Genomic DNA, 54,951 nt, shown 5'->3' with positions numbered 1-54,951 from the left:
GCAGTGCCTGCTGGATCAGCTGCTCCGATTCGGTGTCGAGCGCGCTGGTGGCCTCGTCCAGCACCAGGATCGGCGCGTTCTTCAGGATCGCGCGGGCGATCGCGATGCGCTGGCGCTGGCCGCCGGACAGCGTGTTGCCGCTCTGCCCGATCGGGGTGTGGATGCCCTGCGGCAGGCGCGCGATGAATTCCATCGCGTTCGCCGCCTTGGCCGCGGCGACGATGTCCGCCTCGCTGGCGCCGGCCAGTTCGCCGTAGGCGATGTTGTTGGCCACGGTGTCGTCGAACAGCACCACGCTCTGCCCGACCCAGGCAATCTGCCGGCGCAGCGAGGCCAGCGTGTATTCCCGGTAGTCCTCGCCGTCCAGCACGATGCGTCCGGCGCTGGGCTCGTAGAAGCGCGGCAGCAGGCTGGCCAGGCTGCTCTTGCCGCTGCCGGAACGGCCCACCAGGGCGGTCACCGTGCCGGGCGCGCAGTGCAGGTCGACGCCGCGCAAGGCCTCGAAGTCGTTGCGCGGATAGGTCAGCCGCACGTCCTCGAAGCGCAGGTCGCCACGCGTGCGCGCCAGCTCGCGCGAGCCCTGGTCGAGCTCCGGCGGCATGTCGATCACTTCGAACAGGTCGGCGGCCGCGGACAGGCCGCGCTGGATGTTCGCCTGCACCGTGGTGAGCCGCTTCAGCGACGGCATCATGGTACCCATCGCGGTCAGCACCGCCACGAACACGCCCGGCGAGATGCTGTCGATCACCGACGGCCGCGTGCCCAGGTAGACCAGCGCGGCGAGCGCGCATGCCGCCACCGTCTGGATTGCCGTGCTGGAAAGCGCGTTGGTGGCCGCGATCTTCAGGTTGAAGCGCTTGGTCCGCTGCGTGACCACGTCGAAACGATCGGACTCGTGCCGCTGGCCGCCGTAGACGCGCACCTCGCGATGTGCGCCCACCGATTCCTCCACGGTGCCGGTGACCGAGCCCATGCTGCCCTGGATGCGCCGGCTGATCTGCCGATAGCGCCGGCTGACTACGGTGGCGATCAGCGCGATCGCCGGCACCATCACCAGCAGGGCCAGGGTCAGGTAGGCGCTGTAGTACAGCATCACGTACAGGCAGCCGAGCACGGTGACGCCTTCGGTCACCACGATCTTCACCGCGTCGGTGGAGGCCGAGGCCACCTGTTCGCTGGTGTAGGTGATGCGCGACACCTGGTGGCCCGAGGCCTCGGCGCCGAAAAACGTCGCCGGCAGGCGCAGGTAGGCGGCGAACACGTCGTGCTGCATCGCCTGCACCACGTTGCGTCCGATGTAGGACACGCCGTAGCTGCTGACGAAGGTGCCGACACCGCGCACCGCGAAGATCGCGATGATCCAGATCGGCATCCAGAAGATCAGGTACGGGTCCTTCTCGGCGAACAGCTTGTCGATCAACGGCTGCAGCAGCTTGGTGAACGCCACCAGGCCGCCGCCGTCCACCGCCATGCCGACCAGGGTGACCAGCCCGACCAGCCAGTAGCGAGCGGTATAGCCCAGCAGGCGCCGATAGATGCGCAGGCTTTCGGCGTCCCACACGCCGGTCCTGCCGCTGCTCACTGGCCGCTACCCGGCTTGGCTGGCGTGGTGGCGATCGACAGCCGGGTGAAGCCGAGCTGGCCCAGCGCGTCCATCGCGGTGACCACGTTCTGGTTCGGCGTCATCGCGTCGGCACGGATAGTCACCGGGCGCTCGCGGTCGTCGCCCGCATTGCGCACGATGGTCTGCTTCAGCGCCTCGATGCCCTCGCCCATCACCTCGTCGCTGCCGACGAAGAAGCGGCCGTCGCGATCGATCATCACGGTCAGCGTCGGGGCGTTCAGGTCGCGGTCCTGTGTGCTCGCCTGCGGCAGGGCCACCTGCAGGCGCGAGTGCTGGATGAAGGTGCTGGTCAGCACGAAGAACATCAGCAGGGTCAGCAGCACGTCGATCAACGGGATCACGTTGATCTCGAAATCGTCGCCGCGGCGGTCGTTGCCGATACGCATCGATGCGCCTCAGCCCGCGCTCGGCGCAGTCGGTGCCGCCGCGCGCCGCGGCCGTACGGGCGCCGCCGCGACGGAGGTCAGGGTCAGGTCGTCGAGCAAGGCGGTGGCCTGCTTTTCCATCTCCACGCAATAGCCGGCCACGCGCGAACGGAAGTAGCGGTGCAGCACGTAGGCGGGAATCGCCACGGTCAGGCCCGCCGCGGTACAGATCAGCGCCTCGCCGATGCCGCCGGCCATCCGCGCCGGGTCGCCGATGCCGCCGGCCATCACTTCCATGAACATGCGGATCAGGCCGATCACGGTGCCGAACAGACCCAGCAGCGGGCCGATCAGTGCGATCGTGCCCAGCGTGTTGAGGTAACGCTCCATCCGGTGGACGACGTGCCGGCCGGTGTCCTCGATGCGCTCCTTGATGATCTCGCGCGGTTGCCGGCGCACGGCCAGCGCGGCGGCCAGCAGCTCGCCCAGCGGCGAACCGCTGGCCAGCGTCTCGATATGTTTCGGGTCGAGCTGGCCGGAACGCGCCCACTGGCGCACTTCGTCGCCCAGGCCCGGCGGCAGCACCGACTTGCGGCGCAAGGTCCAGCACCGCTCCAGCACGATCGCCAAAGCCACCGCCGAACAGATCAGGATGGGCGCCAGCGCCCAGCCGCCAGCCAACAGGATTTCCAGCACTTTTCGACCCCGACGCACGACCTGACAGGAAGCGCGCATGATAGCAGTCTCGTCCCGCTGTACTGCGGCATGCGTGGCATTCCCCGCCTGACCCCTCATTCGCGCCAGTAGCGTACCTGGCGCTGGCGCCAGCCGGGTGCGCGCCGCGGCGGCGCGGCGGCCGGGAAATCCAGCATCATCGCGCCCTGCTCGGCCGTGTCGAACACCGGCACATGGGCGGCGGCGTAGCGCGCCAGTACCTCCGGCTTCGGGTGGCCGAAGCGGTTGTGCCAGCCCGCCGACACCAGCGCCAGCCGCGGTCGCACCGCGGCGATGAATGCAACGCTGGACGAGGTCCTGCTGCCGTGGTGCGGCACCAGCATCACCGGCGCCGGCCCGGGGCCGAGCGCCGCCGCCACCTGCGGCTCCGCCTTCGCACTGATGTCGCCGGTCAGCAGCAGGCGCCCGCCGCGCCCCTCGACCAGCAGCACGCAGGAGCTGTCGTTGTCGCGGTCGCCCGCGCCACGGGCCGGGTTCAGCACGCGAAAGCGCACGCCATCCCATTGCCATGCCTGCCCGGCCACGCACTGCTGCATCGGCACGCGCATCCGCGACGGCTCGCCGGCATGGCGTTGCGCGTCCGGGAAGGCATCGGCGACCGCTTCGGCGCCGCCGGCGTGGTCGTTGTCGCCATGGCTGATCATCAGCAGGTCCAGCCGGCTGATACCCAGTGCGTGGATCGACGGCAACACCACCGCCTCGCCCAGGTCGAAGCCGGACGGGTAACGCGCGCCGGCGTCATAGACCAGCACGTGATCGCGGGTGCGCAGCAGCACCGACAAGCCCTGCCCCACGTCCAGTACCCAGGCCTGGAAGGCGCCCTCCGCCGGCCGTGGCAACGGCGGCCACAGCAACGGCAGGAACAACAGCAGGCCGAGCCAGCGCAGCGGCACTCCGCGCGGCAGGAACAACCACAGCGCGCCGAGTACGGCCAGCAGCAGCGCAGGCGCCTGCACCGCGGGCAGGTACCAGTGCGCGCCGGGCCACGTCGCCATCTGCTCCAGCAGCCACCACTGCGCGTGCGCGATCCGCGCGGCCAGCCACAGCACCGGCGTGGCCAGCGGCGGGCACAGGCCCAGCAGCAGCATGCCGAGCAAGGCGCACGGCACGATCACGAAGCTGACCACCGGCACCGCGACCAGGTTCGACAACGCGCCGACCAGCGAAGCCTGGCCGAAGAACCACAAGGTCAGCGGCAGCAACGCCACCGTCATCACCAGTTGCCCGGCCGACAGCTCGTGCAGGAACGCGCGCAGGCCGCGGCCACGCGACTGCAGGCACAGCATCAGGAACGCCACGCCGACGAACGAGAGCCAGAAACCCGCCGCCAGTACCGCCAGCGGGTCGGCCAGCAGGATCGCGATCAGCGCCAGCGCCAGCGACTGCGCGCCGCTGCTGCCGCGACGGCTGCAGCGCGCCAGCGCCACCACCGCGATCATCAGCAAGGTGCGCACCGTCGGCAGGCCGAAGCCGGCCAGCGCGCTGTACGTCGCGGCCACCAGCAGCGCGGCCGCGGCCTGCGCCTGCGGCCGCGGCAGCCGCAGGCCCAGCCGCGGCCACAGCGCGTAGGCCAGCCACGCCAGCCACACGCCGAATACCGCCGCCACGCCGACGTGGAAGCCGGAGATCGCGATCAGATGCGACACCCCGTTCGCGCGCGCCACCGCCCAGTCACGTTGTTGCAGCCCGCGCGTGTCGCCGACCGTGAACGCCTGCAGCAAGGCCGCGTCATGCCGATCGCGCACGCGTGCCGCGATGCCGCGAGCCACCGCGTCGCGCACCGCGTCGACGCACCAGCGCGCGCCGGCCAGCGGCGCGTTGTCGGGATCGTCGCGCACGTAGCCGGTGGCGACGATGCCGCGCTGCAGCGCCGAACGTTCGCTGTCGGCACCGCCGGGATCGAGCAGCCCGCGCGGTCGCTTCAGCCGCAGCGACAGGCGCCAGCGCGAACACGGCCGCAGCGGCGGCGCGCCGTCGTACCAGGCCACCGTGACACGACCGCGCAGCGCGACCGGCCGGCCGTCCAGCGAGGCCCGTTCCACCTGCAGCGTGAAGCGGCTGGCATCCGGCTGTGCCAGCGGCAGGTCGGCGATCGTGCCGACGGCCACGAAATCGCGCCCTTCCAGCGCCCGCGGCAGCCGTGCATCCATCGCCACGCCGCCACGCCACGCCGCCCACGCGATGCCGAACAGCAGCCAGCCCAGCCAGCGCCAGCGCGGACAACGCCAGGCCAGCCACGCCGCCGCCAGCAGCAACAGGGCCAGGCTCCAGTGCGACGGCAATCGCGGCAACCACTGCACCAGCAGCACGCCGGCCAGCAAGGCCGATGCCGCCGTGATCGCCCCCCGTCGCGCCATGCCGCGTGCCCCGTTCCATCCTGGAAGAGTCCGAGCCTAGCGTGGCGGCGGCGGCGACGAAGATGAAAAGCGTGTAGGCGCCCGCCTGAAAAGCACGAGATCGGCTCCCCCCGGCGCCACGGGGAAAGGCGCAACAGCGTCAGGCTTTCGGGCTTTCCTGCAGCACGCCGTTGTGCAGCACCAGGGTGCGGTCCATCTTCGCCGCCAGGTGCGGATCGTGGGTGACCAGCACGAAGCTGGTGCCGACCTCGCGGTTGAGTTCCAGCATCAGCGCATAGACCTGCGCGGCATTGCCCTCGTCGAGGTTGCCGGTGGGCTCGTCGCCGAGCACGCAGGCCGGCCTGGTCACCAGCGCGCGCGCCACCGCGCAGCGCTGGCGTTCACCGCCGGACAGCTCGGACGGCTTGTGATGCGTGCGCCCGCCCAGGCCCACCCGCTCCAACAAGGCCGTGGCCTGCCGCTGCGCTTCGGCGATCGCGGTGCCGCGGATCAGCAGCGGCATGCACACGTTCTCCAGCGCGGTGAACTCGGGCAGCAGGTGGTGGAACTGGTAGATGAAGCCGAGCGAGCGATTGCGCACGCGGCCACGCTCGGCGTCGGACAGCTTCGACAACACGCGGCCATCGACTTCCACCTCGCCGGCGGTCAGCGTGTCGAGGCCGCCGATGATGTGCAACAGGGTGCTCTTGCCCGAGCCGGAGGCGCCGACGATCGCCATCGTCTCGCCGCGCTTCAGGGTAAAGCTGACGTCGCTCAGCACCTCGGTGCGCAGGCCGCCCTCGGCGTAGGTCTTGGCGACGCGGCTGGCGCGCAGCACGTTTTCGGTCGTGGAATTCATGGCGGCCTTATTCATAGCGCAGCGCCTGCGCCGGCTGCGTGCGCGAAGCGCGCCACGCCGGATAGAGGGTGGCCAGCAGCGAGAAGGTGAAGGTCAGCAGCGCAGTCCAGCCCACGTCGTGCCAATCCAGCCGGCTCGGCACCTCGCTGATGTAGTAGACGTCCGGCGACAGGAAGGTGACGTGGAAGGTGTGCTCGATCCACTTGATGATGCCCGGCAGCTTCCACGACAGCAGCGAGCCGAAGCCCACGCCGAAACCGATGCCCACGAAGCCCACCAGCACGCCCTGCACCATGAACATGCCCATGATGCTGCGCGGGGTGGCACCAAGCGTGCGCAGGATCGCGATGTCGGCCTGCTTGTCGGTGACCAGCATCATCAGCATCGAGATCAGGTTGATCACGGCGACCAGGATGATCAGCGACAGGATGATGAACATCACCATCTTCTCCATCGACAGCGCGGCGAACAGGTTCGCGTTGGTGTCCATCCAGGTCTGCACCCGGTAGACCTGGCCCAATTGGTCGGCCAGTTCGCGCGCGACCGGGCGGGCGTTGAACAGGTCGTCGAGTTTCAGGCGGATGCCGGTCGGGCCACTGAGGTCGTTGAGTTTCTCGGCGTCGCTCATGTTGACCAGCGCCAGGCCGGAATCGAACTGCTCCATGCCCAGCTCGAACGTACCCACCACGCGGAAGCTGCGCATCCGCGGCACGCTGCCCATCGGCGTGGCGCGCAGCTGTTGCACCGCCATGGTGACGCGGTCGCCCACGGTGACGCCGAGCGTCATCGCCAGCTCGCGGCCCAGCACGATGTTCCAGCTGCCCGGGGTGAGCTCGCCGAGCTTGCCCTCGAGCATGTGCTTGTCGATGTCGACGACCTTCGGTTCCTGCGCCGGCTCGACGCCGCGCACCAGCGCGCCACTGGAGCGTCGCGCCAGCAGCATCGCCTCGCTCTCCACGTACGGCGCGGCGCCCAGCACGTGCGGATTGGCCTCGGCGACCTGCAGCGCGCGCGGCCAGTCCTGCACGCTCTCGCCGATGCCGGACACGGTGGCGTGCGAGATCGCGCCGAGGATGCGCGAGCGCATCTGGTAGTCGAAGCCGTTCATCACCGACATCACCGTGATCAGCGCGATCACGCTGATCGCGATGCACACGATCGAGACGGTGGAGATGAACGAGATGAACTGGTTGCGTCGCTTGGCGCGGGTGTAGCGCAGGCCGATGAAGAGTTCGAGCGGTCGGAACATGGGCGGGTCGCTTGTGGGAGTCGCAGGGCGGGCCGCCCGGTCGTCCATTATCAGGTATTCGACAAGACCGCGCTGCGCTGATGAAGTTGCCGGCCGCTCACGGCCGCGGCAGCGCTTCGCCCGGCTGGATCGTGGCCAGCCGCATGCGCAGGCGCCGGCGGATGTCCGCGTCGCTGTTGTCCGGCGCCAGCAGCAGCACCTGCATGCCCTGCTCCGCCGTGCGCAGGCGCAGCAGCACCAGCGCGCCGAGCACACGGAACGAGGCCAGCGTGGCCGGCATGTCCTGGTGATCGGTCAGGCGCAGTGTCCAGGCACCATCGGCACTCCAGCCGGCAGCCGCAACCGGGCCTGCAGCCAGGCGGCGAAGCGCATGCCAGGTCGCCAGCGACACGGCTATCGCCAGCAGCAGCTTCAGCCATGCCGCCAGCGCACTCAGCGCCACGGCAAGCACCGCCAAGGCGGTAACCAGCAGCAGGGTTCGCCGCAACAACCGCGACGGCCGATACTCAAAGCCGATGGCGGGTGCGGATGTCATCGATGATCGCCTGCCAGTCCGCCCGCTCCGGGCGGGCGTGGCCCATCACCCAGTCCCACAGGTCCGGATCCTGCACATCGAGCAGTTCGTCGAACGCCTGTTGCTGCGCTTCGTCCGCGCCGGCAAAACACTCGTCCAGCCAGCCGCCGAACAAGGCATCCAGTTCGCGGGTGCCGCGGCGGGCGCGCCAGCGCAGGCGCTTGATGCGGGCTTCATCCATCACGGGGCTCGGTCGGTATCCATGCATGCCAAGTGTAGCCGCTGCCAGAACGCGACAGGCCGCACGCGGCGGCCTGTCGTTGCGAACCATGCGCGGCACGCTCAGACCGAGCGCCGCTCCACCATCAGCTTCTTGATCTCGGCGATCGCCTTGGCCGGGTTGAGGCCCTTCGGGCAGGTGCGCGTGCAGTTCATGATGGTGTGGCAGCGGTACAGCTTGAACGGGTCTTCCAGGTCGTCCAGGCGCTCACCGGTGGATTCGTCGCGCGAGTCGACGATCCAGCGATAGGCCTGCAGCAGGATCGCCGGGCCGAGGTACTTGTCGCCGTTCCACCAGTAGCTCGGGCAGCTGGTCGAGCAGCAGGCACACAGGATGCATTCGTACAGGCCGTCGAGCTTCTTGCGGTCTTCCGGCGACTGCAGACGCTCCTTGTCCGGCACCGCGCTCTGCGTGCGGATCCACGGCTTGATCGAGGCGTACTGGGCGTAGAAATGGGTGAGGTCGGGCACCAGGTCCTTCACCACCGGCATGTGCGGCAGCGGGTAGATCTTCACGTCGCCCGAGGCCACCTTGTCGATGGCGCAGATGCAGGCCAGCGTGTTGGTGCCGTCGATGTTCATCGCGCACGAACCGCAGATGCCTTCGCGGCAGGAGCGGCGCAAGGTGAGCGTGGGGTCGATCTCGTTCTTGATCTTCAGCAGCGCATCCAGAACCATCGGCCCGCACGCGGCCAGATCGACCTCGTAGGTGTCGATGCGCGGGTTCTGGCCGTCGTCCGGACTCCAGCGATAGATGCGGAAGGTGCGCGGTTTCTTCGCGTCCTTCGCCGGCCAGTGCTTGCCCGGCTGGATCTTGGAATTCTTGGGTAGCGAAAACTCTGCCACAGTGGCTCTCCAGTCCGGGTATCAGTAAACGCGCTTCTTCGGCGGCACCACCTCGACCTCGTCGGTCAGGGTGAACATGTGCACCGGGCGGTAGTCGAAGCTGGTCTTGCCGTTCTCGTCCACCTTCACCAGGGTGTGCTTCATCCACTCGGCGTCGTTGCGCTCGGGGAAGTCCTCGCGCGCGTGGGCGCCGCGGCTTTCCGGACGCTGCTCGGCCGAATGCATGGTGGCCACGGCCTGGTCGAGCAGGTTGGCCAGCTCCAGCGTCTCGATCAGGTCGGAGTTCCACACCAGCGAGCGGTCGCTGACCTTCACCTGCTTGAACGACTCGTGCACCTTGTCGATCCTGGTACAGCCTTCCTTCAACGTCTCGCCGGTGCGGAACACCGCGGCGTCGGCCTGCATGGTGCGCTGCATGTCGAGGCGGATCTGCGCGGTGGGCAGCTCGCCGTTGGCGTGGCGCAGGCCGTCGAAGCGGGCCAGCGCCTTGTCCAGCGCACTGGCCGGCAGGTCCTTGTGCGCGGCGCCGGGCTGGATGATCTCGGCACAGCGGTGCGCCACAGCACGACCGAACACCACCAGGTCGAGCAGCGAGTTGGAACCCAGGCGGTTGCCGCCGTGCACCGACACGCAGGCCGCCTCGCCGATGGCGAACAGGCCCGGCACCACCGCGTCGACGTCGTCGCCCTTCTTCTGCACCACTTCGCCGTGGTAGTTGGTCGGGATGCCGCCCATGTTGTAGTGCACGGTGGGCAGGATCGGGATCGGCTCGCGGGTCACGTCCACGCCGGCGAAGATGCGCGCCGACTCGGCAATGCCCGGCAGCCGCTCGTGGATCACCTCGGGACCGAGGTGCATCAGGTTGAGGAAGGCGTGGTCCTTGTGCTCGCCCACGCCGCGGCCTTCGCGGATCTCGATGGTGATGGCGCGGCTGACCACGTCGCGCGACGCCAGATCCTTCGCGCTGGGCGCATAGCGCTCCATGAAGCGCTCGCCTTCGGAGTTGGTGAGGTAGCCGCCCTCGCCGCGCACGCCCTCGGTGATCAGGCAGCCGGCGCCGTAGATGCCGGTGGGATGGAACTGCACGAACTCCATGTCCTGCAGCGCGAGGCCCGCACGCAGCACCATGCCGCCGCCGTCACCGGTGCAGGTGTGCGCCGAAGTGGCACTGAAATAGGCGCGGCCGTAGCCGCCGGTGGCCAGCACCACGGCCTGGCCGCGGAACACGTGCAGCGTGCCTTCGTTCATGTCCAGTGCCAGCACGCCGCGGCAGACGCCTTCCTCGTCGAAGATCAGGTCGGTGGCGAAATACTCCACGAAGAAGGTGGCGTCGTGCGCCAGCGCCTGCTGATACAGCGTGTGCAGGATCGCGTGGCCGGTGCGGTCGGCGGCGGCGCAGGTGCGCTGCGCGGTGCCCTTGCCGTAATGCGTGGTCATGCCGCCGAACGGACGCTGGTAGATGTGGCCGTCCTGGGTGCGCGAGAACGGCACGCCGTAATGCTCCAGCTCGATCACCGACTGCGGCGCGTTCTTGCACATGTACTCGATCGCGTCCTGGTCGCCGAGCCAGTCGCCGCCCTTCACGGTGTCGTAGAAGTGGAAGCGCCAGTCGTCCTCGCCCATGTTGCCGAGCGCGGCAGCGATGCCGCCCTGCGCCGCCACGGTGTGCGAGCGGGTCGGGAACACCTTGGTGATACAGGCGGCCTTGAGGCCCTTCTCGGCCAGGCCGAAGGTGGCACGCAGTCCTGCGCCACCGGCGCCGACCACCACCACGTCGTACTTGTGCTGCTGGATCTTGTAGCTTTCCACGGTCTCAGACTCCCAATGCGATGCGCAGCACGGCCAGCACGCCCGCAAGCGCGCACAACACCGCGAGGAACTTGATCGACACCAGCAGAACCACCTCCTTCCAGCGGGTGTGCACGTAATCCTCGACCACCACCTGCAGGCCCAACACGGCGTGCCAGAACGCAGTGATGACGAACAGGATCAGCAGCAGGGCATTCCACGGCTTGGCCACCATCGCCTTCGCCGTGGCGTAGTCGGCGTGCAGCAGCGAAAGCACGGTGATCACGAACCACAGGCCGAGCAGAATGAGTGCGGCGGCGGTGACGCGCTGCACCCACCAGTGATCCGCGCCATGGTGGGCCGAGCCCAGCCCGCGCGCCTGCTTCATCGGATGGCGCAGCTGGCTGCGCACGTCATCGGTTCCCACGCGCAGGTTCATGCCGCACCCCCATGGACGAGCACGCAGGCCCAGATGATTGCTGTCAGCACGATGCTGCCGGCCACCGACAGCCAGCTCGAACGCACGAACTGCGGAATCGCGTAACCCGCACCGGTGTCCTGCACCAGGTGACGGATGCCGTTGCACAGGTGGTAGCTGAGCGCCCAGCTCCAGCCCAGCAGCAGGACCAGGCCGAGCGGGCTGCCGATGCAGGTCCGGAACTGCTCGAAGGCCGCCTCACCGGAGGCCAGCGCCAGAATCCCCCACACCACCAGCAGCGTACCCACGGCCAGCGCGATGCCGGTGGCGCGATGCAGGATGGAGGTCATCATCTGTATCTGCCACCTGTAAACCTGCAGGTGCGGAGAGAGTGGTCGTTGCGTATCTGCCATGGCGGCTATCCTGTGTGGAATCGCTGGTATCCATGCCGCACCTTCCCCTGTCCTCGTGCGCGACGGCGACAAGCGCCGCGCAGCCGTTCAGAAGTCGATACAGCGGCCGTTCTTTTCCCAATCGCCATAACGGGTGGGGTCGAGAGCCGGACGCTCCCCTGGCGCCTTGTCCGCCTTCGGTGCAACGGGCACGGCGGCTGTTTCCGTCGAAACGGGAACCGGTGCGGATTCGGCTGGGGAGAAGGTATCGGACATGGTTTTCGTAAGCCGCCAAAGGTTAATACTTGCGGCAATGCAGTACAACCATGTGCTCCGCCGCGGTTGCGAGCGCGACCACGACGTCATCACTTGTGCCCGACGTCACCGACCCCAATTTCGCCAGTCCCATGCCGACATACCATCCAGCCGAAACCCTGTTGATCGAAGGCCCTGACGCGACGGCGTTCGCCCACGCGCAATTCAGCAGCGCTGTCAGTTCGCTCGCCACCGGCCAGTGGCAATTCAGCGCGTGGCTCGACCCGCACGGGCGCGTGCGCGCCCTGTTCCATCTGGCCCGGCTCGCCGACGATCGCTACCTGCTGCTGCTGCGCGGAGGCGCCGCCGCGACGATGGCCGATGCGCTGCGCCGTTTCGTATTCCGTTCGAAACTCGGCGTGACGGCACTGCCGCCGCGAGAACTCGCGACGGGTCCGGCGCTGTCGCTGCATACCCTCGTCGACGATGGCGAAAGCGTGTCACTCGGCTGCGACACGCACGCTCTTCGCATCATCGACTCCGGCGCGCACGACGACGCATGGCGTTTGCCGCAACTGCGCGCAGGCTGGCCCTGGCTGCCGGCGCCACTGCTGGGCGAACTGTTGCCACCGGCGCTTTCGCTGCAGCGCATGCACGCAGTCGCCATCGACAAAGGCTGCTACCCGGGCCAGGAAATCGTCGCGCGGCTGCACTTTCGCGGCGGGCACAAACGGCATCTGCATCGCGTCACTTTGTCGCAAGCAGCAGGTGCCGGCGACACGCTGCGCCAGGATGGCCGCGACATCGGCTGCGTGATCGACGTCGTCACCACCGGCGACGGCATCGAGGCGCTCGTCGTATTGAGCGATGACGTCGCGGCACGCGGGAACACCCAGGCAATCGACGACAACCTCGCGATCGAAATCGTCGCGTCGTGGCAGGCATGAGCGACAACCGCCGATGCCGATGAATTTCGCGTGCGGCACTTGTCAACGAATCGTGAGCGTCGGTTAAACTCCGCCACCTCGGCACTTGCCAGCGGCGAATTCCGCCACTAGGCTCCGCCGATCGAATATCGCGGCATCCGGAACACGGGGTGCCGATACACGCGACGAACCGGATGAATTCCGAATCGGCGCGACCCGGCAGCAGTGACGCCGGATGGAACACCGCCTCGCAGCCAACGAGTGCGTCGTAGTCGAAGGCAATACGGCCAAGCAGCCGCACAGCGCCCGACAACATCCAGATCCCCCGATCGGCATGACCTGCCGTTCGACCCGCCACAGTCCCGTGGCAAAGCGTCCTGGCCACAAGTTTCGGCCATGACGATTGATCCAGGTGGAACGGTCTGCCCGCCCGTCCACCGCAACGGCGCTCAAGGCTGCAGTCTGCTTTGCGCGTACAGCACGCTGGAGGCAGAACCATGAAACTTTCCATGCTGTTGTGGCTGACGACACTGATGCCCCAGCCCGTCGCCGACCAGGCCTGCCTGGCCACCACCGTCTATCTCGAGGCGCGCAGCGAATCGACCAACGGCCAGCTTGCCGTGGCAGAAGTGGCGCTGCGCCGCCGCGACCGCGGGCGCTGGGGCGACACCGTGTGCAAGGTGGTGACCTCGCCCCGCCAATTCGCCACGACGACCACGCCGGGATCGTTCGAGATCAACAACCTGGAAGCCTTCAACAAGGCTTGGCAGGTGGCCGGCATGTCCATCCGCAACTGGCAACTGCCAGTGGCGCAGCGTCGCATGCTGGTGCCGCGCGCCGACCATTTCGCCACAACTGCGATTTCGCCCGCCTGGTCGCGCAACCGCCCCAGCGTGACGATCGGCGAGCATGCGTTCTACGCCGTGAACTGACCCGCACGCCGGCACGGGAACAAAAAAGGCCCTCTTTCGAGGGCCTTGAATTTTTGGACGCCTAGACGTCTAGACGTCTAGGCGTACGTTACATGAATCACTCAGCGCGGATAGACCTGGTCGCCGCGCACCTCGACATAGTCGCCGCTACGGACGCCCGGGTTGTCACGCTGGGTCACCGTGGCGTACTGGCCGTTGTCCAGTCGCACCACGATGCGCCACGCGACGTCGCTGCCGCTGTTGCGCTTGCCGATCTGGTTGCCGACCACGCCACCGGCCACCGCGCCGGCCACCGTGGCCGCCTTGCGGCCGTCGCCCTTGCCGACCTGGTTGCCGAGCACGCCGCCGGCCACCGCGCCGATGATCGCCCCGAGCGTGCCGCCATTGCCGCTGCCGCCGTCGAGGTAGACCTGCTGCACCTCCTGCACCACGCCGCAAGTCTGGCAACGCGCATTGCGGCTGCCGTAACCGTAGCCACTCTGTTGCCCCTGGTAGCCGCGGTCGTAACCTCGGTTGTTGCCGTAGGGCGAGGTGGCACAGCCGGCGAGGGCCAGGCCGGCAGCCATCGCCGTCGCCAGGGCGAATTTGCTGGTCAGTGCATTCATGAGCTCACTTCCTTTTCAAGAGGGTCATTTCATTCAGCGGGCGTCGGACACGGCCGTCACGCCTTCCTGCACTTGCACCCGGTCGCCCGGGTCGTGATCCATCCGCACCGTGCGGGTGACGCCGTTGTACACGTAGCGGACGTCGTAGCCGACGATCTTGCTGCTGGTGTTGTTGACGGTCTCGCACTTGCGCTCCACCGTCGAGGTCACCTGCGCATGCTGGCGGCTGGCCTGGATGCGGTTGCCGGCATAGCCGCCGCCGACCGCACCGGCCACGGTGGCCAGCGTCTTGCCCTTGCCGCCGCCGACCTGGTTGCCGACCAGGCCACCGACGACCGCGCCGATGGCGGTGCCGGCGATGCGGTGCTCGTCCTTCGGCGGCTCGCTGTGCGTGACCGTCTCGTCGTGGCAGACCTGCTTCGGGTTGTTCACCGTCGCACGCACCGGATCGACGCTGACGACCTTGGCGTACTTGACCGCGGTATCCGCGCCGGTGCCGGCGTCGGCGGAAGCGTTGGAAGCGCCTGCGTCCGCGTTGCGGTTGCAGGCCGAGAGGCCAGTCGCGAGTACGGCCGCAATGGCGACATTGAGTACATTGGCTGTCAACCTGTTCATCACGATCCTCTCCTCTGTTTGTCCGACGGCTTGCCGGGTGCCCATTGCACCCGCGCAATTACCTGCGTGGCCATTGAACCGTTGTCCAACTGAATCGGAGCTAGCTCACGCCCGTTACATTATCTTCACGACGCGGTCGCGGAACTCTCTGCCAGTGCACGAAAAGCGAATCATGTTTCAGCTCGTCGACAGCCACGCCCACCTCGACGACGGCGCCTTTGCCGGCGACCGCGATGAGGTCATCGAGCGCGCTCGCCAGGCCGGCGTCGTCACGATGGTCGTTCCTGCCGTCGCCGCCCGCGGCTGGCCGCCGATCAGGGACCTCTGCGCCCACCATGCCGGCCTGCACCCCGCCTACGGACTGCACCCGATGTTCCTGTCCCAGCATGCGCCGGAACACGTCGACACCCTGTCTACCTGGCTGAACGAAAACCGTCCGGCGGCGGTCGGCGAAATCGGCCTGGACTTCCACCTGGACGGCCTCGACCGCGATCTGCAACGGCACTACTTCCAGCGCCAGCTGCAACTGGCCCGCGAGCACGAGCTGCCGGTGATCGTGCATGCCCGCGGCGCGCTGGAGGAAGTCACGCTGACCTTGCGCCGCAGCGGCAACCGGCGTGGCGTGGTGCACAGTTTTTCCGGCAGCGAACAGCAGGCACGCCAACTATGGGAGCTGGGCTTCCACCTCGGCATCGGCGGCCCGGTGACCTACGAACGTGCGCAGCGCCTGCGCCGGATCGTGGCGCGCATGCCGGTCGAGTTCCTGCTGCTGGAAAGCGACGCCCCGGACCAGCCCGCCGCCGCCCATCGCGGCGAGCGCAACGAACCGGCCCATGTCGCCGAGGTACTGCGCTGCGTCGCCGCGCTGCGCGGTGCGCCGGAGGCGGATATCGCCGCCGCCACCAGCGCCAACGCCCGGCGCCTGTTCGGGTTCGGCGACGCATAGGCCATCCGTCACTTGCAGGCGGCGGCCGAGGTTTGTTAATTTTTATTTCACTGGTGAAATATGAGTCAGTGAAATGGCGCGCCTGGCGAACTGCATCGCGATGATGGACGAAGGCGTCGACCGGGTCAGTCAGATCATTCCGCAAATACCTGCGCTCGAGGCGCGGCTGTGCCGGCTGATGCTGATGCTCGGCGACAACATCGAGGAAGAGCTCGAATTCAAGCTGAAGCGGTACAAGCTCAACCACAGCGAATTCCTGACCCTGATGATCCTGTACAGCCGACCGGACGGCAGCTCCACCCCGGGCGAGCTGTGCGAGTACACCTCCCAGGGCGCCACCAACATGACCCGCATCGCGAACGCGCTGGTCAAGCGCGGGCTGATCACCCGCGGCGGCAGCGAGGAGGATCGGCGCCGCGTGCTGATCCGCATCGCCCCGGCCGGACGGCGCTTCGTGCAGAAGATGCTGCCACCGATGTTTCCCCGTGTCGCCACCATGTTCGCCGGCTTCAGCGACACCGATAAACGCCACCTCGACCGCCTGCTGCGCAAACTGGCCGGCAACCTCGACCAGCTGGGCGAAAGCCGTCTCCCATGAAGGACACCTGATGAAACACGCCCCGCTCCGCGGTCGCCCGGCGCTGGTCGCCGCGATCGTGCTGACACTGGCCGGCTGTGCCGCCGTGCCGGCCCGGCTCGACCGGCCCGCGCTGCGCGACGACGTACCGCTGGCCGGCCTGCAAGCCTCTGCCCGCGCCGGCTGGCCGGCCGCCGAATGGTGGCGCCAGTACCACGACCCGCAACTGGATGGCCTGGTCGAGCGCGCCATGCGGCAGTCGCCGGACCTGGCGCTGGCGCAGAGTCGCGTGCGCAACGCCGAGCAGTCGGCGAAGCTCGCCGCGGCGCAGCTCGGGCTGTCGGTCAACGGCAGCGTGCAGGTGTCGCGACAGCGGTTGAGCGAGCACGGCCTGATCCCCAGCCGGTTCCTCGGCTTCACCTGGTACAACCAGGCCGACCTCGGCGTGCAGTTGCAGTACGACTTCGATTGGTGGGGCAAGAAGCGCGCGACGATGGAAGCCGCGCTGGACCAGGCGCGCGCCGCCGAGGCACAGCGCAGCGCCGCCGCACTGGCGATCCAGTACGCCGTCGCCGATACCTACTTCGGCTGGCAGGCCGACCAGGCACGGTTGCAGCTGGCCGACCAGTTGCTCGCCACCCAGCAGCAGTTCACCCATATCGCCGAGCTGCGCGTGCGCCAAGGCGTGGATCTGCCCGATGAAGCGCAGAAGGCACAGGCCCAACTGGCCGCGGTGCGCGGGATGCGGGTGGCGCTCGACGGCTCGGCAAAGATCCGTCGTGCCGCGCTGGCCTCGTTGCTCGGCGTGGCGCCGGCCGAACTGCCCGAGCTGCAGGCGCGCCCGCTGCCGACGATCGAACGCGGCGTGCCGGCGAACGGCGGCCTGGACCTGATCGCGCGCCGCCCCGACATCGCCGCCAGCCGCTGGCAGGTCGAGGCGGCGCTGAAGCAGACCGTCGCCGCGCGCGCCGAGTTCTTCCCCGACCTCAGCCTCACCGCGCTGGCCGGCCTGTCCAGCATCGACCTGGGCAAGCTGCTCACCGCCGGCAGCCGCACCTTCGCGCTGACCCCGGCACTGCATCTGCCGATCTTCAACGGCGGTGCGCTCGAGGCAAACTACGGCGTGAGCAGGGCCCAGCTCGATGCGGCCGTGGCGCAGTACGACAGCACCGTGCTGGCCGCCGCGCGCGAAGTGGCCACGCAGGCGCTGAGCGCCGAACAGCTCGCCGCCCGCCGGCACGAGCAGCAGGCCCAGCTCGACGCCGACCAGCGCCTGCTGGCGAACGCGCAGGCGCGCGCGCGTCAGGGCGTGCGCGACCTGCGCGAAAGCCTGGGTGCGCAAGCGGCGCTGCTGCAGCAACGTGACGCCGCCGTCCAGCTGCAGGCGCAGGCGGTGAGTACCGACCTGGCCCTGATCAAGGCGCTCGGCGGCGGTTACCGCATCGCCGCCGAAGCCGCTCCCTCACCTTCCTCTTCCGCTACCGCCGGAGCCGCCCACCATGAGCGCCACTGAATCCGCCAAGACCTCCGCCGACGCCGGCGACAGCGGCATGGCCGCCAAGGACCCGGCCAAGCGCCGGCGCGCGCTGCTGGCCGTGACCGGCATGTTCGTCCTTGCTGCGCTGCTGTGGTTCCTGCTGTGGTTCTTCGTGTTCTCCACCCGAGAGAAGACCGACAACGCCTACGTCGGCGGCAACCAGGTGGCGATCTCGGCGCAGGTGCCCGGCACCGTGGTGGCGATCCTCGCCGACGACACCCAGCACGTCGAGGCCGGCCAGGTGTTGGTGAAACTGGACAGCACCGACGCCGACACCCGCCTGGCCCAGGCGCGCAGCGCGCTGGCCCAGGCCGTGCGCGGCGTGCGCCAGCAGACCAGTTCGGCGAGCAGCGCCGACGCGCAAGTGGTTGCCGCAAAGCTGGACCTGAAGAAGGCCGAGGCCGATCTGCAGCGCCGCCTGCCGCTGATCGCCGCCCAGGCCGAATCGCCGGAGATCGTGCAGCACCTGCGCGACGGCGTGGAACAGGCACGCGCGGCCGTGAACGCCGCCGAGGCGCAGGCCGCCGCCGCACACGCCGCGATCGAAGGCACCGACGTGGCGCAGAACCCGGTGGTGCTGCAGGCACGCGCGAATTTCCGCGCCGCCTGGGTCGCGGCACAACGCAACGCGATCTACGCGCCGGTGTCCGGCTACGTGGCCGAGCGCAGCGTGCAGCTGGGCAACAGCGTACAGCCGGGCCAGCAGCTGATGACCGTGGTGCCGCTGCACGACCTGTGGATCGACGCCAACTTCAAGGAAAGCCAACTGCGCCACATCCGCATCGGGCAGCCGGCAAAGATCGTTTCCGACCTCTATGGCAGCGATGCCGTCTACCACGGCAAAGTGGTCGGCCTCGGTGCCGGCACCGGCAGCGTGTTCTCGCTGTTGCCGGCGCAGAACGCCACCGGCAACTGGATCAAGGTGGTGCAGCGCGTGCCGGTGCGCATCGCGCTGGACAACCAGGAACTGGACCGGCACCCGCTGCGCATCGGCCTTTCCACCGACGTCACCGTCGACATCCGCAATGACCACGGTCGCATGCTGGCCAACACGCCGACACGGCAGCCGGTGGCACAGACGGACGTCTACGACCAGATGGCCAGCAAGGCCGACGCGGAAGCGGAACGGATCATCCGCGCCAACCTGCCCCACGCCACCGCCGCGAACTGAGCCGGACCCTCATGGCCGCCACGCCGAACGACGCCGCCCCCGACGCCCCGCTGAAGCCGCTGCGCGGCGGTCCACTGGCGTTGCTCACCATCGCCGTCGCCTTCAGCACCTTCATGGAAGTGCTGGACATGACGATCGTCAACGTCGCGGTGCCGCACATCGCCGGCAGCCTCGGCGTGAGCCCCAGCGAAGGCACCTGGACGATCAGCTCCTACGCGCTGGCCAGCGCGATCATGCAGCCGCTCACCGGCTGGCTGGCGCGCCGCTTCGGCGAGGTGAAGACCTTCGTCGGCTCGGTGCTGCTGTTCGTGGTGTTCTCGATGCTGTGCGGGCTGGCCACCAGCATGCCGATGCTGGTGATCGGCCGCCTGCTGCAGGGCGCCGGCTCCGGCCCGATGGTGGCGTTGTCGCTGACCCTGCTGCTGTCGAACTACCCGAAGGAGAAGCAGGGCATCGCGCTGGCGCTGTGGGCGATGACCGTGGTGGTGGCGCCGATCTTCGGCCCGATCCTGGGCGGCTGGCTCACCGACAACTTCTCGTGGCCGTGGATCTTCTTCATCAACCTGCCGGTCGGACTGGGCGCGGCGGTGGTCACCTGGGCATTGCTGCGCAAGCGTGAGACGAAGACCTACAAGGCGCCGATCGACATGATCGGCCTGGCCTTGCTGGTGCTCGGCGTGGGCTGCCTGCAGTTCATGCTGGACAACGGCAACGACCACGACTGGTTCGCCTCGCCGATGATCCTTACCCTCGGCCTGGTCGCACTGGTCTGCCTCACCTTCCTGATCGTGTGGGAACTGCACGCGAAGCATCCGGTGGTCGACCTGTCGTTGTTCCGGCAACGCAACTTCACCGTCGGCGTGGTCAGCCTGTCGCTGGGCATGTTCGCGTTCTTCGGCATCAACGTGGTGTTCCCGCTGTGGCTGCAGATCACCCTGGGCTACACCGCCACCTGGGCTGGCCTGGCCACCGCGCCGGTCGGCGTGCTGGCGTTCCTGATCGCGCCGATCCTGGGCAAGAACATGCACCGGCTGGACCTGCGCGCGGTGGTCACGTTCGCCTTCCTGGTGTTTGCCGGCACCGCGTACTGGTTCTCCACCTTCGACAGCTCCGCCTCGTTTGCCGCCCTGGTGGTGCCGCGCTTCGTGATGGGCCTGGCCATCCCGTGCTTCTTCATTCCGCTGAACCAGGTCTACCTGTCCGGCCTGCCGGTGGACCAGATCGCCAGCGCCTCGGGCCTGGCCAACTTCTGCCGCACGATCGGCTCCAGCGTGTCCACCGCGATCATGGTGACGCTGTGGCAGCATCGCGGCGAGTCGCACCATGCCACGCTGACCGAGTACGTCAGCCCCGGCCATCCGGCGGCCACCGAATTCGTCGGCCAGCTGACGCACGGCGGGCTGTCGCACACGCAGAGCCTGGGCCTGATCGACCAGCTGCTCACGCGCGAGGCGCTGACGCTGGCGGTGAACGACGTGTTCTGGGCCTGTGCGATCCTGTTCGTGCTGCTGATCCCGGTGCTGTGGTTAGCCCGGCCGCCGTTCGGCAGCGCCGGCGGCGGCGCCGTTCACTGAAATTGCTGCACCCGGCTGGCGCAGCATGAAAACCCGCCGCCGACTGGTGCGGCGCAATATCTTCTGCTAGCGTTCGCCGCATGGCACAAACAAAACGCACCATCAAGAAGTATCCGAACCGGCGTCTGTACGACACCGAGATCTCCAGCTACATCACGCTGGAGGAAGTCCGCCAGTTGGTCCTGGACAACGAGGACTTCGAAGTCCGCGATGCCAAGACCGGCGAGGACCTGACCCGTTCGGTGCTGCTGCAGATCATCTCCGAGCACGAGGACAAGGGGCAGCCGATGCTGTCGCCGCAACTGCTCAGCCAGATCATCCGCTTCTACGGCGATTCGCTGCAGGGCTTCATGGGGCCTTACCTGGAGCGCAGCCTGCAGGTCTTCCTCGACCAGCAGAACCAGTTCCGCAGCCAGCTCAACAGCCTGATGGGGCAAACCCCCTGGAACACGCTGAACGACCTGACCGAACGCAACCTCGCCGCGTTCCAGGCCATGCAGCGCGGACTGATGGACACTGCCGCCCAGGTCATGCCGACCTCCGGCACCGGCAGTCGCGGCGGCAAGAAGACCGGCTGACGCCAGCCCGGCTGCCGGCATGCACCGGCGCGCCACTCGCCCGTTCCCCGCCCTGACCGCTGCAGCACAACACGTGCTGCCTTGCGGCATGGGCAAGCCACTGGATACGCAGTCATGAGTTCTTCCACCCAGTCCAAGCGCGTCGCACTGGTCACCGGCGGCATCGGCGGCCTCGGCACGGAAATCTGTCGCCAGCTGGCCCGTGCCGGCCGTCAGGTAATCGCCCTGGACCTGGCTTCGCGCGAAGAACGCGTGGCCGCCTTCCACGACGAAGTCGCCGGCTTCGAAGGCGCCATCGCCTTCGAGCCGGCCGACGTCAGCGACTTCGACGACTGCCGACAAGCGGTCGCGCGTGTCGAGCAGCAGCATGGCAGTGTCGACATCCTGGTCAACGCCGCCGGCATCACCCGCGACGCCAGCCTGCGCAAGATGACGCCGCGGCAATGGCACGAACTGCTGCGGGTCAACCTGGACGGCGTGTTCAACATGTGCCGCCACGTGGTCGAGGGCATGACCGCGCGCGGCTTCGGCCGCATCGTCAACATCAGCTCGGTGAACGGCCAGACCGGCCAGTTCGGCCAGACCAACTATTCCGCCGCCAAGGCCGGCGTGCACGGCTTCAGCATGGCGCTGGCGCGCGAGACCGCGCGCAAGGGCGTCACTGTCAACACGGTATCGCCGGGGTATTGCGACACTCCGATGGTCGCCGCCGTGCCCGCCGAGATCCGTGCCCAGATCATCGCCGATATCCCGGTCGGCCGGCTCGGCTCGCCCGCCGACATCGCCCGCGCCGCCGCCTTCCTCGCCGCCGACGACGCCGGCTACATCACCGGCGCCAACCTGCCGGTGAACGGCGGCTACTTCATGAGCTTCTGAGGGGAGCAGCCGGCAGGCGCGGCGCGCCTCCCTTTCGAGCGACGCGGGCGTCAACGCACCAGCTGGTTGATCTCCATGATCGGCAGCAGGATGGCCATGACGATCACCAGCACCACGCCACCCATGACCAGGATCATGACCGGCTCCAGCAAGGTCAGCAGCACCGCCAGGCGTCGTTCGAGCGTCTGCGTCTCGAGCTGCGCGGCGCGTTCGAGCATGGGCTCCAGTTTCCCGCTCGCTTCCCCGCTGCCTACCAGGTGCAGCATCAGCGGCGGAAAGATCCGCGTCGCCGCCAAGGCGCGAGCCAGCGTGTCGCCTTCGCGCACGCGTTCGATGGCGGCCTTGATGCCGGCCTGCATGGCCAGGTTGGACATCGCGTTGGCGCCATAGCCGAGCGCGGCCAGCAGCGGCACGCCGCCGCCGACGAGGATGGCCAGCGTACTGGCGAAGCGCGAGGTATTCAGGCCGCGGACGACCGGCCCGAGCCACGGCAGGCGCAGCACGAAAGCATGCCAGCGGCGCCGTAGATGATCGCGCCGGAGCGCGACGCGCGCAGCGAATCCGGCGCAGACGCCGGCAGCGGCGAAATAGATCCCGGCATCACGCAGGAAGTCGGAAACCGCGATCAGCGAACGGGTGAGCAGCGGCAGGTTCTGCCTCGACTGCTGGAAGACCTGCACGATCTGCGGCACCACGTAGACCAGCAGGCCGGTCACCACGCAGATGGCCACGAAGGTGACCAGCGCCGGATACAGCAGCGCGAGACTGGTTTTCTGATGCAGCGCCTGGCGCGCGTCCAGATAGTCGGCCAGGTGCTGCAGCACGCTGGGCAAGGCGCCCGATTCCTCGCCACCGCGCACCAGCGCCCGGTAGTAGTCGGGAAAATGGCGGCCGTAGATACCCAGCGCCGCGGCGAGCGACAGCCCGGCGGTGACTTCCGACTTGACGCCGCCCAGCACCTCGCGCGTCCTTGGCGCCGAGACTTCTTCGGTCAACGCGCCCAGCGCGTGCTCCATCGTCAGGCCGGAGGCAAGCAGCGTCGCCAGCTGGCGAGTCAGCAGGCTCAGCTCGGCGGCGGGAATGCCGCGCGACCAGAACTGTCTTGCGCGCTCGCGGCTGCGGACCCGATCGATGCGCTCCGGATACAGGCCCTGGCTGCGCAACCGGGCACGGGCCTGCCGCGGCGAATCCGCCTGCAGCAGGCCGGACCGGGTGCGCCCGCCGCCGTCGAGTGCCTCGTAGCGGAACGCCTCCATCGCGTCACTGCGCGCGGGTGACGCGCAGCACTTCCTCCAGGCTCACCGTGCCTTCGGCAGCCAGCCGCAGGCCGTCCTCGCGCAGCGATCCCATGCCGCGCGCCCGGCCCTGTTCACGCAAGGTCTGTTCATCGGCGCGATCGTGGATGAGCCGGCGCAGGCCATCGTCGACGGTAAGCAGCTCGTAGATGCCGGTACGCCCCTTGTAGCCGGAACGGTTGCAGGCGGCACAGCCCTGCGGCGCGTGGAAACGGCCAGCGGCAGGCGCCAGGCCCAGCGCGCGCAACTGCGCGGCATCCGCCGCCAGCGGCCTGCGGCACTCCGTGCACAGCTTGCGCACCAGCCGCTGCGCGCCGACGCCGATCAGGCTGGACGCCAGCAGGAAGGGCTCGACGCCCATGTCGACCAGGCGGGTGACCGCGCTCACCGCGTCGTTGGTGTGCAGCGTGGAGAGCACCAGATGGCCGGTGAGGCTGGCCTGGATCGCGATCTGCGCGCTCTCCAGGTCGCGTATCTCGCCGATCATGACCACGTCGGGGTCCTGCCGCAGGATCGTGCGCAAGGCCCGCGCGAAGGTCATGTCGATGCGGCTGTTGGTCTGCGTCTGGTTGATGCCGTCGAGGTCGTACTCGACCGGGTCCTCGACGGTCATGATGTTGAGCGCCTTGGGATCCAGCCGCGACAGCGCTGCGTACAGCGTGGTGGTCTTTCCCGAGCCGGTGGGGCCGGTCATCAGGATGATGCCGTGCGGCTCGTGGATCAGCCGGTCCATCTGCGCGAGGGTGGCCGGGGCCATGCCCAGCCGCGAAAGGTCCAGCCGCCCGGCCTGCTTGTCCAGCAGGCGCAGCACGATGCGTTCGCCGTGCCCGGTCGGGATCGTCGACACGCGCACGTCGATCGGCTTGCCGGCCGCGCGCAACGCGATGCGGCCGTCCTGCGGCAGGCGCTTCTCCGCGATGTCGAGCTGCGCCATGATTTTCACGCGCGACACGATCGCCGCATGCAGCGCGCGCGCCGGCTCGATCAGGTCGTGCAGCGTGCCGTCGATGCGCAGGCGCACCACCGAACGCGCCTCGAACGGCTCGATGTGGATGTCCGACGCGCCCTCGCGAAGCGCCTGGGTAAGCAAAGCGTTGATCAGGCGGATCAGCGGCGCGTCGTTCTGGCTGTCCAGCAGGTCCTCGACCCGCGGAATTTCCTGCAGCAGGCGCGACAAGTCCAGATCCTGCGCCAAGTCGTCCGCCAGCGCAGCGGCTCCTTCACCGGCACCGTCGTACAGCGCGGAGATGCGCTCGTCGAACTCGGCGGTGCCGACCTGCCGCGCGCGCACGGGTACACCCAGCGTGCGGCGCAACTCGGCCAGTGCATCCGCCGAGGCGCCATGGCGCACGGCGACTTCGGCCGCGCCGTCGGCCAGCCCGGTGACCACCACGCCATGGGCTTTGGCGAAGGCATACGGCACGGGCGGCTTGGTCAGCATGGAGAACTCACTGCCCGCGGCCGGTGGGAGCCGCCGCATCCGGCAGCGCCGGCAGCAACGGCGGCGGATCGTTTCGTCCTGCCGCGCCGCGCACCGGCTCGGCCTGAATCTGCCGGCCGCGGATGTAGTCGTAGCGCTCGCTGGTCAGCGCGTCGGCTTGCTGCGCATCACTCAGGATCGTCGGGCGCAGGAAGACCATCAGGTTGGTCTTGCTGCGCGAATGGTTGTCGTAGCGGAACAGTCCGCCCAGCAGCGGCAGGCTGCCCAGCACGGGCACCTTGGACACGCCGCCGTTGATCGAGTCCTGGATCAGCCCGCCCAGCACGATGATCTGCCCGTCGTTGACCAGGACCGTGGACTCGATCGAGCGCGTGTTGGTGATCACCCCGGCGGGGTTGGCGGTGTCGGCCACGCTCGACACTTCCTGGTAGATCTGCAGCCGCACCACGCCGCCCTCGGAAATCTGCGGACGGATCTTCAGGGTCAGCCCGACGTCCTTGCGCTCGATGGTCTGGAACGGCGAGGGCGTGGTCGTCGCACCCGACACCGCGTACTGGCCGGTGATGAAGGGGACGTTCTGGCCCACCACGATCTTCGCTTCCTCGTTGTCGAGGGTGAGCAGCGTGGGTGTGGACAGGATATTGGCGTTGGTGTCCGTCTCCAGCGCCCGCGCCAGCAGGCCCAGGTTGAGGATCTGCACGCCGCCGACCGTCACCGTGCCGTGGATCGTGCCGATGTTCAGCCCGGGGCCGATGCGTGTCGGGTTCTGCGCGATGCCGATGATGTTCTGCCCGGCGCCGCCGAAATTGGTGCCGCCGAACACCTGCGTGCCCGCTTTCCCGATGCCGCCGAGATCCTGCCACTGGACGCCGAATTCGCCCGCCTTGTTCGCGGTGAGCTCGACGACCAGCGCCTCGACATAGACCTGCAGGCGCCGCGCGTCGAGCTTTTCCACCACCGCGCGAAGATTGTTGTAGACCGCGTCGGGCGCCGTGATGATGATCGCGTTGGTGGCGGCGTCCGCCTGGATGATGCCGGGAGCGGCGACGGTGGCGGACTCGGTTGACGCTTGCATGGCGGTGGCTGCCACCGGCGACAGGCCGCTACCGGTCGTGGCCTGCGTTCCACTGCCGCCGGCGAACCCGCCGCTCCCGCCCGCCGTGAGTGTTTCGGCCTGCGCGCCTGCCCCGGTGGCCTGGGCCGGCGTCGCCACGGCACCCGAATAGATACCGCGCAGGGTGTCGGCAAGCTTCACCGCTTCGGCGTTCTTGAGGTAGACCACGTGCACGTTGCCGGCGGCGCTGGTCGGCGAGTCCAGCATGGCCGCGAACTGCCGGATCTGGGCGAGTCGGGCCGGATCGGCGGCACGCACCAGCAGGCTGTTGGAGCGCGGATCGGCAATCACCGCGATGCGCTGGGTGGGATCGGTTCCCTGCAGCGTCTGCACCGCCTGCGGCGCCGGCGCAAACAGATTGTTGATCGTCCGCGCCGTGTCCAGCGCGGACGCATGACGCAGGGCGATCATCGCCAGGCCGGCATCGTCCGGCTGGTCGATCGCCGCGATGATGCCCGCCAGCCGCACGAGGTTGCTGGCGTAGTCGGTAACGACCAGGGAATTGCTGTTTTGCAGCGCGGTGATCGTGTTGTTCGGCGCCACCAGCGGGCGCAGCGTCGACAGCAGTTGCACCGCCGATTGATGGCTCAGGGTAAAGACGCGGGTCTGTATCCCGTCCTCGGCGCTGGACGGGCCGGTCGCGGCATTGCGATGCAGCTTGGCATCCGCCTCCGGCAGGATCTTCACCAGGCCGCGATCCTCGACGGCCGCGAATCCCTGCAGCCGCAGCGCCGACAGGAACACCTCGTAGACAGCCGTGCTCGCCACCGGCTGGGCCGAGATGATGTTGACGGTGCCCTTGACGCGCGGGTCGATCACGAAATTCTTGCCGGTGATCTGCGCCATCACCTTCACCACGCCCTCGATGTCCGCATTGACGAAATTGAGCGTGACGGTTCTGTCCGGCGCGGGGCTTGCTGTCGGCGGCGCACCAGCCAGCGACAGCGGCGCGTACATGCCGAGCAGCGCCACGACGATGCAGGCGGCCCGTGACCAGTGATGTTTCATGCGTGTCGGCATGGCAAGGAAATGGCCTGGAATGGTCAGCGGCCGGAGGGAGCCGACGCGGTGGCGGGAGCCTGGGCAGGATTCGGCCAGCCCAGCGTTTCGCGCGATCCATGGCGCTGCAGGATTACCCGTTGCGGAAGCACTTGCTCGACGCGTATGCCGGGCGCGAGAACCCCACCCGCACGCACCACCCGGGTTTCCCCGGCGCCGAGCTGCAACAGGGCGTAGCCGGAGCCCGCCGGCGGATCGGCGACGACCCCCAGCAACTTGACCGCCAGACCGGTCGGCGCATCGGCCGGTGCATCACCCGCCGCCCCGCCGAACAAACTACCTGCGGCCGCCAGACGAGCAGGCGGTTCGGAAACCTCCATGGATCGCGGCAGCGGCGACGGCGCGCACCACGCCCAGGTCCAGTAGGCCAGCACGAAGCCCAGCAGCGACAACGCGAGGGCCTTCGACGCGAAAGCGATCACCGTTGGCGCAAGCTTCGATCGTCCCGACAACATGTCTGTGTCCTTTCTCAGTGCGTGAGTTGGATGGCTGCGGCAACAGCCGGGTTCCCGCGACGATGGTCCATCAGGGTTTTTCCCCGTGCCCACGCGACATCTCGCCGCCGAGCGGCGAACCCGGTTGCAGCACGAAATCGCCGTCGCCGCGTTCGATGGCAATCATCCGCAGCAGCGGCGCCAGCTGCGGCCGGTAGCGGGGATCGACCCGCGCCGTGGCGGCAAGCGCCAACGGGCCGCTGCCGCGCCACGTCGCGCGACCGTCCAGACGCAGCGGGCCGTCGAGGGTGCGCAAGGTCGCATCGAGCGAACCGTCCACGCCACCGAGGCGAAGCTCGTAGCTGCCCAGTGGCGCCACCGCGGTCAGCGCGGAACCGGCGCCCTTCCACGTCGCCACGGCGTCGGCCGAGGGGACCCCGTCCACCAGCGAAAATTTCGCGGCATGCAAGACGATCTCGCCACGCAGGCCGAGCGGCGCCATCCGCGGCACGGCAACGCCGATGGCGCTGGCGGGCAACGAGAGGTCGAGGTCAGACAGTTCGACCCCGTGCATCGAAAGACTCAGCGGGAAGTGCTCCCCGGCGCGATCGACGGCGACGGCGAAGTCGAGGCGCCGGTGCCGCAGTGCACGCATCTGCAGGGACCAGGACAAGTCCTTGCCGATCGCGTGGCCGTTCGCATCACGGACCTCCAGCAAGCCCTCGCCGGACCACAACGTGCCGCGCGCCTGCGCCAGACGCAGTCGCCCGTCGGTGGCGCGTCGCAGACCGACGTCGAGCAAGCTCGCAGGCGCCAGCACGACCAGAAACAGCACGTAGGCAGCAAGTACCACGCAAACGCCGGCAGCGAGTCCCCGCCATGTGCGCTCGCGCATCATCGGCCGGGCCGCTCGAGCGTCGCGGTCACGCTGACCTGCCCGTCCGCGGGCTGCGCTTCGATGCGGACCGCGGCCAGGCGCAGGTGCTGGGCCTGCATGGCGTCCGCCCATACCAGCCACTCGGCGAATGCGACGCTGCCGAAAACGAGCTTTACCTGGTGCGCATCCACCAGCTCCATGCTCACCAGTGCGCGGGCCAGCCCGCTGGCATCCAGCTGGCGCTGCACAAGCTGGCGCAGGTCCGTCGCCGACGGCGGCGGTGCCGGCATCGTGCGCAGGCGAAGGATCTCGTCGGCTTGCGCGCCCTGGCGAACAGCCTGCGCACGCAGCTGGCCAACTGCCGGTATCAGTTGCCGGCGTGCCTGCACTGTGTCCTGCAGCAGCCACGCGTAGAACACCAGGCCGAGACCGAGCGTCGCCGCCGCGATCACCCGCCGCTCCTGCGGGGCGCGCGACGCCCACCACTGGCGAAGCGCAGATTTCATGGCGACCTCGGCGTCAGGGTGAACGTGCCGCGACCGGAGTGGCGCGCCGCCGGCGGAGCCTCGACGTCGAACCCGGCCTGGCCAAGGCGGGTTTCGATCTGGCGCGCGAGCGGATCGGGGCCGGCCAGTTCCAGTGTCATGCGACCGTCTTCGTAGGACAACGCGTGCAGCTTCACGCCCTGCACGCCGGACAAGGCGCCGGCGACCTTGCCGAGCATGACCGGAAAATCGCCGGCGTCCGGCTGGTTGGCGGCGTGCCGCGCCTGGGCCAGCTGGCGACGTGTCTGCAGAACCGGGTCGGCCACCGCGACGGCCGCGGGAAACAGCGCGCGGAAGCGCGCCTCCAGCTGCGCGCGCAACTGCCGCTGCTCGCTGCCCAGGCGCACGCGATCGACCAGCAGCGCGACCGAGTGCAGCGCCAGCGCCACCAGCAGAACCCGGCCGATGGCGCGCCAACGCGCCAGCGCCGCTGGCGGCGGATACCAGCGGCGCCGGCCGCCATCGTCGATCCGGGGCCCGACCAGCGTCGGCGCCGTGCGCCAGTCGTACGGCGGCGCGAGTCGGACATCGACGCCCAGGCTGAGCTGCCACGCACCAAGGTCCGGCTGCGCGGCGGCGTCGGCCGGATGGAGTGCGATCGACGTGGGCAGCGCATCACGCGTCCGCGCATCCTCGAGCAGCAGTTGCAGCGCCAATGGCGGCGTCTGCCGGTCGCCGCAGTCGGTGGCGCCGCCTTCGAACTCGCCGGTGCGCACGTAGCCGTCCCGCCCGTTCCAGGCCAGGCTCCATTCGCCATGCCGGATCGGCAGCATCAGCGTCTCGCAGTACACGCCGTCGACACGGATGCCGACGGCATTCAGCGCATCGTGCCAGCCCTGCAAACGCAGCCGATCGACCGCCGCCAGCACGTCGTCGCCATCGACCTGGCCCAGCCGGCTGACCTGGTTGGCGTCCGGATCGGAAGCTAGCTTTTCCTCCGCCGCGTAAGCCAGCAGCGCGGCGGACCGGCGCCTGCCTGCGGCCGGCAGACGCGCGCGCGTGATCAGCACCTGACCGGCGGCGAGTACCAGTTGGACATGCGCGGCGCCCTGCGGCAATTGCGCCAGCGTGCCCTTGCCCGGCTGGCTGCCGTCGCGGTCGTCGAACAGCACCCACTCGCAGGTCGTGGGCACCGCCGGCAACGGGCAATAGATGCGCAGCACGCTCATCGCAGCTTCCGCCAGACCACGCCGGGCCGATGCGCCGCGTCGTTGCGCGCCAGCAACAGTTGGCCGCGGGCCCGGGCCTTGCCGTAGGTCACCCGCAGGGTGACCAGGAAATAATCGCTGCCGACCCGGATGTCCTGTTCGGGCACCGTGGCGCCCTTGCCGAGCTGCGCCAGAAAATCGGCGTTGTTGCGGAAGAACGTGCCGTCGCGGCGCGCGACCAGCACTCGTGCCGCATCGAGATCCAGCCCATCGACCACCGCGGCGAGCACCTCCGCGGGAGCCGTGTTCACGTTGAGCGCGGTGGTTGCCGGCAACGCCGTCACGAAGGGCGCAAGGCGGGAGCGCACGCTTGCGTCGAAACCGCGTACCCATGCCAACTCGTCCAGATCGACCAGCGGCCGGTTCCCAGCGAGGTACGGATGGCCGAGCGCACCGTAGTAGGCGTCCTCCGCGCCGCCCGCCGGCTGCGGCACGCCGTCGGCGTCGAGCCAGTCGGCCAGCGCATCCGCCAGCTCCGCAGGCAAGTGCAGGATCGACAGCAGGCGCTGGAAGCGCGCGCACTGCGCGAGGTCGAGCTTGCCGCCGCGCACCAGGTTGTTGAGATTGAAGAGGCCCTGCTGGTCGTCGATGCGACCCGCGAGCTCGCCGTTCTCGAACGGCATGGGCGGCAGGCGCAACGCCCACGGTTCGCCCGGATGATCGACGTCGCCGCTGGCGTGGCGGTCGTCGCGCAGTACGGCGCCGGCCCAGTCGCCACCCGCCACGACCAGTTGCTCCGCCTGCACGCGGTCGGCGGCCAGCCCGGACTGCCGCGTCCACGTACCCAGCGCCGCCAGCATCGCCGCGGCGGCCACCGTCGCGAACGCCATGATGGCCATCGCCATCAGCAAGGCCGCACCGCGCGCCTGGCGGTTCATGGGTTCACCGCAAAGACGCGCACCACGGTTTCGCCCGAATCGAGCGTCATTTCCAGGCGCACGGCAAGCGGCAGCGCCGGGGCGCCCGGCGCCGCCGGCCACGCGCCGCTCCAGCCGTGCGCCGGGCCAAGGTATTGCAGGCGAAAACGCTTCACGCCATCGAGCACCGCATAGCGGGTCGGCAACGTGTCGGCGGTCCGATCGAGCACGGGCCAGACCCACCATTCGATCTGGCGCGCGCCGTTGATGCCGTAGCCGACCCGATACGGCGCATCGGCGTCGCCCGCCCCGGCAAAGCGGGTGAACTCCAGCAACGGCGCCTGCACCGCATCGGGCCGGCCCAGCCAGGCCGGCGAGCCGGCGGAGGGACCGCGCACGCCGCGCGGCGCGGCCAGCTGTACGTCGCGTTCGAAGCGCGTGAAGAACGAGGCGAGGTGCCGCCACTGGGCGGATTCGGCCTGGATCCGGTCGCGCGACGCCATCACCACGCCGAGCCCGCGGTAGGCCATCAGCGCAAGCAGCGAAAGCACCAGCAGCGCCGCCAGCAGTTCGATCAGGGTGAATCCATGGCTTGCGCGGGACCGGCCGGCGTTCACGGCGTATCTCCCGCCGGGTTCACCACGAAGCCCGCGACGTGGGCGAGGAAATGCGCCGGCCGCGGTGACGCAAACACGTAGACGTCGACGCGACGAAAGTCGGGATTCGGCGTGGCGGACACTTCCTCGCGCCAGCCGAGCTCGATGTTCCCCTGGCGCTGCGTGCCGGTCAGCACGCCGAGCGGCAGCCAGTCGCCGCGCGCACGGTGCTCGGCCAGACGATCCGCCGCGACCCAGCCGGCAAACAGACGCGCGCGCAGCTCGTCGACATGGCCCGTGCTCTGCGCCGCCACGCGCAGCGCGGCCAGCAGCGACACCGCGACGATCGTCATCGCGACGAGCACTTCGACGAGGGTGAATCCGCCCGACTTGTCACGCTGCCATGTCGTCATGGATTTCCCCCCTGCCCGGGCACCGTCCGCAACTCGCCGACCGGCGAGGCGGCAATGCCGTAGCCGTCCGCACCCAGCCTCAGGTCCATCGAGAACGCCGCCATCGAACCGTCGACCGGAAACTCCAGGCGCAGGTCGGGCTGTACCCTGCCCGCCTCGTTGCGCAGCTGCGAAATGACCATGCCGCCCGACAGCTCACGCGCACGCAGCAGATCGTCGTCGCGGATCTCCGACCAGGCCTGGTCGCTACCCTGGCGCCAGAACCGGTACTGGTGACCGTCGGAGGTCCACGCGATGGCGGCACCGGTGACCTGCGCCTCCTGCGCCGCAAGTTCCATCAGTTGCGCCAGCCGCTCGGCCTCGACCTGCAGCAGGTCGCTATGGCGCGGTTGCAGCCTGACGCTGACCGTGCCGACCAGGATGCCGATGATCAGCACCACGACCAGCATCTCCATCAGCGTGAAGCCGCTGGTGCCGCGCCGGCCGATCGCCTCATGCATGAGTGCGGGCCTGGCTCACAACATCCACGAACCGATATCGGCGGCGTTGCCTTCACCGCCCGTCGCACCATCGGCACCCAGCCCGTAGACGTCGATCTCCCCGTGCACACCCGGGTTCAGGTACTGATAGGGATGGCCCCACGGGTCCCTGGGCAGGCGACCGATGTAGCCCTCGGGCTTCCAGTTCGGTGGAATCGGATCGGACTCCGGCCGGGTTACCAGCGCCTGCAGTCCCTGTTCGGTCGTCGGGTAGCGCTGGTTGTCCAGCCGATAGAGCTGCAGGGCCTGCATCAGGCCGGCGATGTCCTGCCGCGACGCGGCCACTCGCGCCTCGTCCGGACGACTCATCACTTTCGGCACGACCAGCGCCGCGAGAATGCCGAGGATGACGACGACCACCATCACTTCGAGCAGGGTGAAGCCACGTTGAGAGGAGACATTCAGCGGCATGATGGCGTCACCCAAGGCTATGCAGAAAGATGAGAACCGGACATCGGCGGCGCGCATCGACCCCGGCGCCGATAGCACCGAAGCGTTCGACGAAAGCGAACCGTCGGGGTTGAGATGCAAGCGATCGCTCGCGGGTTCCGCCTGACTCGTGCGAGCGCACCGACCCGATGCGCAGACGGTTCGTCGGTCACCGGAATTTTCCGGTCGCTCGCGGCCGCCGCGGGAACCTTCAGCCAGCTGCTGCGTCGGTTGGCAAACGGGCACTGATGTCCCGCATCCGGGAAGTCTGCTGCGGATGCCTCGCATCGGAGCGGCTCGTTCGTCGATACGCCAGGTGGGTCTCAAGTGCGGGTTCATGCCGGTCGGCAGGGGGAACTGCGGCCGTAAAAAAAGCAGACAGACGGAGCGTTTCGTTTTGATTCGCGGCATTCAACGAAGAGGAAAAACCATGAGCACGTTCATGCGCAGGAAATGGTTGCCGGTGGCTGTGTCCCTCGCGCTCGGCGCGGGCCTCGCCGGCTGCGGCAGTTCCGGCCACAGCAACACATCGACCTCGCCGCAGGCGGGACCGGCCCCGACGGTGGTCTCCACCACGCCGGCCAACGCCGCCACCGGCGTGCTGAACACCGCGGAGGTCAGCGCCACGTTCGATCAGGCGATGGATCCGACGACGCTGAAGAGCGCCAGTTTCAGCGTGAACTGTCCTGCCGGCGCAGAGCCCTTCGGGTCCGTCACGTACGATCCGGCTACCCACAAGGCGACTTTCGTGCGGGTAACCGAATCGCCCACCAACCCGGCGCAATCGGAGGTGGCCGAACCGATGCCGGCGAACGTCACCTGCACGGCGACGATCAGCACGGCCGCGAAGAACTCCGCCGGCATGGCGCTGGCGAAGGATTTCGTGTGGACGTTCTCGACCGTCACCGACACCGCGTTCCTCGACGAAGGCAAGAACATCTTCCGTTTCGACACCTTCGGCGACGAGACGCAATGGACCGACACGCTGAAGATGAATGACGTCATCGCAGCCGCGGTCGATCCGAAAACCGCGCTGGCCGTCGGCCTGAAAGTGGATGCCGAAGCGCTTCCGCCATCCGTGGTGGCAGGCATCCAGGACGGCAGCATCAGCCTGACCAGCCCCGACACGACCCTGGCCCTGATCAGCCTGGACGCCGTGGTCGGCATCAAGGGCACGGTGGAGAACGTCAACGGCAAGAGCACGCTGACGCGTGTCGGCATCACTTGCGCGCTGTGCCACTCCACTGTCGACAATTCGTTCGCGCCCGGCATCGGCAAGCGACTCGACGGCTGGCCCAACCGCGACCTGAACCCGGGTGCGATCATCGCCTTGTCGCCCGCGCTGACGCCGGAGCAGAAAGCCGTCTACAACTCGTGGGGCCCGGGCATGTACGACCCGCGCTTCAACATCGACGGGATCAACGGCCCGCAGGTGATCACGCCCGCGTTCGGCCTGCAGAACATCCACAAGATCATCGCGACCGGCGACGGCGACGACCTCGCCTACTGGAACCGCTACGTCAGCGTGACCCAGATGGGTGGGCACGGCAATTTCACCGACCCGCGCCTGGGCACCTCGGGCGTCGACATCACCCACGGCAGCGACGACCTGGTGACGGCGAAACTGCCGGCATTGCAGGCCTACCAGCTGTCCATCGCGGCGCCGGCCGCACCGGCCGGCAGCTTCGACACGGCAGCCGCGGCGCGTGGCAAGCTGCTGTTCGAGGGCAAGGCGGGGTGCATCAGCTGCCACAGCGGTCCGGAGTTCACCGACGCCAACACGCGTCTGCACGATCCGAGCGAAGTCGCCAGCGAACCGGAGGCCGCCGGCGTGCCGAGCTATGCCTCCCGCAGCGCCACCAGGAAGTACCGCACGGCGCCGCTGAAGGGTGTCTGGCAGCACCCGCCGTACTTCCACAACGGTTCGGCCGCCACGCTCGACGACGTGGTGGCGAAGTACAACGCGAAGAAGTCGCTGGGACTGACCAGTGCGGAAATCGCCGACGTGGCGCAGTACGTGAAGTCGCTGTAGCGCATCGGCGGAGAGCGGGCAAGGCGGCGGCACCTGCGTGCGGGTTGCCGCCGCTTTCGGTGGCTGCTGTTGCCGATGATCTGTCGGACCGGAAAACCGCGGCAAGCCCTCGCCGATTCGCGGATCAATCGCCGGTGCCGCCGCCTTCTTCCACGGCAAGCCAGGCCATCAGCACCGCCGTCATCGCCGCGCATCGCACGCCCAGGAACGGAAAGGCATCGCCCAACATGGTGCCCAGGGTCCGGCCCAGCGATTGGCGCAGCAGGCGGCGCGCCCGATGCAGCCGGGTCTTCACGGTCTGCGGCTTGATGGCAAGACGAGCGGCGGTTTCTTCTACGCTGCACTCTTCAAGATCGCGCAGCAGATAAACCGCACGATACGGATCCGGCAACCGCCCGATGGCGTCGGCGAGCAGCCGGTGGATCTCGTCGCGGGCGACGAGCGACATCGGATCGCCGTTGCCGGCAGCGGCCCGGCTTGCCCAGTACGGGTCCGGTGCCGACGAGTCGATCTGCTCCGGCTGGACCATCGGGCGCCGCCGGCGCAACTGGCTGCGTGCCTCGTTGAGCAGGATGCTGACCAGCCAGGTACGCAGCGGCGCGTCGCCGCGGAACGTGTCGAGCTTGCGATACGCCCGCACGAAGGTTTCCTGCACGATGTCCTCGGCTTCGGTGTCGTCGTCGACCGCACCGCGCGCAATCCGGTACAGCAGCCGTCCGAAGCGCTGCATGATGTGCCGGAACGCCTCGTGGTCGCCACCTACGGCCAGCTCGGCCAGCGCGCTGTCGTCCAGCGCGGCGTGATCGATCGGCACCGCGGCGGCTGACGAAGGCACAAGTTCTTGCATGCCCTTTGGATGCAAAAGCCACCCGGCGGTTCCGGGTCGACCCATGCCGCTTGCCCATGACTGGCCAGTGTCCTCAGCCACTCGGGTACTTCCTGCAGAGGCAGCACTTGCCCGTCGCTGGACGGCAGCAACCGTTCGTTCAATCAACGCTGGTCGGGATTACGAATTTTGGGCGTTGCCCCCACCGCCCAAGAGTCGTAGTTTCCCGCGATCCGGTTGCCGTCCTGGGGGGACTTCTGACGTACCGGACCGCAAGACGCACCCGGCGGGTGCGCCTTTCCAATCATGAGGAGGGGAAACACAGATGATGCACAAACCACTTGCCGCGGCGCTGCTGGGCGCCATCGGCCTGGCCGTCATGTCCGACGCCGGCGCAGCCACGCACGCACGCGTGCAGGCTCCATCGATGGGCAGGATCGCGCCCGCCGCACTGGCCAGCCGCATCGGCCTGGACGCCGATACCTCGCTGTCGCCGCGCCTGCAGGCACGTACCGCCCACGGGACCTTGAAGACCCGCGAACAACAGACTTTCCGCGGCGTGCCCGTGTACGGCCGCCAGGTCGTGGTGGAACGCGACGGCAGCGGCAACGTGCTCGGCGTCAGCGGCGACGTTTCCCGCGGCATCGGCCGCGACCTCGCCTCGGTCGCCCCCGCCATCAGCGGCGCCCGCGCCACCGCCCTGCTGCGTGTGCACGCCGGCCTGCTGCCGCTCGGCATCGGCGTCGACGGCATCCAGGACAGCGACATCCAGAACGCGAAGAGCGACCTGTACGTCTATGCCGAGGGCAACCGCGCCCGCCTCGCCTACCTCACCTCGTTCTTCGTCGACCGCAACGGCCACCCGACGCGTCCGATGGCGATCATCGACGCCAACACGGGTGACGTGATCAAGTCCTGGGAAGGCCTCACTACCAGGGGCAAGCCGGGTGGCGGCGGCGGCACCACCGGCACGCCGGCGCTCGCCACCGGCGCCGGCGGCAACCTGAAGACCGGCCAGTACTTCTACGGCACCGACTACGCCTCGCTGGCGGTCACCCAGTCCGGCTCCACCTGCACCATGCAGAATCCCGACGTGAAGACCAACAACATGGCCGGCAGCACGCGCAAGGGCACGCTGTGGAGCTTCATCTGCCCGAACAGCAGCGGCGACGCCGCCAACGGCGCCTACTCGCCGATCAACGACGCCCACCACTTCGGCAGCGTCGTGCACGACATGTACAACAACTGGCTCGGCGCGCCGCCACTGAGCTTCCAGCTGGTGATGAACGTGCACTACGGCCGCAACTACGAGAACGCGTTCTGGAACGGCTCGTCGATGAACTTCGGCGACGGCGCCAGCTACTTCTACCCGCTGACCTCGCTGGACGTCACCAGCCACGAAATCAGCCACGGCTTCACCGAGCAGAACTCCAACCTGCAGTACTCCGGCCAGTCCGGCGGCATGAACGAGGCGTTCTCGGACATGGCCGGCGAAGCGGCCGAGTACTTCGACCGCGGCCACAACGACTGGCTGGTGGGCGCCGAGATCATCAAGAACGGCACCGCGCTGCGCTGGATGTGCACGCCGACGCTGGACGGCGCCTCGATCGACAACGCGGCGAACTACACCGGATCGCTGGACGTGCACTATTCCAGCGGCGTCTACAACAAGGCGTTCTGCACGCTGGCGAAGACATCGAACTGGAACACGAAGAAGGCCTTCGAGGTCTTCGCGCACGCCAACGCGATGTACTGGACGGCCACCTCCACGTTCAACGCCGGCGCCTGCGGCGTGGAAAGCGCCGCGGGCGACTACGGCTACTCGCGCAGCGACGTGGTGGCGGCATTCAACGCCGTCGGCGTGACCTGCCAGTAAGCAGCGAGGAAGTACGCGGTCAAAGAAGGGCCGGTCCGCCAGGACCGGCCCTTCTTGCTGGCTTCGAGAAACCGCGGTGCCCATGTCGAATCCATCGGCGCCGCACGCGAACACCCCGCACGGCAACGCCCTCGCAGCCTGGAGTGCGCTGCCGGGATTGCAGTCGCGCGCCGCTTGCGGAACAGTGGGCGGACTCCATCCACGGACCGCAGCATGGCGCAGCAACCCATCTCACTCATCGGCGGCGGCCTGGTTGGCGCGCTGTTGGCGCAGCAGTTGGCCGGACGCGGCTTTGCCGTCGAGGTTTTCGAGAAGCGGCCTGATCCGCGGCTGGCCGGCTTCATCGGCGGCCGCTCGATCAACCTGGCGCTGGCCGAGCGCGGCCTGCAGGCGTTGCGCACGGCAGGGCTGGCCGACGACGTGCTGCAACACGCGGTGATGATGCGCGGGCGCATGGTGCACACGCCGGATGGTGCCAGCGGCCTGCAGCGCTACGGCGTGGATGACAGCGAGGTGATCTGGTCGGTCTCGCGCGGCACGTTGAACATGTTGCTGCTGGACGCGGCCGAGGCCGCCGGCGTGCGCTTCCACTTCGGCCAGTCGCTGGTCGGCGCCGATTTCGGGCGCCAGCGCATCCGCCTCGCGGACGAGGCGGGCGTGCAGCGCGAACGCGACGCCGGCCTGCTGCTCGGCGCCGACGGCGCCGGCTCGGCGCTGCGCGCGGCAATGAACGCGCACGCGCCGCTGGGCGAACGCATCGAGTCGCTCGGCCACGGCTACAAGGAACTGGAGATCCCGCCGGCCGGCGAATTGCCGCCCGCGGCGCTGCAGCTCAGCGGCGGCCGCGAGCAGTTCGCGCTGGAGCCGCACGCGCTGCACATCTGGCCGCGCGGCGGCTACATGTGCATCGCGCTGCCGAATGCCGAAGGCAGCTTCACCGTCACCCTGTTCCTGCCGGCGCAGGGCGCTGCGCCGAGCTTCGCGACACTGCCCGACGCTGCCGCGGCGCGCGCGTTCTTCGCCACCGACTTCCCCGACCTGCTGCCGCTGATCCCGCGTTTCGACGAGGATTTCGACGGCCATCCGGTCGGAACGCTGTCCACGCTGTACCTCGAACGCTGGCACCTTGGCGGGAGCGCGCTGCTGCTTGGCGACGCCGCGCACGCGATCGTGCCGTTCCACGGCCAGGGCATGAACTGCGGCTTCGAGGACACTGTGGTGCTGACCGACCTGCTGGCCGCGGCGCCCGGCGACAGCGCCGAGGTGTTCGCCGAATTCCAGCGCGTGCGCCAGCCGAACGCCGACGCGATCGCCGCGATGGCGCTGGAGAACTACGTGGAAATGCGCGACTCGGTGGCCGACCCGCACTACCTGGCCAAGCGCGAACTGGGCAGCGCGCTGGCCGCGCGCATTCCCGGCCACTACATGGCACGCTACCGGCTGGTGACCTTCACCCACGTGCCCTACGCCTACGCGCTCGAACGCGGCCGCGCGCAGGACCAGCTGCTGGAACAGCTGCTGCGCGACACGCCGGACGTGGCGGCCATCGACATCGAAGCCGCCGCACGGCTGTTCCAGTCGAAGCTGGCGCCACTGCCGAGGCTGCGCCATGGATGAGGCCCTGCTCGAAGCGTTCCGCGCCACCGCCTACCATGTCTGCCTGGACACCGTGACCTGGGCAACCATCCGCGTGGACCTGCCTCTGCCGGCCCCGCTCGCCGCGCTGGCCGGCGCACGCCCATGGGCCTTCGTCACGGCATGGAATCCGCAGGCGCGCCGGCGCCCGCCGGCAGAGAACCTGGCCGCGCAGCGCGAACTGCTGGCCGCGCTGCAGGAGCAGCCCGGTGTCGCCGTGCATCCGGCGCTCGGCGTGGGCACGTCCGGCTGGAGCGAACCCAGCTTGTTCGTCGTGGGAGCCGACGTACCGGTGCTGGACGAGCTGGCCAGGGCCCACGGGCAGCTGGCCTACGTGCACGGCGCAGCCGGCAGCGCCGCCCGGCTGCGGGTGCTTGATTGAGCCGCGCAGCGGCAGTGCGCCGCATGGACAAGCGCCCTCGCCATTGCGGACAATCAAGGCGATGACCGCCGCCGATACCGTCCTGCCCCTGCTCGAAGCACGGGCCTTGAGCTTCTTTCGCCAGGACGAGCCGGTGTTCGCACCGCTGGATTTCCGTCTGCATGCGGGCGAGCTGGCCCTGGTCGAAGGCGACAACGGCAGCGGCAAGACCACCTTGCTGCGCATGCTGGCCGGCCTGCTGCACGTAGGCGCCGGCGAATTGCGCTGGCGCGGCGAGCCGATGCAGCGCGACCGCTGCGCCGGCGAGATCCTGTTCCTCGGCCACCAGCTCGGCCTCAAGGCGGATCTGAGCCCACGCGAAAACCTGCGCATCACCGCCGGCCTGCACGGCGTGCGCGAGGGTGCCGACGCGGCCTCGGTGCTGACCCGGATCGGCCTGCGCGGCTACGAGGACGAGCCGGTGCGCCGGCTGTCCGCCGGCCAGAAGAAACGCGCCGCGCTGGCGCGGCTGCTGCTGCTGCCGGCCAGCCTGTGGCTGCTCGACGAGCCGTACGCGAACCTCGACCGCATCGGCATCGCGCTGGTGAACGAATTACTGGAGAGCCACACCGACGCCGGCGGCGCAGCGATGGTCACCAGCCACGGCGCGGTGAGTTTCCACGGCGGCGAGCCGCGACGGATCCGCATGCATGGTTGAGACGGCCAGGAACGCCACGCATGGACTCCCTCCCCTGCTTGCAGGGGAGGGCTGGGGTGGGGTAACGCTCTTCCTATCGCGCAAGAGCGCCCCCCCTCCCAACCTCCTCCTGCGACCGAAGGAAGTCCCTTTGGGGCAAGCAGGGGAAGGAACAACCCCATGAGCCGCCCCAGCCTCGCCACCGCCTGTGCCGCGATGTTGCGGCGCGACCTCACCCTCGCCTGGCGCCGGCGCGGCGACATCGCCATGCCGGTGCTGTACGCGCTGATCGTGACCACGCTGTTCCCGTTCGCGCTGGGGCCGGAGGATACCCTGCTGCAGCGGATTGCCGGCGGCGTGGTGCTGGTCACCGTGCTGCTGGCGATGCTGCTGGCGCTGGACGCGATGTTCTCCAGCGACATCGAGGACGGCTCGCTGGAACAGCTGGTGCTGTCGCCGCAGCCGCTGGCGTTGCTGCTGGGCATGAAGATCCTCGCCCACTGGCTCGCCACCGCGCTGCCGCTGATCGTGATCGCGCCGCTGATGGCGGCGATGCTGCACCTGCCCGGCGCGGTGATCCCGGTGCTGCTGCTGGCGCTGGCGCTGGCCACACCGCTGCTCAGCCTGCTCGGCGCAGTGCTGGTGGCGCTGACGGCCGGCACCCGGCGCTCTGGTATGCTGCTCGCCTTGATGCTGCTGCCGCTGTGCGTGCCGGCCGTGATCTTCGCCGCCGGCGCGGTGGCGGCTGCCCAGCAAGGCCTGCCATGGTTGGCGCCGATCGCCTGGCTCGCGGCCGCGCTGGTGCTGGCCGTGGTGCTGGCACCGCTGGCCTGTGCGGCGGCCCTTCGCATTGCCCTGGACGCATGACTGTTTATGTCTGACTGGATTCCGCTCTGGTTGCACAAGCTCGGCTCGCCGCCGACGTTCTACCGCTTTGCCGGCACGCTGCAGCCGTGGGCGATGGGTCTGGCGCTGCTGCTCGGCGCCGTCGCGCTGTACGGCGGCCTGGTGCTGGCGCCGGCCGACTACCAGCAGGGCGACGCCTACCGCATCATCTTCATCCACGTGCCCAGTGCGTGGATGAGCATGTTCATCTACGCGGTGATGGGCGTGGCCTCGTTCGTCGCGCTGGTGTGGCGGATCAAGCTGGCCGAAGTGGTGGCGATGGAATCGGCGCCGATCGGTGCGGCGTTCACCTTCATCACCCTGGTCACCGGCTCGCTGTGGGGCAAGCCGATGTGGGGCACCTGGTGGACCTGGGACGCGCGGCTCACCTCCGAGCTGGTGCTGCTGTTCCTGTTCCTGGGCGTGATCGGGCTGTACCACGCGTTCGAGGATCGCCGCCAGGGCGCGCGCGCGGCGGCGTTCCTGGCCATCATCGGCATCATCAACGTGCCGATCGTGCACTTCTCAGTCAACTGGTGGAACACCCTGCACCAGGGCAGCACGGTCAACGTGTTCGGCCCGTCGAAGATCTCCGCCGCCATGCTGTGGCCGCTGCTGACCATGACCCTGGCGACCAAGTTCTATTACCTCGCCAGCCTGTTCCGCCGTGCACGCACCGACCTGCTGGCGCTGGAAGGCGGCAAGGACTGGGTGCGCAAGATCGCCGAAGACGAGGCCGACCGATGAGCGCCCTGCAGCACTTCTTCGCGATGGGCGGTTATGCCGCCTATGTATGGCCGGCCTACGCGCTGTTCTTCGCCGTGCTGATCGCCGACACCCTGGCGCCGCGCCTGCGCCGCCGCCGCGTGCTGGCGGAACTTCGCGCCCGCCTGGCGCGTCAGAGCGCACGACAGGAACGCAACCCCCCTTCCACTCCAGCGTCCCCCTGACCGGGGCGGTCGATCGCCATGCCCATGAACCCCACCCGCAAACGCCGGCTCACAATCGTGCTGGCCATCCTCGCCGCGGCTGCCGTCGCCGCCGTGCTGGTCGTACTGGCGTTGCAGAACAACATGAACTACCTGCTGACCCCGAGCCAGGTGCAGTCGGGCGAGGCCGCCGGCTACAAGACGTTCCGACTCGGCGGCATGGTCAAGGCCGGTTCGATCCAGCGCTCCGGCGATTCGCTCAAGGTCACCTTCACCGTAGTCGACGCCGGCGGCGCGATGCCGGTGGAGTACACCGGCATCCTGCCCGACCTGTTCCGCGACAACCAGTCGGTGATCGCCACCGGCCACATGGACGGCGCCCGCTTCGTCGCCACCGAGGTGCTGGCCAAGCACGACGAGACCTACATGCCGAAGGAGCTGAAGGACGCCATGGCCAAGGCGCACGAAGGGAAGCAGGTCGAGGAAGCCGCCGCGGCGCAGGACAAGATGCCATGACCCCCGAACTCGGCCAGCTCGCATTGATCCTCGCCATGCTGCTGGCGCTGGCACAAAGCATCCTGCCGCTGGTCGGCGCCTGGCGCGGCAACCGCGCGCTGATGGCGGTGGCACGACCGGCGGCGGCCGGCCAGGCGGTATTCGTGGCGATGGCGTTCGGCATCCTGGCCTGGGCCTTCCTGCGCTTCGACTTCTCGGTGCAGTACGTGGCCGACAACTCGAACCTGGCGCTGCCGTGGTACTACCGCATCGCCGCGGTGTGGGGCGCGCACGAGGGGTCGCTGCTGTTGTGGATCTTCATCCTCAACGTGTGGACCATGGCCCTGGTCGCGTTAAGCCAGAAGCTGCCCGAGGTGTTCGCTTCGCGCGTGATCGCCGTGATGGGGCTGATCGCGGTGGGCTTCCTCGCCTTCATCATCTTCACCTCCAACCCGTTCGGGCGGCTGCTGCCGATGCCGGGCGACGGCGCGGACCTGAACCCGGTGCTGCAGGATCCGGGCATGACCATGCACCCGCCGATGCTGTACATGGGCTACGTGGGCTTCTCGGTCGCGTTCGCGTTCTCGATCGCCGCGCTGCTCGGCGGCGAGCTGGAGCAGGCGTGGGTGCGCTGGGCGCGGCCGTGGACCAACGTGGCCTGGGCCCTCCTCACCTGCGGCATCGTCGCCGGCAGCTGGTGGGCGTATGCGGAACTGGGCTGGGGCGGCTGGTGGTTCTGGGACCCGGTGGAGAATGCCAGCTTCATGCCATGGCTGGTCGGCGCGGCGCTGATCCACGCGCAGGCGGTGACCGAGAAGCGCGGCTCGCTGCGCGCATGGACCATCCTGCTGTCGATCTTCGCGTTCTCGCTCTCGCTGCTCGGCACTTTCCTGGTGCGCTCGGGCGTGCTCACCTCGGTGCATGCGTTCGCTTCGGACCCGCGCCGCGGCGTGTTCATCCTGGCCTTCCTCACCATCGTGGTCGGTGGCTCGCTGCTGCTGTACGCGCTGCGCGCGCCGAAAGTGCTGGGCGGCAAGTCGTTCCAGGTGGTGTCGCGCGAAACCGCGCTGCTGATCGGCAACCTGATGTTCGCGGTGGCCGCGGCGATGGTGCTGCTGGGCACGCTGTTCCCGCTGATCGGCGACGCGCTGAACCTGGGCCGGATCTCGGTCGGTCCGCCCTACTTCGGCTTCCTGTTCCCGTTGCTGATGGCGCCGGTGGTGCTATTGCTGCCGTTCGGCCCGTTCCTGCGCTGGGGCAAGGGCGAGACGCCGGTGCTCAAGAGCCTGCTGCTGCGCGTGGTCGTCGCCGCGCTGGCCTGCGCCATCGTCGCGGCCTTCCTGGTCGACGGAAACCTGAAGGCGATCGTCGGCGTGGCGGCCGGCGTGTGGATCGTGGCGGGCGTGCTGCTCTATGTGTACAAGCGCTGGCGTGAGGCCCCGCGCGGCCGGCGCTACCCCGGCGAGATGGCCGGCATGCTGCTGGCCCACCTGGGCGTGGGCGTATTCGTGGTCGGCGTGCTGCTGACCGAGTCGCTCAGCGTGAGCCGCGACGTGCGCATGGCGCCAGGCGAAACCCAGCGCATCGGCAGTTACGATTTCCGCTTCGACGGCGTGCACCGTGTCAGCGGGCCGAACTGGAAGGCCGACCAGGGCGTGGTCACGGTCACCCGCAACGGCGGCGAAGTCACCGTGATGCACCCGCAGAAGCGCACCTACCTGCGCGGCCAGGTGCAGACCGAATCCGCCGTGGACCCCGGCGTGACCCGCGACCTGTACGTGGCGCTGGGCGAACCGATGGACACGAACGACATCGAAGGCGCCTGGGCGCTGCGGCTGTACTACAAGCCGTTCGTCCGCTGGATCTGGGCCGGTGGCCTGCTGATGATGCTGGGCGGCCTGGTCTGCGCCGCCGACAAGCGTTTCCGCATCAAGCGCAGCGTCAGGGCCGAGGCCGGCCCCCCCGATGCCGACGGCCTGCTGGCACAGGAAACCCGCGCATGAGCCGCCTGCTCCCGTTCATCGGCTTCATGCTGCTGGTGGGCCTGTTCGGCTTCGGCATCTGGTGGAACACCCAGCACGACCCGAACGCGATCCCGACGCCGCTGCTGGACAAGCCGGCGCCCGCGTTCAACCTGCCCAAGCTGTACGAACCGACCCAGACGGTCAGCAAGGCCGACCTGCTGGGCAAGGCCTACCTGCTCAACGTGTTCGCCAGCTGGTGCATCGAGTGCGGCGCGGAGCATCCGGTGCTGACCGCCGAGGGCCCGACCCTGGGCGTGCAGCTGGTCGGCTACAACTACAAGGATGCGCCGGACGACGCCAAGAATTGGCTGGCCAGGCACGGCAACCCGTACGACCTGCTGATCGCCGACGAACCTGGCCGCACCGCGATCGACTTCGGCGTGTACGGCGCGCCGGAAAGCTTCCTGATCGACGCGAAGGGCGTGATCCGCTACAAGCACATCGGCCCGCTGACTCCCGAGGTGGTGGCGAAGGAGCTGAAACCGGCGATCGCGGCGATGCTGAAGGAGGCGCCGTGATGCGTGGGCTGCTCCGCATGCTTCTCGCCGCTTCGCTGCTGTTGGGCGGTCTCGCCCATGCCCAGGCGATCGAGCCGCTGCCGTTCAAGGACCACGCCCAGGAACTGCGCTTCCAGCATCTCACCCATCAGCTGCGCTGCCCGATGTGCCAGAACGAGACGCTGGCCGACTCCAACGCGCCGATCGCGCGCGACCTGCGCAACCAGATCTTCCAGATGATGCAGCAGGGCAAGAGCGACGCGGAGATCAAGCAGTACCTGGTCGCGCGCTATTCCGACTTCGTGCTGTACGACCCGCCGTTGACCTCGCGCACCTGGCTGCTCTGGTTCGGCCCGCTGCTGATCCTGCTCGGCGGCGCCGGCGTGGTGCTGGTGGCGGTCCGCCGACGTGGCCGCGCCGGCGGCACCACCATCACTGAAGCACCGACCGACAACGGGGACGACTGGTGAAGACCGCTTTTTTCATTGCCGCTGCCGTGATGGTCGCGGTGGCGCTGGCCATGCTGTTGCTGCCGCTGCTGCGCCAGGGCCGCCGCTCCGGCCGTCCGCGCAGCGTGTTCGTCGTGGCCCTGCTGATCGCGCTGGTGCTGCCGCTGGGCAGCGGCGCGCTGTACCTGCTGGTGGGCACGCCGGCCGCGTTGAACGGCGTGACCGCCGAGGCCGCCGCGCCGATCAGCATGCAGCAGGCGCTCACCGAACTGCGCACGCACCTGCAGCAGCAGCCGGATGACCTGCAGGGCTGGATGCTGCTGGCCCAGACCAGCAGCATGCTGCGCCAGCCGGCCGAGGCGCGCGACGCGTTCGATCAGGTGCTGCGACTGGCCCCGAACAACGCCGAGGCGATGGTCGGCTGGGCCGAGAACGACTCGATGACGCGCAGCGACCACCGCATCGAAGGTCGCGCGCTGGAACTGCTCAAGCGCGCCGTGCAGCTGCATCCGGACAGCCAGCGCGGCCTGTGGCTGCTCGGCATCAGCGACTTCCAGCGCGGCGCCTACCGCGAGGCCGCCGCCACCTGGCGCCTGCTGCAGCCGCAGCTGGAGCCTGGCTCGAACGTGGCCAAGGCCGTGGCCGAGCAGATCGCCGTAGCCGATGCCCGCGCCGGCGGCGCACCGGCCGGCGCATCGAGCAGCGCCGCCGCGGCGCCCCCGCAGGGCGCCACGCTGCAGGTGCAGGTGGCGCTGGCACCCGCGCTGCAGGACAAGCTTGCCCCCGGCGACGCCTTGTTCGTCTACGCCCGCGCCGAGAACGGCCCGCCGATGCCGCTGGCGGTCGCCAGACTCGATCCCGCCCAGCTGCCCGCCACCGTCACGCTGAGCGATGCGATGGCGATGACGCCGGCGTTCAAGCTGTCCTCGGTCGAGCGCGTCTTCGTCGGCGCGCGGATCAGCCACAGCGGCCAGCCGGTGGCCCAGCCCGGCGACCTGGAAGGCGACGCCGGCGTGGTGCCGGTCGACAGCAAGACCCCGATCAAGATCCGCATCGACAAGGTGCACTGAACATGGGCGACGCGCGCCGTTACCTGCCGCTGCCCTCGCCGTTCCCGATGAAGCGCGGCGGCAAGCTGCACGGCGCACGCGTCGCCTACGAAACCTGGGGCACGCTGAACGCCGCGCGCGACAACGCCGTGCTGGTGCTCACCGGGCTCTCGCCCAGCGCGCACATGACCTCCTGCGAGGAGGACCCCTCGCCCGGCTGGTGGCAGGAGATGGCCGGCCCCGGCAAGGCGATCGACACCACGCGCTGGTACGTGATCTGCGTGAACTCGCTGGGCAGCGACAAGGGCTCCACCTGCCCCGCCTCGATCGACCCGGCCAGCGGCGAGCCGTACCGCCTGGGCTTTCCCGAACTGGCGCTGGAGGACGTGGCCAACGCCGCGCACGCGGTGGTCGCCCACCTCGGCATCGCGCGGCTGGCCTGCCTGATCGGCTGCTCGATGGGCGGCATGAGCGCGCTGGCCTACATGCTGTTGCACCCCGATAGCGTGCGCGCGCACATCAGCGTGGACACCGCGCCGCAGGCGCAGCCGTTCGCCATCGCGATCCGCTCGCTGCAGCGCGAGGCGATCCGGCTCGATCCGCACTGGAACGAAGGCCGCTACGACGACGCCAGCTACCCCGAGATCGGCATGAGCATCGCGCGCAAGCTCGGCGTGATCACCTACCGTTCGGCGATGGAGTGGAACGGCCGCTTCGCGCGCATCCGGCTCGACCCGGAGCAGCGCGAGGACGAGCCGTTCGGCCGCGAGTTCCAGGTCGAGTCCTACCTGGAAGGCCATGCCCGCCGCTTCGTGCGCCACTTCGATCCCAACAGCTACCTGTACCTGTCGCGCGCCAGCGACTGGTTCGACATCGCCGAGTACGGCCACGGCAGCGTGCTGGAGGGGCTCAAGCGCATCCGCGTCGAGCGGGCCATGGTGATCGGCGTGAGCACCGACATCCTGTTCCCGCTGCAGCAGCAGGAGCAGATCGCCGAGGGACTGCAGGCAGCCGGCGCGCAGGTGGAGTTCGTGGCGCTGGATTCGCCGCAGGGCCACGACGCCTTCCTGGTCGACATCGACAACTACAGCCGCGCGATCGGCGGCTTCCTGAACCGGCTGACCGCGCCTCCGTCGCCGACTTGCTAAGATAAGCCGTGCCACGCACCGAACCGAGATCATCATGCTTACCCTCGACTTTCCCGGCAGCCGCATCCTGATCGACGCGATCGACGCGGCCGTCGCCAAGCCGACCACCCACGAGCTCACCGACAGCCTGCGCCACAGCCTGTGCAAGCTGATCCGCGACAACGCCGTCACCCTGCCCGAGTGCGTGTTCGAGGCCAACCCCGACCACTACGCCCGCCGCGAGCTGTACCGCAGCGAGCAGCACGGCTACTGCGTGGTGGCGATGACCTGGGGGCCGGGCCAGGGCACGCCGATCCACGACCACGACGGCATGTGGTGCGTCGAAGGCGTGTGGAACGGCGCGCTGGAAATCGTGCAGTACGAATTGCTGGAGCACGACGCGCAGCGCTACTGCTTCCAGCCGGTCGGCTCGATCCAGGCCGGCGCCGGCTCGGCCGGCAGCCTGATCCCGCCGCACGAGTACCACAGCATCCGCAACCCCAGCGACAGCAGCGTCACCGTCAGCCTGCACATCTACTCCGGCCCGATGACCCGCTGCTCGGTGTTCCGCCCGCTGCCCGAGGACCGCTGGTACGACCGCGACGTGCGCCAGCTGGGTCTCGACCGCGTGCACTGAACCCGGCATAATTCCCCGCTCGCACATGCCGGTGTGGCGGAATGGTAGACGCGGCGGACTCAAAAATAGGTACTTCTACCTATGGTTAGCTTGTGTTCATCGTCCGCCAAGCTGTACCAGGCAAGGGATTGAACGAAGTATCGGCTCTTGATCGAAAAGTACACTTTTCGCATCAGGAACCAAACAGGAGCCAGGGCGATGCAGACTGGTTCCAAGCGAGTAGTAGAAGGTAGTGCTGTAAGATTGCGTCACGCCCGAGTGGTGGAATTGGTAGACGCAGAGGACTCAGACCAAATTTGAGCCCTCTTGGAGAAATCCTTGAGGTGAAGCCCGTCAAACTCGGTGAAGGCCCTGGACGCAAGTCCGAGCTAATGCCGAGCCAAGCCCAAGCCGAAAGGTATGGGAAGGTGTAGAGAGCAGACGGCGGGCACCTACGGTCGAAAGGCTATGGTGAAGGCGTGCTCCAGACCACGAACGCCCTGCCCCGTGCAGGACGGCGGCGAAAGCCGAAGTGGGAAGAAAATCCTCCGCCGCAAGGCTTGTCGGTTCGAGTCCGACCTCGGGCACCAATTCAAAGCCGCCCCTGTTCACACAGAGGCGGCTTTTTCGTTGCGGCGTGTGCTACTACTACTCGAACGTCGGAAGCCTCGGTCTCCCGCCATAAAGGCTTCAAGCATATGCGGGATCAACGTCGCTGCATCGACCGCCTCACCGTAGATTTGCGCATGCAGCGCGGCATAGCGGTCGAGGTCGGCTTTGAGGCCTGTGGGACACGAGAACGTCAATTTGACCGTCTGCGTACCGGGCAACGGCCCGAGCCGCAACTTCTTCGCGGACGGACTCATGGCATCGGTCCTCGCTGGAAAAACATCGGCTGATACGGCCGTAGCATTAGATCCTTGTTCACCATTACGTCCAGCGGGAAACCCGGCCGCACGGTCAGCGTCGGCTGAATGCTGAGGTTGCGCCGAGTGATCTCCTGGCCGACCTGGTTGGCCGTGTCCTGCGCACTGTTGCGCAAGGCGACGACTGTGTTGCCGTTGACGCTGCCCTCGTTCGAGACGGCCAACTCGGAGCTGACGCCGAGCATCGTGGACAGCGCCGCGCCGGCCAAGATGCGGCTCCAATGCCAGTCCACGCCATCCTCCAGGCCGGCGTAGCCGGCCGGGTCGATGCCGGGCAGTTTGTCCAGCGTGATCGACGAGGTATCCGGCAACACCAGGCGCAGCCAGACCAGCAGCACACGCCGCTGCCCAAACGCCACCTGGCTGTCGTAGCGACCGATCAGGCGCGAGCCCTGCGGGATCAGCAGGTAGCGGCCGGTCGCCGTGTCGTACACCGGCTGCGTCACCTCGGCGATGATCTGCCCTGGCAGGTCGGAATTGATGCCCGTCACCAACGCCGCCGGGATTACCGTGCCGGCCATCACCGTGTACGGCGAAGACGGTATCTGCAAGGTGCCGGTGTTGCTGGTGACGGCGTCGCCGCCTTTGGTCAAGAACGCTTCCTTTTGGTCCTGTCGGCTCTGGATCGCCGTCGGATCGTTGGGCTGCGCCGCCGTGGACGCTGGCCCGGCACCCATCGGATTGAACGGTCCGGCCGACGCATTCGGCATGGCCGGCACTTGGGGAATCGTCGTCGCCGCGCCCGTCTTGCCTGTGATGTTGCTGGTACGGAAGAAGACCGACGAACGGGCGACTTCCTCGGCCTCTCGCTGTCGGTCGATGCTCTCGGCCGATGGCCCCGTATTACCGCTGCCCGCCGGCAGCGGAGCGACGGAGGCCGCGCCCCAATCGCCCGGCAACGGCGGCCCGAGCTGCGGCACGCTGGCCGCCGACACCGGGGCGGGCTTCGTTGGCAACTTCGAGTAGTCCGCCGGCAACTGATCCAGGTCGTCCGCCTTCGCCACACGATTGACGTTGTACAGCTCGGTCTGATCGACGGAACCCCGCCGCCCCTTCGATTGCAGCGCCCACATCGACGCTCCGGCGACGGCGACCGTCAGCACCGTGGCGGCGATCGCCAGCATGCGGCGGTTCAACCGCGTCACCGAACGCGGCGGCGCTCGCAGCGCGACGCCCTCGGGTGCCACCTTCGGCACTGGCTGCGGCTCGTGGTCAATGTTGCCCATGACCGGCTCCCACGGCGATCCCGTCGGTGCGTTCGATGCGTACCACGGCCGCCTTGTCGCCGCCCAGCCGCAGCTCGGCCGCGCCGAACAGGCGGTCGACGATGTCGTAAGGCGCGTGGAAACGGTAGTTCACCAGCTCGCCCTTGCCGTCCGGCCCGACGACGAACAACGGTGGCAGTTCACCTTGCGCAATACCGGCCGGGAACTGGATATACACGTGCTGCCCATCGTCGAAGGCACGCACAGGTTTCCACGGTGGACTGTCCCCCGTGATCGCGTAACGGAAGTGCAACTGATCCAGCGACAGACCCGAGGCGGCCGGTGCCTGCGCGTCGGCCGCCTGCGCCTGGGCCTGCAACGCCAACATCTGGTCCTTCGGGTACTCCCACGACACCGAGGCCATCCACGCTTTCGGCGTGGAGGTGAGTTCCAGTAAATAAGTGCGTCGACTTGTCGTGATGACGAGGTTGGTCGTGATCCCCGCACGCACCGGCTTGACCATCACGGCCACCCGTCGGCTCGCGCCGCTGCCGCTGGCCGTATCGCCCACGATCCATTGCACCGTATCGCCGGCGGCGACCGTAACCAGCTCCTCACCCGACTGCAATGAAATGACCGTCACCCGGCCTGGACTCGTGTAGACCTGATAGAGCGCCCCGTCGGAGAACGGCCAGACCTGGATCGCGTTGATGTATCCCTCGCGCGTGGGCGCCACGCTCGCCTCGACGTTGGCCTGTTCGACGCGGGCCTTTGCGTCGGTCAACTTGGGTGTCGGCTTGGCGTCGGCTGCCGTCGGCAGCGGCTTCATCTGGTCCGGCAAGGGCAGCAGCTTGGGCACTTTCACCACCTCGACCGGTTTGGCCGGTTCGGGCAACGGTTCGGCCTTCACGGGTTCGTCCAGCGAGATGGTCGGCGGCGGCTTGCCTTGCGTCGCGCAGCCGGCCAGCGTCGCCAGCAGACCCAGGATGGCAATGGCGTTGATCGAGGTTTTCATGGCTTCTTCGCTCCTTCCGGTGCGTCCAGATCGCGGCTCCAGGACAGGCCGTTGACGTAGATACCGAGGGGGTTGCGGCGCACCTGCTGCTCAGTGCGCGGCGTCTGCATGACGAGGGTGAGCATCGCGGTCCAGTGCTCAATGCCCGTGGGTGTGCCCTCGTTGTAGTGCTGCTCAGTCCAGCGCACCTGGAACGAGGTATCGCTGACCCGCACCACGCTGGTCACGTCCACGGAGACGGAATCCTGGCCGACATGGGCGAACGGATCGTGGGCGCGCGCGTAGTCGTTCAAAGTCGCCGCACCGCGGTCGGTGGTGTAGCCGTACGCTTCGAGCCAGTTCTGCCGCACCACCACCGGGTCGATCGACAGCGCGCGCACGTCGGTAATGAAGCGTGCCAGGTGGTAGGCGATCTGCGCATCGGTCGGCTGGTACGGTGTCAGCGCCGCACCGACCGCACGCACCTGTCCTGCGTGATCGACTTCCACCACGTAGGGCGTGACGCGTGACTTGCCGGACTGCCACACGAGTCCAGCGGCCATCAGCACGGCGAGCCCCAAGCATCCACAGGCCATCAGCCGCCAGTTCTTCGCCTGCACGCGGGCGCTGCCGAGCCGTTCATCCCAGACTTGCGCGGCGGCCTGGTAAGGCGTGGCAGGCGCGGGAGACTCGCTGTAGCGCACACCAGATCGTTTGAAACGCATCGTCCGCCTCCTTTACTCGTTCGAGGAATCACGCAGGTCGGGGGCTGCGCCACCGCCGCCGTGATCGGCCGAGCGCATGACGTGCGCCGCGGTCGAAGCGCCGTGTGCCACGCGCTGGCGGCGTTGCAGCCGCTGCGCCCAGTCAGGCGCTTTGTCGTCAGATGTAGGGGATACGGCAGCGCTCGCTGCCGGTGTGCTGGGTGCTTTGCCGGCAGGTGAGCTTGAAGCAGGCGTGGCACTGGCCGCCGAGGCAACACGATTCCGCACGGCACGAGCGCCAGCCGCCATGCGCTGCCCAGCGGCTTGTGCGCCGCTGCGCGCGACGTTGGCCATGCCGGCGCCGAAGGCTCGCGCCCCGGTTGCGCCCGACGCTGCCGTACCGGCGCGATACGCCGTGGCGGCGCCGCTGCCCGCGCGCGCTGTGCCCACGGCCCCGCGCGCGGCCAGGCGTGTGCCGGCGGCGACGGCGGCACCGCCCGTCGCAATGGCTGCACCGCCGGCGACGGCCAGGCCCGCGGCACCGAGTGCCGTGCCGGCCGCCGCCCCGGCACCGAGCTGCGGTGCACCGGACACCAGCCCCGTAGCAATACCTGGCCCGAAGATACCCAAGCCCAGCATCGTGAGCGAAGCCAGCATGATGGCGAGTACGTGGTTCAGCGACGGATCGGCGCCGGTCGGTGTCTGGAACTGCCCGAAGATCGTCGAGCCGATGCCGACGATCACGGCCAGCACCAGCACCTTGACACCCGAGGACACCACGTTGCCGAGCACTTTCTCAGCGAGGAACGCGGTCTTGTTCCAGAGCGCGAACGGCACCAGCACGAAGCCGGCAAGCGTGGTCAGCTTGAACTCGATCAGCGTCACGAAAAGCTGTACCGCCAGGATGAAGAAGCTGATGACCACGACGATCCACGCGAGCAGCAGCACCACGATCATGTCGAGGTTGCTGAAGACGGCCGTGAACCCGTGGGACATCGTGCCGAGCTGTAGCAGGATCGGCTGGCCCGCCGTGACGCCGATCTGGGCGAGGCGTCCGGGTTGCAGGAAGTCGCCGATGCTGACGGTCGAGCCGGCGGCGAGCAGCCCGAGACCCGCAAACGAACGGAACACGATGCCGGCCAGCGTGTTGAAGTTGCCGATGATGTAGGCGAAGGCGCCGACATAGAGCGTCTTGCGGATGAGCTTGGGCAACACCTCCTCACCGCCCATCGCCCAGAACAGCCCCGCCAGCGTCATGTCGATGACGATCAGCGTGGCGGAGAGATACGCCACTTCGCCGTGCAGCAGCCCGAACCCGGAGTCGATGTACTGCGAGAAGACGGCCAAAAACTGGTCGATGACGGAGAGGTCGTTCATGGCCGTGTTCCGCGGTCGGACTGGTCGAAGCTCGCCGGAATCGGCGGCAGCGAGGCCAGCGTCTGGTATTCATCGGGGCCGCCGAGGCCGAGGAAGAAACGCCGCGCATACGCCGCATCCACGAAGCCGCATGTGGCGCTGTCAACACGCGTGTGCGTGACGGAGCAGCGATGACGCAACGCATAGAGCCGCTGCGGATCGTGGGCCAGCGCGTCCACTGTCAACGCGGGTGTGTGCCGACCGCAGGCGGTCAGCACCGCGACGACGGACAGGACGAGTGCGCGGGTCATGGCCTTAGTTCCCGTAGAAGTTCACGGGCTGCGGGGTGTATTGCGGGCCGTTGCCGATGAAACGCGAACGCACCTGTTCGGCCTGCGCCTCGTCGGCCGCCCCGCGGGCCTGGTCCAGCGCGGCCGCGCGATCTTGCGACACGGTGAACTGTTGCGCCTGGATCGCCTGGCGTGCGATCAGCGCCAGCAACTGGTTGGTCGCCTGACTGGCCTGCAAGGCGCCGACCGCCCCCTGACTCTGCGTAACCAGCCCGCTCAAGACGCTCTGGTCCGACAGTAGGTTCTGCGCGGCCTGCGACTGCATCTGCGTTGCGGTCTGCAACGCTTGTACCGAGGTCCGCCAGCGCGATTGTGCGTCCTGCACCATCTGGGCATGGCTGGTGCTGGCACTGTAGGACGACGGATACAGCCGGTCGAAGGTCACCTGTGACTGCGCGACCTTGAACGTCAATCCCTGCGCCTGCGCGATCAACTGGTTGGTGCTCGCCAGCGTGGCGAGCAACTGCGACAGCGAGTTGTAATTGAGGCTCGTCAGGTTTCGGCCTTGGTTGGTCAGCATCGTCGCTTCGTTCTGCAACTGCTGGATCTGGTTGTCGATCTGTTGCAGCTCGCGCGCGGCGGTGAGCAGGTTCTGTGAGTAGTTCGCGACGTCGAACACCGCCCACTGCGCGAAGCTCGCGGACGAACACGTGAACAACGCGGCCGCAGCGGCGGCCAGCCAGGTCTTCTTCATGGCCGAATCTCCGATGATGTGGGAAACGAAGGAATGAGGTCGGCGGCCCAATCGAGGCCGGCGTGGCGCAACCAGGCACCGGTGAATCCCGGCGCACCGGCGTCGAGTAGCACGCGGTCGATGTCGTGCTGGTCCTGGGGCGTCGAGGTGCCGGCGAAGGAAAGTGCGATCGGCCCGAGGTCGAGATCGAACAGGCGATTGCCCAGCCGCGACTGGTAGTAGTAGTCGCGCTTGGGCTCGGCGGTGGCGACGATCTCGATCTGCCGGGCGTTCAGCCCGAAGCCTTCGTAGATCGTACGGATCTGCGGCTCGGTGGCCTGCGGGTTTGGCAGGAAGATGCGACTCGCGCAGCTCTCGATGATCGCGGGCGCGATGCTCGAATCCTTGATGTCGGCCAGCGACTGCGTGGCGAAGACAGCG

The 54,951-nt window shown here is 68.4% G+C and carries 60 protein-coding genes (2 of these 60 cut by a window edge); 24 read left to right on the top strand and 36 right to left on the bottom strand.

What is annotated here, in order from left to right:
• From msbA to R5H19_RS13430, 13 genes are all read right to left on the bottom strand, one after another.
• On the bottom strand, positions 1-1,582 hold the 5' portion of the coding sequence (gene msbA / locus R5H19_RS13490) for a lipid A export permease/ATP-binding protein MsbA (RefSeq protein ID WP_318159512.1). The gene continues 203 nt to the left of window position 1, outside the view; only the first 1,582 of its 1,785 coding nucleotides appear in the window; its start codon is at positions 1,580-1,582; its stop codon lies off the left edge, out of view.
• Complete coding sequence (locus R5H19_RS13485; RefSeq protein ID WP_318159511.1) at positions 1,579-2,010, bottom strand: biopolymer transporter ExbD; 432 nt, start codon at positions 2,008-2,010, stop codon at positions 1,579-1,581. Before R5H19_RS13485 ends, msbA begins: the two co-directional genes overlap by 4 nt.
• Positions 2,011-2,019: 9 nt before the next feature.
• A complete protein-coding gene (locus R5H19_RS13480; protein ID WP_318159510.1) occupies positions 2,020-2,724 on the bottom strand; it encodes a MotA/TolQ/ExbB proton channel family protein in 705 nt (234 codons plus the stop codon).
• A 56-nt stretch (positions 2,725-2,780) separates the two neighbouring features.
• Positions 2,781-5,081 (bottom strand): DNA internalization-related competence protein ComEC/Rec2, encoded by a 2,301-nt coding sequence (locus R5H19_RS13475; protein ID WP_318159509.1) that lies wholly within the window; start codon positions 5,079-5,081, stop codon positions 2,781-2,783.
• 139 nt (positions 5,082-5,220) lie between these two features.
• Positions 5,221-5,919 carry a lipoprotein-releasing ABC transporter ATP-binding protein LolD gene (gene lolD, locus R5H19_RS13470; RefSeq protein ID WP_318159508.1) on the bottom strand — a complete coding sequence of 233 codons (699 nt, stop codon included), beginning with the start codon at positions 5,917-5,919 and terminating at the stop codon, positions 5,221-5,223.
• A gap of 7 nt (positions 5,920-5,926) precedes the next feature.
• Positions 5,927-7,168, bottom strand: a complete 1,242-nt coding sequence (locus R5H19_RS13465) for a lipoprotein-releasing ABC transporter permease subunit (RefSeq protein WP_318159507.1) — start codon at positions 7,166-7,168, stop codon at positions 5,927-5,929.
• 97 nt (positions 7,169-7,265) lie between these two features.
• Positions 7,266-7,703 (bottom strand): protein YgfX, encoded by a 438-nt coding sequence (locus R5H19_RS13460; RefSeq protein ID WP_318159506.1) that lies wholly within the window; start codon positions 7,701-7,703, stop codon positions 7,266-7,268.
• Complete coding sequence (locus tag R5H19_RS13455) at positions 7,675-7,923, bottom strand: succinate dehydrogenase assembly factor 2 (protein ID WP_318159505.1); 249 nt, start codon at positions 7,921-7,923, stop codon at positions 7,675-7,677. The genes R5H19_RS13460 and R5H19_RS13455 overlap by 29 nt, the downstream gene beginning before the upstream one ends.
• Before the next feature lie 101 nt (positions 7,924-8,024).
• Positions 8,025-8,807 carry a succinate dehydrogenase iron-sulfur subunit gene (locus R5H19_RS13450; protein WP_318159504.1) on the bottom strand — a complete coding sequence of 261 codons (783 nt, stop codon included), beginning with the start codon at positions 8,805-8,807 and terminating at the stop codon, positions 8,025-8,027.
• A gap of 21 nt (positions 8,808-8,828) precedes the next feature.
• The gene (gene sdhA / locus R5H19_RS13445) at positions 8,829-10,616 is read right to left on the bottom strand and encodes a succinate dehydrogenase flavoprotein subunit (RefSeq protein WP_318159503.1); all 1,788 of its coding nucleotides are present in this window, start codon (positions 10,614-10,616) and stop codon (positions 8,829-8,831) included.
• A 4-nt stretch (positions 10,617-10,620) separates the two neighbouring features.
• Complete coding sequence (gene sdhD, locus R5H19_RS13440) at positions 10,621-11,034, bottom strand: succinate dehydrogenase, hydrophobic membrane anchor protein (RefSeq protein WP_318159502.1); 414 nt, start codon at positions 11,032-11,034, stop codon at positions 10,621-10,623.
• The gene (gene sdhC / locus R5H19_RS13435; protein ID WP_318159501.1) at positions 11,031-11,426 is read right to left on the bottom strand and encodes a succinate dehydrogenase, cytochrome b556 subunit; all 396 of its coding nucleotides are present in this window, start codon (positions 11,424-11,426) and stop codon (positions 11,031-11,033) included. The genes sdhD and sdhC overlap by 4 nt, the downstream gene beginning before the upstream one ends.
• Positions 11,427-11,513: 87 nt before the next feature.
• On the bottom strand, positions 11,514-11,681 hold the full coding sequence (locus R5H19_RS13430) for a DUF1674 domain-containing protein (protein ID WP_318159500.1): 168 nt from the start codon (positions 11,679-11,681) through the stop codon (positions 11,514-11,516).
• A 95-nt stretch (positions 11,682-11,776) separates the two neighbouring features.
• Between R5H19_RS13430 and R5H19_RS13425 the strand changes: the two genes are divergently transcribed.
• Together R5H19_RS13425 and R5H19_RS13420 are read left to right on the top strand one after the other, a co-directional pair.
• Positions 11,777-12,607 (top strand): folate-binding protein, encoded by an 831-nt coding sequence (locus tag R5H19_RS13425; protein ID WP_318159499.1) that lies wholly within the window; start codon positions 11,777-11,779, stop codon positions 12,605-12,607.
• A gap of 476 nt (positions 12,608-13,083) precedes the next feature.
• Positions 13,084-13,518 (top strand): cell wall hydrolase, encoded by a 435-nt coding sequence (locus R5H19_RS13420; RefSeq protein ID WP_318159498.1) that lies wholly within the window; start codon positions 13,084-13,086, stop codon positions 13,516-13,518.
• A gap of 101 nt (positions 13,519-13,619) precedes the next feature.
• Here R5H19_RS13420 and R5H19_RS13415 read toward each other — a convergent pair whose 3' ends face one another.
• Complete coding sequence (locus tag R5H19_RS13415; protein WP_318159497.1) at positions 13,620-14,123, bottom strand: glycine zipper 2TM domain-containing protein; 504 nt, start codon at positions 14,121-14,123, stop codon at positions 13,620-13,622.
• 33 nt (positions 14,124-14,156) lie between these two features.
• Positions 14,157-14,738: a glycine zipper 2TM domain-containing protein gene (locus tag R5H19_RS13410; protein WP_318159496.1), complete on the bottom strand. Its 582-nt coding sequence runs from the start codon at positions 14,736-14,738 to the stop codon at positions 14,157-14,159.
• 172 nt (positions 14,739-14,910) lie between these two features.
• Here R5H19_RS13410 and R5H19_RS13405 point away from each other — a divergent pair, with 172 nt between their 5' ends.
• The 7 genes from R5H19_RS13405 (at position 14,911) to phbB (ending at position 21,997) form a co-directional block, all read left to right on the top strand.
• Positions 14,911-15,684, top strand: a complete 774-nt coding sequence (locus R5H19_RS13405) for a TatD family hydrolase (protein WP_318159495.1) — start codon at positions 14,911-14,913, stop codon at positions 15,682-15,684.
• 73 nt (positions 15,685-15,757) lie between these two features.
• The gene (locus tag R5H19_RS13400) at positions 15,758-16,282 is read left to right on the top strand and encodes a MarR family transcriptional regulator (RefSeq protein ID WP_318159493.1); all 525 of its coding nucleotides are present in this window, start codon (positions 15,758-15,760) and stop codon (positions 16,280-16,282) included.
• Between the two features lie 10 nt (positions 16,283-16,292).
• On the top strand, positions 16,293-17,774 hold the full coding sequence (locus R5H19_RS13395) for an efflux transporter outer membrane subunit (protein ID WP_318159492.1): 1,482 nt from the start codon (positions 16,293-16,295) through the stop codon (positions 17,772-17,774).
• Positions 17,761-18,969 carry an HlyD family efflux transporter periplasmic adaptor subunit gene (locus R5H19_RS13390; protein ID WP_318159491.1) on the top strand — a complete coding sequence of 403 codons (1,209 nt, stop codon included), beginning with the start codon at positions 17,761-17,763 and terminating at the stop codon, positions 18,967-18,969. Before R5H19_RS13395 ends, R5H19_RS13390 begins: the two co-directional genes overlap by 14 nt.
• 11 nt (positions 18,970-18,980) lie before the next feature.
• Entirely contained in the window at positions 18,981-20,543 is a 1,563-nt protein-coding gene (locus R5H19_RS13385; RefSeq protein ID WP_318159490.1) for a DHA2 family efflux MFS transporter permease subunit, read from the top strand.
• An 80-nt stretch (positions 20,544-20,623) separates the two neighbouring features.
• A complete protein-coding gene (gene phaR, locus R5H19_RS13380; protein ID WP_318159489.1) occupies positions 20,624-21,121 on the top strand; it encodes a polyhydroxyalkanoate synthesis repressor PhaR in 498 nt (165 codons plus the stop codon).
• Positions 21,122-21,235: 114 nt separating this feature from the next.
• A complete protein-coding gene (gene phbB / locus R5H19_RS13375) occupies positions 21,236-21,997 on the top strand; it encodes an acetoacetyl-CoA reductase (RefSeq protein ID WP_318159488.1) in 762 nt (253 codons plus the stop codon).
• Between the two features lie 50 nt (positions 21,998-22,047).
• Here the strand turns inward: phbB and gspF are convergent, their stop codons facing one another.
• From gspF to gspG, 12 genes are all read right to left on the bottom strand, one after another.
• A complete protein-coding gene (gene gspF, locus R5H19_RS13370; RefSeq protein ID WP_318159487.1) occupies positions 22,048-23,253 on the bottom strand; it encodes a type II secretion system inner membrane protein GspF in 1,206 nt (401 codons plus the stop codon).
• A gap of 4 nt (positions 23,254-23,257) precedes the next feature.
• Positions 23,258-24,733, bottom strand: coding sequence for a type II secretion system ATPase GspE (gspE, locus tag R5H19_RS13365; protein ID WP_318159486.1), 1,476 nt, complete (start codon positions 24,731-24,733; stop codon positions 23,258-23,260).
• Between the two features lie 7 nt (positions 24,734-24,740).
• Positions 24,741-26,855 (bottom strand): type II secretion system secretin GspD, encoded by a 2,115-nt coding sequence (gene gspD / locus R5H19_RS13360; protein ID WP_318159485.1) that lies wholly within the window; start codon positions 26,853-26,855, stop codon positions 24,741-24,743.
• A 35-nt stretch (positions 26,856-26,890) separates the two neighbouring features.
• Positions 26,891-27,361, bottom strand: coding sequence for a type II secretion system protein N (locus tag R5H19_RS13355; protein WP_318159484.1), 471 nt, complete (start codon positions 27,359-27,361; stop codon positions 26,891-26,893).
• 70 nt (positions 27,362-27,431) lie between these two features.
• The gene (gspN, locus tag R5H19_RS13350; RefSeq protein WP_318159483.1) at positions 27,432-28,238 is read right to left on the bottom strand and encodes a type II secretion system protein N; all 807 of its coding nucleotides are present in this window, start codon (positions 28,236-28,238) and stop codon (positions 27,432-27,434) included.
• Positions 28,235-28,723, bottom strand: coding sequence for a type II secretion system protein GspM (gene gspM / locus R5H19_RS13345; RefSeq protein ID WP_318159482.1), 489 nt, complete (start codon positions 28,721-28,723; stop codon positions 28,235-28,237). The genes gspN and gspM overlap by 4 nt, the downstream gene beginning before the upstream one ends.
• Positions 28,720-29,931 (bottom strand): type II secretion system protein GspL, encoded by a 1,212-nt coding sequence (gene gspL, locus R5H19_RS13340; protein WP_318159481.1) that lies wholly within the window; start codon positions 29,929-29,931, stop codon positions 28,720-28,722. Before gspL ends, gspM begins: the two co-directional genes overlap by 4 nt.
• Positions 29,928-30,848 (bottom strand): type II secretion system minor pseudopilin GspK, encoded by a 921-nt coding sequence (gene gspK, locus R5H19_RS13335; protein ID WP_318159480.1) that lies wholly within the window; start codon positions 30,846-30,848, stop codon positions 29,928-29,930. The genes gspL and gspK overlap by 4 nt, the downstream gene beginning before the upstream one ends.
• On the bottom strand, positions 30,845-31,444 hold the full coding sequence (gspJ, locus tag R5H19_RS13330) for a type II secretion system minor pseudopilin GspJ (RefSeq protein ID WP_318159479.1): 600 nt from the start codon (positions 31,442-31,444) through the stop codon (positions 30,845-30,847). Before gspJ ends, gspK begins: the two co-directional genes overlap by 4 nt.
• Positions 31,441-31,836 carry a type II secretion system minor pseudopilin GspI gene (gene gspI / locus R5H19_RS13325; RefSeq protein WP_318159478.1) on the bottom strand — a complete coding sequence of 132 codons (396 nt, stop codon included), beginning with the start codon at positions 31,834-31,836 and terminating at the stop codon, positions 31,441-31,443. Before gspI ends, gspJ begins: the two co-directional genes overlap by 4 nt.
• A complete protein-coding gene (locus R5H19_RS13320) occupies positions 31,833-32,336 on the bottom strand; it encodes a GspH/FimT family pseudopilin (protein WP_318159477.1) in 504 nt (167 codons plus the stop codon). The genes gspI and R5H19_RS13320 overlap by 4 nt, the downstream gene beginning before the upstream one ends.
• A 15-nt stretch (positions 32,337-32,351) precedes the next feature.
• Complete coding sequence (gene gspG, locus R5H19_RS13315) at positions 32,352-32,786, bottom strand: type II secretion system major pseudopilin GspG (protein WP_318159548.1); 435 nt, start codon at positions 32,784-32,786, stop codon at positions 32,352-32,354.
• 448 nt (positions 32,787-33,234) lie between these two features.
• Between gspG and R5H19_RS13310 the strand changes: the two genes are divergently transcribed.
• Positions 33,235-34,836 (top strand): Ig-like domain-containing protein, encoded by a 1,602-nt coding sequence (locus R5H19_RS13310; protein WP_318159476.1) that lies wholly within the window; start codon positions 33,235-33,237, stop codon positions 34,834-34,836.
• 124 nt (positions 34,837-34,960) lie between these two features.
• On the opposite strand, the gene R5H19_RS13305 is transcribed toward R5H19_RS13310, so the two are convergent.
• Positions 34,961-35,830, bottom strand: coding sequence for an RNA polymerase sigma factor (locus R5H19_RS13305; RefSeq protein ID WP_318159475.1), 870 nt, complete (start codon positions 35,828-35,830; stop codon positions 34,961-34,963).
• 157 nt (positions 35,831-35,987) lie between these two features.
• Here R5H19_RS13305 and R5H19_RS13300 point away from each other — a divergent pair, with 157 nt between their 5' ends.
• The 14 genes from R5H19_RS13300 to R5H19_RS13235 all read left to right on the top strand — a co-directional run bounded on the left by R5H19_RS13300 (position 35,988) and on the right by R5H19_RS13235 (position 48,323).
• Positions 35,988-37,538, top strand: a complete 1,551-nt coding sequence (locus R5H19_RS13300) for a M4 family metallopeptidase (RefSeq protein WP_318159474.1) — start codon at positions 35,988-35,990, stop codon at positions 37,536-37,538.
• A gap of 213 nt (positions 37,539-37,751) precedes the next feature.
• Positions 37,752-39,155: an NAD(P)/FAD-dependent oxidoreductase gene (locus R5H19_RS13295; RefSeq protein ID WP_318159473.1), complete on the top strand. Its 1,404-nt coding sequence runs from the start codon at positions 37,752-37,754 to the stop codon at positions 39,153-39,155.
• Positions 39,148-39,555 carry a DUF3293 domain-containing protein gene (locus R5H19_RS13290; RefSeq protein WP_318159472.1) on the top strand — a complete coding sequence of 136 codons (408 nt, stop codon included), beginning with the start codon at positions 39,148-39,150 and terminating at the stop codon, positions 39,553-39,555. Before R5H19_RS13295 ends, R5H19_RS13290 begins: the two co-directional genes overlap by 8 nt.
• 61 nt (positions 39,556-39,616) lie before the next feature.
• A complete protein-coding gene (gene ccmA, locus R5H19_RS13285; protein ID WP_318159471.1) occupies positions 39,617-40,252 on the top strand; it encodes a cytochrome c biogenesis heme-transporting ATPase CcmA in 636 nt (211 codons plus the stop codon).
• Between the two features lie 159 nt (positions 40,253-40,411).
• Positions 40,412-41,098, top strand: coding sequence for a heme exporter protein CcmB (gene ccmB / locus R5H19_RS13280; protein WP_318159470.1), 687 nt, complete (start codon positions 40,412-40,414; stop codon positions 41,096-41,098).
• A gap of 6 nt (positions 41,099-41,104) precedes the next feature.
• Positions 41,105-41,863, top strand: coding sequence for a heme ABC transporter permease (locus tag R5H19_RS13275; RefSeq protein WP_318159469.1), 759 nt, complete (start codon positions 41,105-41,107; stop codon positions 41,861-41,863).
• Positions 41,860-42,066: a heme exporter protein CcmD gene (gene ccmD / locus R5H19_RS13270; RefSeq protein ID WP_318159468.1), complete on the top strand. Its 207-nt coding sequence runs from the start codon at positions 41,860-41,862 to the stop codon at positions 42,064-42,066. Before R5H19_RS13275 ends, ccmD begins: the two co-directional genes overlap by 4 nt.
• 24 nt (positions 42,067-42,090) lie before the next feature.
• Positions 42,091-42,561, top strand: a complete 471-nt coding sequence (gene ccmE / locus R5H19_RS13265; protein WP_318159467.1) for a cytochrome c maturation protein CcmE — start codon at positions 42,091-42,093, stop codon at positions 42,559-42,561.
• On the top strand, positions 42,558-44,543 hold the full coding sequence (locus R5H19_RS13260; RefSeq protein ID WP_318159466.1) for a heme lyase CcmF/NrfE family subunit: 1,986 nt from the start codon (positions 42,558-42,560) through the stop codon (positions 44,541-44,543). Before ccmE ends, R5H19_RS13260 begins: the two co-directional genes overlap by 4 nt.
• Positions 44,540-45,082, top strand: a complete 543-nt coding sequence (locus R5H19_RS13255; protein WP_318159465.1) for a DsbE family thiol:disulfide interchange protein — start codon at positions 44,540-44,542, stop codon at positions 45,080-45,082. Before R5H19_RS13260 ends, R5H19_RS13255 begins: the two co-directional genes overlap by 4 nt.
• Positions 45,082-45,531, top strand: a complete 450-nt coding sequence (locus tag R5H19_RS13250) for a cytochrome c-type biogenesis protein (RefSeq protein WP_318159464.1) — start codon at positions 45,082-45,084, stop codon at positions 45,529-45,531. The genes R5H19_RS13255 and R5H19_RS13250 overlap by 1 nt, the downstream gene beginning before the upstream one ends.
• The gene (locus tag R5H19_RS13245) at positions 45,528-46,580 is read left to right on the top strand and encodes a hypothetical protein (RefSeq protein ID WP_318159463.1); all 1,053 of its coding nucleotides are present in this window, start codon (positions 45,528-45,530) and stop codon (positions 46,578-46,580) included. Before R5H19_RS13250 ends, R5H19_RS13245 begins: the two co-directional genes overlap by 4 nt.
• A 2-nt stretch (positions 46,581-46,582) precedes the next feature.
• Positions 46,583-47,707: a homoserine O-acetyltransferase gene (locus R5H19_RS13240; protein WP_318159462.1), complete on the top strand. Its 1,125-nt coding sequence runs from the start codon at positions 46,583-46,585 to the stop codon at positions 47,705-47,707.
• Between the two features lie 34 nt (positions 47,708-47,741).
• Complete coding sequence (locus R5H19_RS13235; RefSeq protein WP_318159461.1) at positions 47,742-48,323, top strand: cysteine dioxygenase family protein; 582 nt, start codon at positions 47,742-47,744, stop codon at positions 48,321-48,323.
• 587 nt (positions 48,324-48,910) lie between these two features.
• Here R5H19_RS13235 and R5H19_RS13230 read toward each other — a convergent pair.
• The 8 genes in view from R5H19_RS13230 to trbE are tightly spaced (at most 12 nt apart) and all read right to left on the bottom strand, a layout consistent with a single transcriptional unit that may run on beyond the window.
• A complete protein-coding gene (locus R5H19_RS13230; protein ID WP_318159460.1) occupies positions 48,911-49,168 on the bottom strand; it encodes a DUF2274 domain-containing protein in 258 nt (85 codons plus the stop codon).
• The gene (locus tag R5H19_RS13225; RefSeq protein WP_318159459.1) at positions 49,165-50,454 is read right to left on the bottom strand and encodes a TrbI/VirB10 family protein; all 1,290 of its coding nucleotides are present in this window, start codon (positions 50,452-50,454) and stop codon (positions 49,165-49,167) included. Before R5H19_RS13225 ends, R5H19_RS13230 begins: the two co-directional genes overlap by 4 nt.
• Positions 50,441-51,448: a P-type conjugative transfer protein TrbG gene (trbG, locus tag R5H19_RS13220; protein WP_318159458.1), complete on the bottom strand. Its 1,008-nt coding sequence runs from the start codon at positions 51,446-51,448 to the stop codon at positions 50,441-50,443. The genes R5H19_RS13225 and trbG overlap by 14 nt, the downstream gene beginning before the upstream one ends.
• Positions 51,445-52,152, bottom strand: a complete 708-nt coding sequence (gene trbF, locus R5H19_RS13215; protein ID WP_318159457.1) for a conjugal transfer protein TrbF — start codon at positions 52,150-52,152, stop codon at positions 51,445-51,447. Before trbF ends, trbG begins: the two co-directional genes overlap by 4 nt.
• 12 nt (positions 52,153-52,164) lie before the next feature.
• The gene (gene trbL, locus R5H19_RS13210) at positions 52,165-53,508 is read right to left on the bottom strand and encodes a P-type conjugative transfer protein TrbL (RefSeq protein WP_318159456.1); all 1,344 of its coding nucleotides are present in this window, start codon (positions 53,506-53,508) and stop codon (positions 52,165-52,167) included.
• A complete protein-coding gene (locus R5H19_RS13205; RefSeq protein ID WP_318159455.1) occupies positions 53,505-53,798 on the bottom strand; it encodes a hypothetical protein in 294 nt (97 codons plus the stop codon). The genes trbL and R5H19_RS13205 overlap by 4 nt, the downstream gene beginning before the upstream one ends.
• Before the next feature lie 4 nt (positions 53,799-53,802).
• Positions 53,803-54,531, bottom strand: coding sequence for a P-type conjugative transfer protein TrbJ (gene trbJ, locus R5H19_RS13200; protein ID WP_318159454.1), 729 nt, complete (start codon positions 54,529-54,531; stop codon positions 53,803-53,805).
• Positions 54,528-54,951, bottom strand: the 3' portion of a protein-coding gene (trbE, locus tag R5H19_RS13195; protein ID WP_318159453.1) for a conjugal transfer protein TrbE. It continues 2,003 nt past the right edge of the window; 424 of the gene's 2,427 nt are visible here — the last part of the coding sequence; its start codon lies beyond the right edge, outside the window; it ends in the stop codon at positions 54,528-54,530. Before trbE ends, trbJ begins: the two co-directional genes overlap by 4 nt.

The organism is Rhodanobacter sp. KK11, assembly GCF_033345435.1.
In the GTDB taxonomy this organism is placed as follows: Bacteria; Pseudomonadota; Gammaproteobacteria; order Xanthomonadales; family Rhodanobacteraceae; genus Rhodanobacter.
Note: the sequence above shows the minus strand (reverse complement) of the source record. Positions and strands in the feature narration are given on the sequence as shown.

Excerpts from the sequence above, each read along its gene's own strand:
- R5H19_RS13485 (WP_318159511.1), bottom strand. The coding sequence starts at position 2,010 with ATGCGTATCGGCAACGACCGCCGCGGCGACGATTTCGAGATCAACGTG.
- R5H19_RS13480 (WP_318159510.1), bottom strand. The coding sequence starts at position 2,724 with ATGCGCGCTTCCTGTCAGGTCGTGCGTCGGGGTCGAAAAGTGCTGGAA.
- R5H19_RS13475 (WP_318159509.1), bottom strand. The coding sequence starts at position 5,081 with ATGGCGCGACGGGGGGCGATCACGGCGGCATCGGCCTTGCTGGCCGGC.
- lolD (WP_318159508.1), bottom strand. The coding sequence starts at position 5,919 with ATGAATTCCACGACCGAAAACGTGCTGCGCGCCAGCCGCGTCGCCAAG.
- R5H19_RS13465 (WP_318159507.1), bottom strand. The coding sequence starts at position 7,168 with ATGTTCCGACCGCTCGAACTCTTCATCGGCCTGCGCTACACCCGCGCC.
- R5H19_RS13460 (WP_318159506.1), bottom strand. The coding sequence starts at position 7,703 with ATGACATCCGCACCCGCCATCGGCTTTGAGTATCGGCCGTCGCGGTTG.
- R5H19_RS13455 (WP_318159505.1), bottom strand. The coding sequence starts at position 7,923 with ATGGATGAAGCCCGCATCAAGCGCCTGCGCTGGCGCGCCCGCCGCGGC.
- sdhD (WP_318159502.1), bottom strand. The coding sequence starts at position 11,034 with ATGAACCTGCGCGTGGGAACCGATGACGTGCGCAGCCAGCTGCGCCAT.
- sdhC (WP_318159501.1), bottom strand. The coding sequence starts at position 11,426 with ATGGCAGATACGCAACGACCACTCTCTCCGCACCTGCAGGTTTACAGG.
- R5H19_RS13430 (WP_318159500.1), bottom strand. The coding sequence starts at position 11,681 with ATGTCCGATACCTTCTCCCCAGCCGAATCCGCACCGGTTCCCGTTTCG.
- R5H19_RS13420 (WP_318159498.1), top strand. The coding sequence starts at position 13,084 with ATGAAACTTTCCATGCTGTTGTGGCTGACGACACTGATGCCCCAGCCC.
- R5H19_RS13415 (WP_318159497.1), bottom strand. The coding sequence starts at position 14,123 with ATGAATGCACTGACCAGCAAATTCGCCCTGGCGACGGCGATGGCTGCC.
- R5H19_RS13410 (WP_318159496.1), bottom strand. The coding sequence starts at position 14,738 with ATGAACAGGTTGACAGCCAATGTACTCAATGTCGCCATTGCGGCCGTA.
- R5H19_RS13405 (WP_318159495.1), top strand. The coding sequence starts at position 14,911 with ATGTTTCAGCTCGTCGACAGCCACGCCCACCTCGACGACGGCGCCTTT.
- R5H19_RS13400 (WP_318159493.1), top strand. The coding sequence starts at position 15,758 with ATGGCGCGCCTGGCGAACTGCATCGCGATGATGGACGAAGGCGTCGAC.
- R5H19_RS13395 (WP_318159492.1), top strand. The coding sequence starts at position 16,293 with ATGAAACACGCCCCGCTCCGCGGTCGCCCGGCGCTGGTCGCCGCGATC.
- R5H19_RS13390 (WP_318159491.1), top strand. The coding sequence starts at position 17,761 with ATGAGCGCCACTGAATCCGCCAAGACCTCCGCCGACGCCGGCGACAGC.
- R5H19_RS13385 (WP_318159490.1), top strand. The coding sequence starts at position 18,981 with ATGGCCGCCACGCCGAACGACGCCGCCCCCGACGCCCCGCTGAAGCCG.
- phaR (WP_318159489.1), top strand. The coding sequence starts at position 20,624 with ATGGCACAAACAAAACGCACCATCAAGAAGTATCCGAACCGGCGTCTG.
- phbB (WP_318159488.1), top strand. The coding sequence starts at position 21,236 with ATGAGTTCTTCCACCCAGTCCAAGCGCGTCGCACTGGTCACCGGCGGC.
- gspF (WP_318159487.1), bottom strand. The coding sequence starts at position 23,253 with ATGGAGGCGTTCCGCTACGAGGCACTCGACGGCGGCGGGCGCACCCGG.
- gspE (WP_318159486.1), bottom strand. The coding sequence starts at position 24,733 with ATGCTGACCAAGCCGCCCGTGCCGTATGCCTTCGCCAAAGCCCATGGC.
- gspD (WP_318159485.1), bottom strand. The coding sequence starts at position 26,855 with ATGAAACATCACTGGTCACGGGCCGCCTGCATCGTCGTGGCGCTGCTC.
- R5H19_RS13355 (WP_318159484.1), bottom strand. The coding sequence starts at position 27,361 with ATGTTGTCGGGACGATCGAAGCTTGCGCCAACGGTGATCGCTTTCGCG.
- gspN (WP_318159483.1), bottom strand. The coding sequence starts at position 28,238 with ATGATGCGCGAGCGCACATGGCGGGGACTCGCTGCCGGCGTTTGCGTG.
- gspM (WP_318159482.1), bottom strand. The coding sequence starts at position 28,723 with ATGAAATCTGCGCTTCGCCAGTGGTGGGCGTCGCGCGCCCCGCAGGAG.
- gspL (WP_318159481.1), bottom strand. The coding sequence starts at position 29,931 with ATGAGCGTGCTGCGCATCTATTGCCCGTTGCCGGCGGTGCCCACGACC.
- gspK (WP_318159480.1), bottom strand. The coding sequence starts at position 30,848 with ATGAACCGCCAGGCGCGCGGTGCGGCCTTGCTGATGGCGATGGCCATC.
- gspI (WP_318159478.1), bottom strand. The coding sequence starts at position 31,836 with ATGACGACATGGCAGCGTGACAAGTCGGGCGGATTCACCCTCGTCGAA.
- R5H19_RS13320 (WP_318159477.1), bottom strand. The coding sequence starts at position 32,336 with ATGCATGAGGCGATCGGCCGGCGCGGCACCAGCGGCTTCACGCTGATG.
- gspG (WP_318159548.1), bottom strand. The coding sequence starts at position 32,786 with ATGCCGCTGAATGTCTCCTCTCAACGTGGCTTCACCCTGCTCGAAGTG.
- R5H19_RS13310 (WP_318159476.1), top strand. The coding sequence starts at position 33,235 with ATGAGCACGTTCATGCGCAGGAAATGGTTGCCGGTGGCTGTGTCCCTC.
- R5H19_RS13300 (WP_318159474.1), top strand. The coding sequence starts at position 35,988 with ATGATGCACAAACCACTTGCCGCGGCGCTGCTGGGCGCCATCGGCCTG.
- R5H19_RS13295 (WP_318159473.1), top strand. The coding sequence starts at position 37,752 with ATGGCGCAGCAACCCATCTCACTCATCGGCGGCGGCCTGGTTGGCGCG.
- R5H19_RS13290 (WP_318159472.1), top strand. The coding sequence starts at position 39,148 with ATGGATGAGGCCCTGCTCGAAGCGTTCCGCGCCACCGCCTACCATGTC.
- ccmA (WP_318159471.1), top strand. The coding sequence starts at position 39,617 with ATGACCGCCGCCGATACCGTCCTGCCCCTGCTCGAAGCACGGGCCTTG.
- ccmB (WP_318159470.1), top strand. The coding sequence starts at position 40,412 with ATGAGCCGCCCCAGCCTCGCCACCGCCTGTGCCGCGATGTTGCGGCGC.
- R5H19_RS13275 (WP_318159469.1), top strand. The coding sequence starts at position 41,105 with ATGTCTGACTGGATTCCGCTCTGGTTGCACAAGCTCGGCTCGCCGCCG.
- ccmD (WP_318159468.1), top strand. The coding sequence starts at position 41,860 with ATGAGCGCCCTGCAGCACTTCTTCGCGATGGGCGGTTATGCCGCCTAT.
- ccmE (WP_318159467.1), top strand. The coding sequence starts at position 42,091 with ATGAACCCCACCCGCAAACGCCGGCTCACAATCGTGCTGGCCATCCTC.
- R5H19_RS13260 (WP_318159466.1), top strand. The coding sequence starts at position 42,558 with ATGACCCCCGAACTCGGCCAGCTCGCATTGATCCTCGCCATGCTGCTG.
- R5H19_RS13255 (WP_318159465.1), top strand. The coding sequence starts at position 44,540 with ATGAGCCGCCTGCTCCCGTTCATCGGCTTCATGCTGCTGGTGGGCCTG.
- R5H19_RS13250 (WP_318159464.1), top strand. The coding sequence starts at position 45,082 with ATGCGTGGGCTGCTCCGCATGCTTCTCGCCGCTTCGCTGCTGTTGGGC.
- R5H19_RS13240 (WP_318159462.1), top strand. The coding sequence starts at position 46,583 with ATGGGCGACGCGCGCCGTTACCTGCCGCTGCCCTCGCCGTTCCCGATG.
- R5H19_RS13235 (WP_318159461.1), top strand. The coding sequence starts at position 47,742 with ATGCTTACCCTCGACTTTCCCGGCAGCCGCATCCTGATCGACGCGATC.
- R5H19_RS13230 (WP_318159460.1), bottom strand. The coding sequence starts at position 49,168 with ATGAGTCCGTCCGCGAAGAAGTTGCGGCTCGGGCCGTTGCCCGGTACG.
- R5H19_RS13225 (WP_318159459.1), bottom strand. The coding sequence starts at position 50,454 with ATGGGCAACATTGACCACGAGCCGCAGCCAGTGCCGAAGGTGGCACCC.
- trbG (WP_318159458.1), bottom strand. The coding sequence starts at position 51,448 with ATGAAAACCTCGATCAACGCCATTGCCATCCTGGGTCTGCTGGCGACG.
- trbF (WP_318159457.1), bottom strand. The coding sequence starts at position 52,152 with ATGCGTTTCAAACGATCTGGTGTGCGCTACAGCGAGTCTCCCGCGCCT.
- trbL (WP_318159456.1), bottom strand. The coding sequence starts at position 53,508 with ATGAACGACCTCTCCGTCATCGACCAGTTTTTGGCCGTCTTCTCGCAG.
- R5H19_RS13205 (WP_318159455.1), bottom strand. The coding sequence starts at position 53,798 with ATGACCCGCGCACTCGTCCTGTCCGTCGTCGCGGTGCTGACCGCCTGC.
- trbJ (WP_318159454.1), bottom strand. The coding sequence starts at position 54,531 with ATGAAGAAGACCTGGCTGGCCGCCGCTGCGGCCGCGTTGTTCACGTGT.